The 57,671-nt window shown below is 46.4% G+C and carries 42 protein-coding genes (1 of these 42 running past the window's edge); 15 read left to right on the forward strand and 27 right to left on the reverse strand.

Annotated features, from left to right (window positions below; all coding sequences use genetic code 11):
- The first annotated feature begins 17 nt into the window (after nt 1-17).
- A complete protein-coding gene (locus tag Q0110_RS04485; RefSeq protein WP_005861388.1) occupies nt 18-749 on the forward strand; it encodes a response regulator transcription factor in 732 nt (243 codons plus the stop codon).
- 73 nt (nt 750-822) lie between these two features.
- Here Q0110_RS04485 and Q0110_RS04490 read toward each other — a convergent pair whose 3' ends face one another.
- From Q0110_RS04490 to rsmH, 14 genes are all read right to left on the reverse strand, one after another.
- Nucleotides 823-2,256, reverse strand: coding sequence for a carbon starvation protein A (locus Q0110_RS04490; protein WP_297903191.1), 1,434 nt, complete (start codon nt 2,254-2,256; stop codon nt 823-825).
- Nucleotides 2,257-2,370: 114 nt separating this feature from the next.
- Complete coding sequence (locus tag Q0110_RS04495; RefSeq protein ID WP_297903194.1) at nt 2,371-2,820, reverse strand: GatB/YqeY domain-containing protein; 450 nt, start codon at nt 2,818-2,820, stop codon at nt 2,371-2,373.
- A gap of 19 nt (nt 2,821-2,839) precedes the next feature.
- Nucleotides 2,840-4,204 (reverse strand): cell division protein FtsZ, encoded by a 1,365-nt coding sequence (ftsZ, locus tag Q0110_RS04500; RefSeq protein ID WP_297903197.1) that lies wholly within the window; start codon nt 4,202-4,204, stop codon nt 2,840-2,842.
- Between the two features lie 33 nt (nt 4,205-4,237).
- Nucleotides 4,238-5,581, reverse strand: a complete 1,344-nt coding sequence (ftsA, locus tag Q0110_RS04505; RefSeq protein ID WP_297903200.1) for a cell division protein FtsA — start codon at nt 5,579-5,581, stop codon at nt 4,238-4,240.
- A gap of 5 nt (nt 5,582-5,586) precedes the next feature.
- Nucleotides 5,587-6,315 carry a cell division protein FtsQ gene (locus Q0110_RS04510; protein ID WP_297903203.1) on the reverse strand — a complete coding sequence of 243 codons (729 nt, stop codon included), beginning with the start codon at nt 6,313-6,315 and terminating at the stop codon, nt 5,587-5,589.
- Nucleotides 6,312-7,700, reverse strand: a complete 1,389-nt coding sequence (murC, locus tag Q0110_RS04515) for a UDP-N-acetylmuramate--L-alanine ligase (protein WP_297903206.1) — start codon at nt 7,698-7,700, stop codon at nt 6,312-6,314. The genes Q0110_RS04510 and murC overlap by 4 nt, the downstream gene beginning before the upstream one ends.
- 5 nt (nt 7,701-7,705) lie before the next feature.
- Nucleotides 7,706-8,812 carry an undecaprenyldiphospho-muramoylpentapeptide beta-N-acetylglucosaminyltransferase gene (gene murG, locus Q0110_RS04520; RefSeq protein ID WP_297903210.1) on the reverse strand — a complete coding sequence of 369 codons (1,107 nt, stop codon included), beginning with the start codon at nt 8,810-8,812 and terminating at the stop codon, nt 7,706-7,708.
- Nucleotides 8,809-10,107, reverse strand: a complete 1,299-nt coding sequence (locus tag Q0110_RS04525) for an FtsW/RodA/SpoVE family cell cycle protein (RefSeq protein ID WP_297903213.1) — start codon at nt 10,105-10,107, stop codon at nt 8,809-8,811. The genes murG and Q0110_RS04525 overlap by 4 nt, the downstream gene beginning before the upstream one ends.
- A gap of 11 nt (nt 10,108-10,118) precedes the next feature.
- Nucleotides 10,119-11,456 (reverse strand): UDP-N-acetylmuramoyl-L-alanine--D-glutamate ligase, encoded by a 1,338-nt coding sequence (murD, locus tag Q0110_RS04530; RefSeq protein ID WP_297903216.1) that lies wholly within the window; start codon nt 11,454-11,456, stop codon nt 10,119-10,121.
- A 4-nt stretch (nt 11,457-11,460) separates the two neighbouring features.
- A complete protein-coding gene (gene mraY, locus Q0110_RS04535; protein ID WP_297903218.1) occupies nt 11,461-12,720 on the reverse strand; it encodes a phospho-N-acetylmuramoyl-pentapeptide-transferase in 1,260 nt (419 codons plus the stop codon).
- A 76-nt stretch (nt 12,721-12,796) separates the two neighbouring features.
- The gene (locus Q0110_RS04540) at nt 12,797-14,248 is read right to left on the reverse strand and encodes a UDP-N-acetylmuramoyl-L-alanyl-D-glutamate--2,6-diaminopimelate ligase (protein ID WP_297903221.1); all 1,452 of its coding nucleotides are present in this window, start codon (nt 14,246-14,248) and stop codon (nt 12,797-12,799) included.
- Nucleotides 14,249-14,250: 2 nt separating this feature from the next.
- Nucleotides 14,251-16,446 (reverse strand): penicillin-binding transpeptidase domain-containing protein, encoded by a 2,196-nt coding sequence (locus tag Q0110_RS04545; RefSeq protein WP_297903224.1) that lies wholly within the window; start codon nt 16,444-16,446, stop codon nt 14,251-14,253.
- Between the two features lie 18 nt (nt 16,447-16,464).
- A complete protein-coding gene (locus Q0110_RS04550; RefSeq protein WP_297903227.1) occupies nt 16,465-16,818 on the reverse strand; it encodes an FtsL-like putative cell division protein in 354 nt (117 codons plus the stop codon).
- A 17-nt stretch (nt 16,819-16,835) separates the two neighbouring features.
- Nucleotides 16,836-17,753 (reverse strand): 16S rRNA (cytosine(1402)-N(4))-methyltransferase RsmH, encoded by a 918-nt coding sequence (gene rsmH, locus Q0110_RS04555; protein ID WP_297903230.1) that lies wholly within the window; start codon nt 17,751-17,753, stop codon nt 16,836-16,838.
- A 434-nt stretch (nt 17,754-18,187) separates the two neighbouring features.
- Between rsmH and Q0110_RS04560 the strand changes: the two genes are divergently transcribed.
- From Q0110_RS04560 to cls, 3 genes are all read left to right on the forward strand, one after another.
- On the forward strand, nt 18,188-19,012 hold the full coding sequence (locus tag Q0110_RS04560) for a 1-acyl-sn-glycerol-3-phosphate acyltransferase (protein ID WP_297903233.1): 825 nt from the start codon (nt 18,188-18,190) through the stop codon (nt 19,010-19,012).
- Between the two features lie 12 nt (nt 19,013-19,024).
- On the forward strand, nt 19,025-19,999 hold the full coding sequence (locus Q0110_RS04565; RefSeq protein ID WP_297903235.1) for a GNAT family N-acetyltransferase: 975 nt from the start codon (nt 19,025-19,027) through the stop codon (nt 19,997-19,999).
- Between the two features lie 257 nt (nt 20,000-20,256).
- Complete coding sequence (gene cls, locus Q0110_RS04570) at nt 20,257-21,693, forward strand: cardiolipin synthase (RefSeq protein WP_297903238.1); 1,437 nt, start codon at nt 20,257-20,259, stop codon at nt 21,691-21,693.
- Here the strand turns inward: cls and Q0110_RS04575 are convergent.
- From Q0110_RS04575 to Q0110_RS04585, 3 genes are read right to left on the reverse strand one after another with little or no spacing between them, the layout of a single operon-like run.
- Nucleotides 21,665-22,222 (reverse strand): RsmD family RNA methyltransferase, encoded by a 558-nt coding sequence (locus tag Q0110_RS04575; RefSeq protein ID WP_297903249.1) that lies wholly within the window; start codon nt 22,220-22,222, stop codon nt 21,665-21,667. The genes cls and Q0110_RS04575 overlap by 29 nt on opposite strands.
- Nucleotides 22,213-23,037, reverse strand: a complete 825-nt coding sequence (locus Q0110_RS04580) for a DUF3822 family protein (RefSeq protein WP_297903252.1) — start codon at nt 23,035-23,037, stop codon at nt 22,213-22,215. Before Q0110_RS04580 ends, Q0110_RS04575 begins: the two co-directional genes overlap by 10 nt.
- A 12-nt stretch (nt 23,038-23,049) precedes the next feature.
- On the reverse strand, nt 23,050-23,685 hold the full coding sequence (locus tag Q0110_RS04585; protein WP_297903254.1) for a hypothetical protein: 636 nt from the start codon (nt 23,683-23,685) through the stop codon (nt 23,050-23,052).
- Between the two features lie 93 nt (nt 23,686-23,778).
- Between Q0110_RS04585 and Q0110_RS04590 the strand changes: the two genes are divergently transcribed.
- From Q0110_RS04590 to Q0110_RS04610, 5 genes are all read left to right on the forward strand, one after another.
- The gene (locus Q0110_RS04590; RefSeq protein WP_297903257.1) at nt 23,779-25,194 is read left to right on the forward strand and encodes an AAA family ATPase; all 1,416 of its coding nucleotides are present in this window, start codon (nt 23,779-23,781) and stop codon (nt 25,192-25,194) included.
- Between the two features lie 109 nt (nt 25,195-25,303).
- Complete coding sequence (locus tag Q0110_RS04595) at nt 25,304-26,050, forward strand: hypothetical protein (protein WP_297903260.1); 747 nt, start codon at nt 25,304-25,306, stop codon at nt 26,048-26,050.
- 12 nt (nt 26,051-26,062) lie between these two features.
- Nucleotides 26,063-26,767, forward strand: a complete 705-nt coding sequence (gene rsmI, locus Q0110_RS04600) for a 16S rRNA (cytidine(1402)-2'-O)-methyltransferase (protein WP_297903263.1) — start codon at nt 26,063-26,065, stop codon at nt 26,765-26,767.
- 20 nt (nt 26,768-26,787) lie between these two features.
- Complete coding sequence (locus Q0110_RS04605; RefSeq protein ID WP_297903266.1) at nt 26,788-27,660, forward strand: hypothetical protein; 873 nt, start codon at nt 26,788-26,790, stop codon at nt 27,658-27,660.
- The gene (locus tag Q0110_RS04610; RefSeq protein WP_297903269.1) at nt 27,660-28,352 is read left to right on the forward strand and encodes a YjjG family noncanonical pyrimidine nucleotidase; all 693 of its coding nucleotides are present in this window, start codon (nt 27,660-27,662) and stop codon (nt 28,350-28,352) included. The genes Q0110_RS04605 and Q0110_RS04610 overlap by 1 nt, the downstream gene beginning before the upstream one ends.
- 89 nt (nt 28,353-28,441) lie before the next feature.
- Here the strand turns inward: Q0110_RS04610 and Q0110_RS04615 are convergent, their stop codons facing one another.
- The 9 genes from Q0110_RS04615 to Q0110_RS04655 all read right to left on the reverse strand — a co-directional run bounded on the left by Q0110_RS04615 (nt 28,442) and on the right by Q0110_RS04655 (nt 41,580).
- Nucleotides 28,442-29,449 carry an FAD:protein FMN transferase gene (locus Q0110_RS04615; protein ID WP_297903272.1) on the reverse strand — a complete coding sequence of 336 codons (1,008 nt, stop codon included), beginning with the start codon at nt 29,447-29,449 and terminating at the stop codon, nt 28,442-28,444.
- Nucleotide 29,450: 1 nt separating this feature from the next.
- The gene (locus Q0110_RS04620; protein WP_297903275.1) at nt 29,451-31,031 is read right to left on the reverse strand and encodes a peptide chain release factor 3; all 1,581 of its coding nucleotides are present in this window, start codon (nt 31,029-31,031) and stop codon (nt 29,451-29,453) included.
- Nucleotide 31,032: 1 nt separating this feature from the next.
- Nucleotides 31,033-31,914, reverse strand: a complete 882-nt coding sequence (gene rfbD / locus Q0110_RS04625; RefSeq protein WP_297903278.1) for a dTDP-4-dehydrorhamnose reductase — start codon at nt 31,912-31,914, stop codon at nt 31,033-31,035.
- A gap of 13 nt (nt 31,915-31,927) precedes the next feature.
- On the reverse strand, nt 31,928-32,476 hold the full coding sequence (locus Q0110_RS04630; protein ID WP_297903281.1) for a DUF4924 family protein: 549 nt from the start codon (nt 32,474-32,476) through the stop codon (nt 31,928-31,930).
- Nucleotides 32,473-33,399 carry a Mur ligase family protein gene (locus Q0110_RS04635; RefSeq protein WP_297903284.1) on the reverse strand — a complete coding sequence of 309 codons (927 nt, stop codon included), beginning with the start codon at nt 33,397-33,399 and terminating at the stop codon, nt 32,473-32,475. Before Q0110_RS04635 ends, Q0110_RS04630 begins: the two co-directional genes overlap by 4 nt.
- A 63-nt stretch (nt 33,400-33,462) precedes the next feature.
- Complete coding sequence (locus Q0110_RS04640; protein WP_297903287.1) at nt 33,463-34,935, reverse strand: hypothetical protein; 1,473 nt, start codon at nt 34,933-34,935, stop codon at nt 33,463-33,465.
- Nucleotides 34,932-36,713, reverse strand: a complete 1,782-nt coding sequence (locus Q0110_RS04645; RefSeq protein ID WP_297903290.1) for a DUF6057 family protein — start codon at nt 36,711-36,713, stop codon at nt 34,932-34,934. Before Q0110_RS04645 ends, Q0110_RS04640 begins: the two co-directional genes overlap by 4 nt.
- A gap of 83 nt (nt 36,714-36,796) precedes the next feature.
- Nucleotides 36,797-38,503: a RagB/SusD family nutrient uptake outer membrane protein gene (locus Q0110_RS04650; RefSeq protein WP_297903293.1), complete on the reverse strand. Its 1,707-nt coding sequence runs from the start codon at nt 38,501-38,503 to the stop codon at nt 36,797-36,799.
- A 14-nt stretch (nt 38,504-38,517) separates the two neighbouring features.
- On the reverse strand, nt 38,518-41,580 hold the full coding sequence (locus Q0110_RS04655) for a SusC/RagA family TonB-linked outer membrane protein (RefSeq protein WP_297903296.1): 3,063 nt from the start codon (nt 41,578-41,580) through the stop codon (nt 38,518-38,520).
- A gap of 453 nt (nt 41,581-42,033) precedes the next feature.
- On the opposite strand from Q0110_RS04655, the gene Q0110_RS04660 reads away from it, so the two are divergent.
- From Q0110_RS04660 to purL, 6 genes are all read left to right on the forward strand, one after another.
- A complete protein-coding gene (locus tag Q0110_RS04660; protein ID WP_297903299.1) occupies nt 42,034-42,885 on the forward strand; it encodes an MBL fold metallo-hydrolase in 852 nt (283 codons plus the stop codon).
- A gap of 167 nt (nt 42,886-43,052) precedes the next feature.
- The gene (locus Q0110_RS04665) at nt 43,053-45,374 is read left to right on the forward strand and encodes a glycoside hydrolase family 20 protein (protein ID WP_297903302.1); all 2,322 of its coding nucleotides are present in this window, start codon (nt 43,053-43,055) and stop codon (nt 45,372-45,374) included.
- Nucleotides 45,375-45,383: 9 nt separating this feature from the next.
- Nucleotides 45,384-47,867, forward strand: a complete 2,484-nt coding sequence (locus Q0110_RS04670) for a prolyl oligopeptidase family serine peptidase (protein ID WP_297903305.1) — start codon at nt 45,384-45,386, stop codon at nt 47,865-47,867.
- Between the two features lie 663 nt (nt 47,868-48,530).
- Nucleotides 48,531-51,647: a TonB-dependent receptor gene (locus Q0110_RS04675; protein WP_297903308.1), complete on the forward strand. Its 3,117-nt coding sequence runs from the start codon at nt 48,531-48,533 to the stop codon at nt 51,645-51,647.
- A 35-nt stretch (nt 51,648-51,682) separates the two neighbouring features.
- The gene (locus Q0110_RS04680) at nt 51,683-53,275 is read left to right on the forward strand and encodes a RagB/SusD family nutrient uptake outer membrane protein (protein ID WP_297903310.1); all 1,593 of its coding nucleotides are present in this window, start codon (nt 51,683-51,685) and stop codon (nt 53,273-53,275) included.
- 232 nt (nt 53,276-53,507) lie between these two features.
- Nucleotides 53,508-57,197 (forward strand): phosphoribosylformylglycinamidine synthase, encoded by a 3,690-nt coding sequence (gene purL / locus Q0110_RS04685; RefSeq protein ID WP_297903313.1) that lies wholly within the window; start codon nt 53,508-53,510, stop codon nt 57,195-57,197.
- 206 nt (nt 57,198-57,403) lie between these two features.
- Here purL and Q0110_RS04690 read toward each other — a convergent pair whose 3' ends face one another.
- Nucleotides 57,404-57,671, reverse strand: partial view of an Rpn family recombination-promoting nuclease/putative transposase gene (locus Q0110_RS04690; RefSeq protein WP_297903316.1) — the 3' portion only. The gene runs 695 nt beyond the window's last position; the window shows 268 of its 963 coding nt (coding positions 696-963); its start codon lies beyond the right edge, outside the window; it ends in the stop codon at nt 57,404-57,406.

A 57,671-nucleotide genomic window follows, 5' to 3' on the forward strand; every position in this document is an offset into this window, starting at 1 on the left:
CTTATAAAAAGTTAGTTATGGAAGAAAAACTAAAGATCTTCTTTTGCGAAGACGATGAGAATTTAGGTATGCTTTTAAGAGAATACTTACAAGCGAAAGGTTATGTAACGGACTTATTCTCTGATGGAGAAGCCGGATACAAGGGTTTTACCAAAGGTAAATACGATCTTTGCGTGTTGGATGTCATGATGCCAAAGAAAGATGGTTTCACCCTGGCACAGGAAATCCGCTCTATCAATCCTGACATCCCTATTATCTTCCTTACGGCCAAGACTATGAAGGAAGATATATTGGAAGGATTCAAGATCGGCGCAGACGACTACTTGACAAAACCATTTAGCATGGAAGAATTATTGCTTCGTATCGAAGCCATCCTTCGTCGTGTGAAGGGTAAGAAGATGAAAGATATTCCTTTCTACAAGTTAGGAAACTTCTTGTTCGATACGCAAAAACAAACATTGGCTATCGGCGACAAGGTCACAAAACTTACTACGAAGGAATGCGAATTATTAAGCTTATTATGCGCCCACGCAAATGAGATCCTTGAGCGTAATTATGCGTTGAAGACGATCTGGGTAGACGACAATTACTTTAACGCTCGTAGCATGGACGTTTATATCACGAAACTACGTAAATTGCTGAAAGACGATCCGGGTATCGAAATTATCAACATTCATGGTAAAGGCTATAAGCTGATCACTCCTTCCGGAGAGGAACAAGCCCGTGAAGAAGGTATACAAGTACTTTAATATAGTACTTTAACAACGACAATAGAAAAGGCTGGTTAAATTACCAGCCTTTTCTATTACCCTCAAGCTATCATTATTTTTCTTCAGGTCGGATCAAAGACGCATTCCTTCTTTTCCACAATAGGAATACCCCGAAAACAATCAATGTGACCAGTAAGCCCAAAAGTTGAGAAATACCAGAAGAAAGGCTCAAACCTTCCGGAGCCACAAAGATATATGTAGAACATACCGCAGTCATGAACAAAGCGGGAACCAAGGTTATCACATACAACTTCTTCGTTTGTACCAGATATACGGTTAAAGCCCATAAAGTAAATACCGCCAATGTCTGGTTACTCCACGCAAAATAACGCCAGATCATATCAAACCCATCCTTATCTTTCTGGCTATACAATAAAATTCCTATAGCAACGACAAACATGGGAATACAAATCATCAACCGTTTGGTTATCGTCTTCTGCTCCATATGCAGAAAATCGGCAACAATCAGACGAGCCGAGCGGAAAGCCGTATCACCGGATGTAATCGGGGCCGCTATCACACCCAATATCGCTAATACACCGCCGACAGTTCCTAGCCACTCTTTCGTAATACTGTCTACCACGACCGCGGCATTATTCTCCTCCATCCCATTATTATGGAAAAAATATGTAGCGGCGGCGGCCCAGATCAAGGCAACGATACCTTCGGTGATCATCGCCCCATAAAACACCGGGCGAGCATACCTCTCACTTTTCATGCAACGAGCCATCAATGGGCTTTGGGTAGCATGAAAGCCGGATATAGCGCCACAAGCGATACTAACAAACATGATCGGAAAAATAGGTAAGCCTTCCGGGTGTGTATTACCGAGCCCATCCGTAATCTCCGGCAACGGCGGCTGGTTAACAAATAACATAACCAAGATACCTACAGCCATAAATAATAAAGCAATGGCAAATAACGGATAAATCTTTCCGATAATCTTATCAACGGGTAATAGAGTAGCCAATATATAATAAATGAATACGACGATAATCCAAAACGTAATATCCAAATACTCCGGAGTCAATTTAGCCAGCAACCCTGCCGGACCAGCTACGAAAACAGCTCCGACCAGGATCATCAGGATTACCGTAAAACCACGCATAAATTGCTTGAAATTATTCCCCAGATACCGCCCGATTAATTCCGGAAGGCTTTCTCCATCATGTCGTAGCGAGAGCATTCCCGACAAGAAATCATGGGTAGCCCCGGCAAATATACTTCCTAATACGATCCATAGAAAAGAGGCTACTCCAAACTTAGCGCCCATTATAGCACCGAAAATAGGTCCTAACCCCGCTATATTCAGAAACTGGATCATGAAAATCTTCCAAGTAGGCAACGGTATATAATCAACGCCATCTTGCTTCGTGAAAGCGGGAGTAACCCGGGAGGAATCTATGCCAAACACTCGTTCGACAAACTTACCATAAGTAAAATATCCAACGATAAGGGCAATCAGGCAACATGTAAAAGTAATCATGGTTTTTTAAAGAATTAAATTGTCAAAGGAAAAAGGTATATACGAAAAACCGCACCAAGGGCATTCCGACGAGCTATTGTCAGAGCACCCTTGGCACGGTTTTCCTATAGATAATTAATTAAGTAAACGCTTCACCGTCTCGGATATCACCCGTCCCTCGGCTCTTCCCGCCAAAGCTTTTGAGGCCATCCCCATTACCTTTCCCATATCTTTCGGGCCAGTGGCTCCAACTTGAGCGATAATGGCTTTCAGTTCTTTCTCTAATTCTTCGGCCGACATTTGTTGAGGTAAATATTTTTCAATCACCTTTACCTGCTCCAATTCCGTATCAGCCAAATCTTGACGGCCTTGCTGCACGTAAATAGCGGCCGAGTCTTTCCCTTGTTTCACCAATTTCTGCATGATCTTCAGGGCATCTGCGTCCGTCAGAGTATCATTAGCTCCCGGAGCGGTTTTCGCTTCCAAGAAAAATTTCTTTACATTTCTCAATGTCTCCAAGGCAACCTTATCTTTCGCCTTCATCGCGTTTTTAATGTCTTCGCTGACTTGTTCAAATAAATCCATATCCTTATTATATTATTAACTATCGGAAACTGATCACTTGCTTACCTCCCCGCGGAGAATCTTGGCGAGGTTGCTTACTCGGTTGCTTTGCCATAGTCGAAGCCGACACTTGAATATCCTCTCCCGTCACCCTAGAACGGGCACGGGCCACGATCTTCGGATCTCGGTTATACGTCGGGTTATCCTCAATCAAGGCAATCAAGGCATCATCATCCAACTCATCTTGCGTTAAAACCACCGCTTTCGCACGAGAAGTGAAACGTCCTGCTTTCTGTGCGGAAGCACCATAATATTTACCGATCAAATCCCGCTCCTTACGTTCTTTCTCTATCCGTTCTTCCTCCAAACGCAACTCTTCCTCCGTCATCTGAGCGGCCTCATTCCTGCGTTTATCAGCGATCAATGGAATATCATCCATCGTAAATCCAGTGGCGAGAATCGTCATTTTCACTTTATTACCTAACGTATTATCCACGGCAGTACCCCAGATAACTTCTATATCTCGATTAAACTCAGACATAAAGTTATGCACATCGTTCATCTCCTCCATACGCAACTCAGCCTCCTCGCTGAAATATACGTTGAACAAGATCTTCTTGGCGTTCTTCACATCGTTGTTACTCAATAGCGGGGAATTCAGAGCATCTTCCACCGCCTGGCGAACACGTCCCTCTCCTTCTCCATAGCCATTACTCATCAAAGCGACACCCCCATCTTTCATCGTGGTGTTGACATCAGCGAAGTCGAGATTAATAATACCAGGAAGTGTAATGATCTCAGCGATACTCTTGGCGGCGATTGTCAAGGTATCATCGGCCTTGCCAAAAGCATTCATCACGGAAAGATCCGAATAAATCTCACGCAAACGCTCGTTATTGATCACCAATAAGGCATCCACGTTTTTCGCGATCTCTTCCACGCCATTCAAGGCTTGTATAATCTTACGCTCACCCTCAAACAAGAATGGAATAGTTACAATACCGACTGTCAATATACCCATGTCTTTCGCGATACGAGCGATAACCGGAGCGGCACCTGTACCAGTACCACCACCCATACCGGCAGTAATAAATACCATCTTCGTACCATCGTTCAACATACCTCGCAGGTCGTCCAAACTCTCCTCGGCTGCCATCATCGCTTTCTCCGGTTTGTTTCCCGCACCTAATCCTTGCGTGATCTCGCGTCCTAGCAACAACTTGATAGGAACATCCGAACGGTTCAAGGCCTGATTATCCGTATTACATAACACGAACGTAACATCGTGTATCCCCTCCTTGTACATATGAGTAACGGCATTTCCGCCACCGCCTCCAACACCAATCACTTTAATGATCTTGGGAGTATCCGTAGGATAATTAAAATTTAATATTGTATCGTCCATTGTCTTCCGGTTTTATTACATTCGTAGATCACGTTATTTTCTCTCGTTATCATCATCGTCGAAGAGGGTTTTCCCAAAGGTATCGATCCCCTTTGTCAAACGTCCGAACAAGCCGGAACCTTTTTTTTTCGGTTTCTCTTTGACAGGTTCCGGTTCCGGAGCCGGCATAGGTTCTGGATCCACATCCAGCTCTATCTTAGGTTCCGGTTTTGGAGGTATATATAACGCACAATTCTTGGTTCCTTCTGCCAAAAGGCCGATGGCCACCGCATACTCAGGATTACTAGCAACCACTAAATCACCGCTAGCCACAACTCCCTTACGAACCGAAGAGTAACGAACCTCCATCTTCAAACGCTCACTCATTACTACTGGCAAATTCTTTAAAGCAGCTCCTCCACCTGTAATCACGACTCCCGCTCCGAGAGCATTCATCAAACCTGTAGCTTCCAAACGAGCATATACATTCTCCAGGATTTCATCCATACGGGCCTCAATCACATTATTCAACTCGGCCAGCTTAATCTCGCGCAATCCCATGCCATCCGCTAAACTTACTTGGATGGTCATATCATTCTCCCGGTCTGCTTTCGCCCTGCCATAAGTAATCTTCAAGCGTTCTGCCTCAGACTCTACGACCCTGAGATTGGTTATATCTTTTGTTATCAAGTTCCCTCCAAAAGGAACAACGGAAAGACTGGCCAATTTACCTCCCTTATAGACAGATATCGTTGTCACACCGGCACCAAAGCCAATCAAGGCACACCCCAAGTCTTTCTCATTGTCACTCAACACGACATCTCCCAGCGCAAGGGGCGAGACGAGAATCCCCGCAATCTCAATCTTCGCTTGTTCCGAAATACTATTGATAATATTTAATTTCAAGGAAGGACGTCCCACGATCAGTTTATAGCGAGCCTCGATACGGCTGCAAGGCACGCCCACCGGATTAGACTCCGGCTTATCATCTAAAAAATAGGAGGGAGAGACCACGTCAAGAACGGTCAACATATCCGGATGATAATCCTTACACTCTTGATAGAGCGAGTCTATAATCTCCTCTGTGACTACACCTTCCGCTCCCAGCACCTTACAAACCGTATGCTCGATGGAACGGAGCGACTGCCCCCCCAATCCCACATATACCTGACCGATCTTGGAACCACCCAGTTTATTCTCTAATTTCAGGACCAGGCGTTTTATCTTACTCGCCGTCTCCTTCACATTATATACACATCCTCTTCGTATGCAGGTGCCGGAATTCTCAACTTCGTAGGCGATGATAGAAAGAGCGCCTGTCGCATTCTTAGTCCCCACCATTCCTACCATATGGGAGGTACCTAGGTCAATAGCTGCTATAAAGTCTGTGTATGCCATATCATCTATTTTTTAGTACAAACAATCTGATTCTTATATTTTAAATTAATCATACCGTACTTTTCCCAACCTACTTTAGGGATCGCTTGTTCATAGAAAATCTTTAAATTCGCAAGCTTTTCTTCGAATTCATCCAAAGTACCCAGCATGATCCGGTGATTACCCACCTTGGGAATAAGTTCTATGTCCTTATCCGGATAGACATATATTTGCTCGATCTGGTCATTCCAGAACTCATTCTCTTGCAAAAATAATGCAAATTTGTATAAGTCGGTCACCGCAAGCTCTTTTTCCACATATCCACTCACGATTGGCACGTGAGCGGCATACCTACGGCTGATCGGCATGGTAGTTCCCAGATTATCCACGTAATAACTGCCTCTTACGCTCATAATCCGGAGGATAGGCATCTTTTGCATGACCTCCAGCTTGATAATCCCCGAAGGAGTCTTATAGGCCTCCACCTGGGCTATCATCTCATTCTTAAGTAATTCCGTCTCGATCCGATCCGTATTCACGTCGGCCATCGGTTGTTTGATCGGATCAAGCCCGGCCTTCTTCAGTATAGACACAAGGTCACTCTCACTTACAAAGTGCTTATCCAGACTGTCTTTCACCACGACTTGCAAATCTTGACAGACAACATCTTGGCGCATTTCCCGGAAGAAAAACGAGACAAACACGATGTAGCAGAATAACAACGTAGCCACTACTATGGAAATTATTCGGATCACGGTTTCCTTATTTGTTTACATAAAATTTCTTTTACAGGCTCCATCAAACGATCAATATTGCCGGCACCTACCATTAATACGACCTCATATTTCCCGGCGGCGACCACGTCTAAAAGCTCTTCCTTCTTACACAATGTCTTAGAAGGGATCGTCACCCTATCAAAAATAATCCGAGAGGTTACTCCCGGAATCGGATCCTCGCGAGCGGGATAAATATCCAGCAAGATCAACTCATCCAATAAAGAAAGACTCGCCGCAAAATCATCCGCAAAATCCCGGGTACGGGTATATAAGTGCGGCTGGAAAATACCTGTCACCTTACGACCTGCATATAATTCCTTCACCGACAAGATACTCTGCCGCAATTCTGCCGGATGATGAGCATAATCATCGATCAACACCACTTGGTCCGTCTTCAAATGGAAATCGAAGCGACGGCGAGGGCCAGCAAATGTAGCCATACCTTTTCGCAGATCCTCCGGTTTCACCCCGTTCAACCAAGCGATTGCCATAGCCGCTACCCCGTTCTCTATATTCACCTTTACGGGAACCCCTAATTCCACATCAGGAATACGGATTTCCGGCCCCACGAAGTCAAAGATAATATTTCCAGCGCAAATACGAATATTTTCAGCGCAAAAGTCCGCTCTTTCCGTAACAGAATAGGTATATTTCTTCACACCCTCCTGTAAACGGGGCGTTACATCAATTCCTTTCTTGATCAATAAACAACCATCGGAACGGATCAAGGAGGTAAATTTCTCGAAACTCTCCCGGTAAGCTTCTGCCGTACCATAAATATCCAGATGATCCGGATCAGCGGAAGTAATCACCGCCATATAAGGGGTAAGCCAATGGAAAGAACGGTCGAACTCATCTGCCTCAATCACGGTCAGGTCGCTTGTATCGGAAAGCATCAAATTACTCTCGTAGTTCTTTAAGATTCCTCCGAGGAAAGCGTTGCAATCCACCGGCGACTGTTTCAGCAAATGAGCCAGCATAGAAGAAGTCGTTGTCTTGCCATGCGTTCCCGCCACACATAAACCCCGGCTACTTTTCGTGATCTCTCCCAAGACACGGGCCCGCTTCATCACCTCGAAACCATGCTCACGGAAATAGGTCAATTCCGTATGCGCCTCCGGTACCGCCGGCGTATAAACCACCAACGTATCGGCGGGCGATTTGAACACATCTCCGATCAAAGCTATATTATCCTCATAGTGAATATCGGCTCCCTCCTTTTTCAACTCCTCGGTTAAATCGGAAGGGGTCTTATCGTATCCAGCTACCCTTTTTCCTTTAGAAAGGAAATAACGGATCAAGGCACTCATCCCAATGCCGCCGGCTCCTACGAAATATACCGCTGTCACTTTATTTATATCCATATCCCTTATTTCTTATCTATAATCTTAACTATCTCATCCACGATACGATCTGCGCTACGGCGTTGCGCCAAGGTCTCAATATTACGGCTCAATGTACGCAAACGTTCATCATCATGGACAATATTCAAGGCGGCAGGCACTAAATCCCTCTCCGCATCTTTATCGGCAATCATAACGGCGGCATCCTTATTGACCAGTGCCAAGGCATTCTTGGTCTGATGATCTTCCGCTACGTTCGGAGAAGGCACCAAGACTACCGGTTTTCCTAATAAGCAAAGTTCCGAGATAGAACTAGCTCCCGCACGGGATATCACCAAATCTGCCGCAGAGTAAGCATAATCCATACGGGTAATAAAGTCCGAGCACCAAACGGGCATTCCCCGGTACGCCTTCAAATGCTTGGAAGCATCGTTATAATAATATCGCCCGGTTTGCCAGATAACCTGCACATCCGAGGCAAAGAACTTGTCCAGATCCCCTTGAACACTCCGGTTGATCGTACGTGCGCCAAGGCTCCCCCCTACCACAAGGATCGTTTTTTTCTCCGGAGAGAGCCCGAAGAACGCCAATGCCTCCTCTCTTTTACTTAGCGCCTCTTCCAAATCCTGTCGTACCGGATTCCCCGTGATCACGATCTTATCTGCCGGAAAGAACTTCTCCATACCTTCGTAAGCGACACAAATCTTGCTCGCTTTCTTCGCCAACAATTTATTGGTCACACCGGCATACGAGTTTTGTTCCTGTATCAACGCAGGAACACCTTGCGAGGCCGCCATCCATAAAGTCGGTCCGCTGGCATAACCACCCACGCCGACCGCTATGTCCGGTTTGAACTCACGGATCGTCTTTCTCGCCAAGCGCAAGCTTTTCGCTAAACGGGCCAAGACCTTCACGTTGTTCATCAAATGGGCGCGATCAAACCCGCTCACCGGTAAACCTACGATTTTATAACCGGCAGCCGGAACCTTATCCATCTCCATGCGGTCTTCCGCACCTACAAATAAGATTTCCGTTTCCGGAAAACGTTTCTTGAAAGTATTAGCGATAGATATGGCCGGAAAGATATGGCCCCCCGTACCACCACCACTTATTATGATCCGGTATTTTCTCATACTTTTGACTCTACAGTTATCGTTTCGACAGCCGATAGCGGATTATTCTCTTTCTCTCCCTCGACTGCCTGATTTATTGTCTCTCCGGATGGTTCGCTGGAAGGACTCTCCGTGTCCTCCTCGTCCTCATCCTCATTTCCGATATTGGCACCAAAGCGACTTACGCTCAATATGATCCCGAAATAAATGCAAGAAATTAGCGTCGACGTACCACCTCGACTCACCAACGGCATCGGCTGCCCGGTAACAGGCACTAAATTCACGGCTACCGCCATATTCGCCAAGGCTTGGACTACCACCAGCAACCCGCATCCCAACACTAGGAATTTCGGGAATGGCTTATCACATTTCCGGGCGATCATCCCGACCCGGACCAGTAGCATGATGTAAAGCAGTAACACGAAAATTCCCCCAACGATACCCAATTCCTCTATGATAATCGCATAGATAAAATCGGAATACGCCTGTGGCAGGAAGTCACGTTGTTGCCCATGTCCGGGCATCCGTCCTAATACACCACCCCGGGCGATGGCTATCTTCGCATGGGTCACCTGATAATTATCATCGGTTATCTTATATGTCCCGTTCTCGTCCAAGTTATCCTCGTTCCCGTCGAAGAAACGTTCCAAACGGCCTTGCCAAGTAACGAACCGATCCGGCAAATACTGGGTAATAGCAGCCGGCGTAAACTTAAGTAATGCCAGGAACAACACTAACGCCAACATCAAAATACCCGCCAACCTCGCCAATTTCCCAAACGGTAATTGGCCGATAAACATCATCAGGAAACAAACTCCAAACAACATAAAAGCTGTCGAGAAGTTCTCCGGTAGGATCAAGACACAAGTCGCCCCCACCCCAATCAGTATATACTTAAAAATCTGGTTCTCCGTTAACTTTCCCCGCTTACTAAGCAAGAAGGCGACAAAGACGACACAAGCCAGTTTCCCAAACTCCGAAGGCTGGAACTGTATCCCCATGATCTCCAGCCATCGATGCGCATCATTGGCATCCACACCGATAAAGGGTGTCACGATCAGCATCAGCATCGAGACCGGCAGCAATATAATAAACGCGGAGAAGAACCGGCACGGTATATTATGCAACAACAATACCATGACGAAACCTCCCAGTAAAAACGTGGCGTGGCGTACGATAGGCGCCCAGTGATTCGCATTCTTATAAGCGATCGTACTGGTCGCGCTGAACACCTCTACCACCGATATAAGACATAGGAACATGAAAATGATCCATATCACCCGGTCGCCCTTAAACAGTTTACTCGCCAGATCCATTTTATCTCTTATTACAAATTACGCACGCAAGCCTTAAACTGGTCACCCCGATCCTCATAGCTCTTGAACAGGTCGAAGCTAGCACAGCAAGGAGAGAGCAATACCGTATCTCCCTTATGAGCCATCTTATAAGCTTTCGTCACAGCCTCTTCCATCGATCGGGCATCTTCTATATGTGCGACTTTCCCATCGAAGAAGGCATGCAATTTAGTGTTGTCCACGCCCAAGAAGATTAATGAATGCACCTTCTTCTTCACAAGTTCCTCGATCTCCGAGTAATCATTTCCCTTATCCGTACCTCCCAAGATCAATACGAGCGGAGTCGTCATGCTCTGCAAGGCATACCAACAAGAGTTTACGTTCGTAGCTTTCGAGTCATTGATATAATCAACGCCACGCACGCGAAGCACCTTTTCCAAACGGTGCTCAACACCCGTGAAATCACTGAGTGAGGCACGTATCTTCTCATCATGAATGTCCACGATCTTGGACGCTATACCTGAAGCCAAAGAGTTATACAGGTTATGCGTACCAGTCAATGCCAATAGGTCTTGTTCCATCGTAAATGTTCCGTTTGCCGTTTCAATAACTACTTGATTATTTTCCGTATATCCCTTCACGCCGTTCTCATGTGTCTCGGCGAATGGGTAAAGAGTAGCCTCCGGATGCCGTTTGGCGATCTCACGGGCTATGATCGGGTCATCGTTCCAGAAAATGAAGGCATCGCCTTTCGTCTGGTTTTGCAAGATGCGGAACTTTGCGTCTATATAGTTCTGCATCTCATAGTTATAACGGTCCAGATGATCCGGTGTTATGTTCAATAAAATAGCGATATCTGCCTTAAAGTCGTACATATTGTCCAGTTGGAAACTGCTCAACTCAATCACGTAGACCGCATGAGGGTCTTCCGCTACTTGAAGCGCCAAGCTGTTACCTACATTCCCGGCCAAACCCACGTCTACTCCTGCTTCTTTCAGGATATGATACGTAAGCATCGTCGTTGTCGTCTTGCCGTTACTTCCCGTGATGCAGATCATCTTCGCATCCGTATAACGCCCCGCAAACTCGATTTCGGAGATGATCGGTGTACCTTGCTTTTTCAGCGACTGTATGATAGGAGCCTTATCGGGAATACCCGGGCTCTTGACTATCTCGTCGGCATTCAAGATGTCGGCTTCGGTATGCTGTCCTTCTTCCCAACGAATCCCGTGGTTGTCCAGCATCTCCTTATACTTAGGTTTGATAGACGATTTATCGGACACGAACACATCGAATCCTCTCGCCTTCGCCAAGACAGCGGCTCCCGTGCCACTCTCACCGGCCCCTAATATAACCATTCTCTTACTCATCTTTTTATCTCATCTTTAACGTAACTATCGTCATAACAGCCAGAATAATACCGATCAACCAGAAGCGAACCACGATTTTCGATTCTGGCACGACATTGAACGGTTTCTGGATCAACGCTTGTATACCCGCATTTCCCGGTTTCTGGAAATGGTGGTGCAAAGGGGCCATCTTGAAAATACGGCGACCTTCCCCATACTTCTTCTTCGTATATTTAAAGTAGGCCACTTGCAACATGACCGATATATTCTCCACCAAGAAAATACCACAAAGGATCGGTATCAACAGCTCCTTACGGATGATGATCGCAAAAACGGCGATGATACCTCCCAAGGTCAGACTTCCCGTGTCTCCCATAAATACCTGGGCCGGATACGAGTTGTACCATAAGAAGCCGACTGTCGCTCCGATAAAGGCAGCGGCATAAACCACCAACTCCTCCGCACCGGGTATAAACATGATATTCAAGAACGAGGCGAACTCAAAGTGAGACGACATATAAGCCAAAATACCAAGCGCCACTCCGATGATAGCCGATGTCCCGGCAGCCAAACCGTCCAGTCCATCCGTCATATTAGCTCCGTTCGACACGGCGGTCACCACGAAGATCACCATCAGTACGAATACCAGCCATGCGGCCTCTTCCTTATAATCGCCCGCCCAGTTCACCAAGTTGGCGTAATCGAAATTATTGTTTTTCAAGAACGGGATGGTAGTTTTTGTCGATTTGGTCTCCACCGCATGGTAACGTACCTCCTCGATCACGTTATCATGGCGCACCTCCATATTCTCCTTGATCACCACGTCCGGGCTCATAAACAACACCAAGCCAACGATCAGGCCCAATCCGACCTGACCAACGATCTTGAAACGCCCGTGCATACCCTCCTTGTTCTTCTTGAACACCTTGATATAATCGTCCGCAAATCCCAAAGCCCCCAACCAGACCGTTGTCACCAACATCAATATCACATAGATATTATTTAGCTTGGCACACAGCAAAGTAGGGATCAATATAGCGATAATAATGATAATACCTCCCATCGTCGGCGTTCCCTTCTTACTCATCTGGCCCTCCAATCCCAGTTCTCTCACCGTCTCGCCGATCTGCAACATTTGCAACTTATCGATGATACGCCGACCGATCGCCGTAGAGATAAACAAAGATAAGATCAAGGCCAAACCCGATCGGAAAGATACGTACTTAAACATACCCGCTCCCGGGAAATCCAACTGATCCAAATAATTAAAAAGATAATACAGCATAAAAACTATGTTTTTTAGTTGATAGTTGACAAATGGCAATTAAATATCGCTAAGCGCAACTGCCACTTATCAATTGTCAACCATTAAAGATTTCTTTTATCGTCTCCCGATCATCAAAATGATGTTTCACCCCCTTGATCTCCTGATAATCTTCATGTCCTTTTCCGGCGACAAGGATCACGTCTCCCTTCTTTGCCAACATCGTGGCGGTCTTGATCGCTTGCGCACGATCCGTGATACATAAGGTACGTTCCATATCCATTTTCGTCAATCCGGCCACCATGTCTTTAATGATCTCATCCGGTTCCTCAAAGCGCGGGTTATCGGAGGTAAGGATTACCTGATCACTCAGCTTGACGGCCTCTTTCGCCATCAACGGGCGCTTTCCCTTATCTCGGTTTCCTCCGGCCCCCACAACGGTAATGATACGTCCTTTCCCGTCCAGTACCTCATGGATACCATTCAATACGTTCGTCAAGGCATCCGGTGTGTGAGCGTAATCCACGATCGCCGTATAACCGAGCGGAGACTGGATCGTCTCGAACCGGCCGGATACAGAGCGAAGCGTACTCAACACGACCAGCACCTCCTCGGGATCTTTCCCCAAAGAAACCGCGGCACCGTATACGGCCAGTAAATTATAAGCATTGAAACGTCCCACGAAATGTACCATAACCTCCCGACCGTTAATAATCAAGTCCGTACCTTCGAAATGAGATTCCAATATTTTCCCCTTGAAATCGGCCAAGGTACGCAAGGAATATGTCAACTTCTTCGCCTTCGTATTCTGCAACATCACCAAGCCGGACTTATCATCGGCATTCGTCAAGGCGAAAGCCCCGGCAGGCAGGTCATCGAAAAATTTCTTCTTCGCCTTCAAGTAATTCTCCACGGTTTTATGATAATCCAAATGATCGCGAGTCAGGTTCGTGAAAATCCCCCCGTCGAAAGACAAGCCGCTGATACGCCGCTGATCGATCGAATGAGAGCTAACCTCCATAAAAGCATACTCGCATCCGGCCTCTACCATCCGGGCCATCAAGGAATGAAGCGTAAGTGGGTCCGGAGTCGTATGATCCGTAGGTATCGCCTCGCCATCTATATAATTACATACCGTGGAAAGCAATCCCACTTTATGTCCCATCTTCCTGAACATCTCATATAACAAAGTAGCGATCGTAGTCTTCCCGTTCGTACCCGTCACACCTACCAATACCAGTTTCCGAGAAGGATCGCCATACCAGCGAGATACCAAAAGCCCCAAGGCCTCTGCCGAATCCCTCACCACGATAAACGAGCATTTCCCCTCCAAACCGGCGGGAACCTCCTCGCATACGATAGCGACAGCTCCCTTCTCTATAGCGCTATCTATATAAGCATGGCCATCCACGGCCGTACCCCTCACCGCAACAAACAAAGACCCTCCCGTCACCCGGCGGGAATCCGACTGAATATTCGTGATATCCACATTATCCGCTCCCATCAACTCGGGAGTTTCCAACGCACCGATTAAATCTCTTAGTTCCATACTTATTTCAATGTTAATAATACGGTCTGCCCCTTAGACACTCGCTGCCCCGGCAAGACACTCTGCGATACGACTCGCCCGGCTCCCGACAAGGATACACGCAAGCCCGCCTGCTCTAACAAGAAAACCGCATCTTTAGCCCCCATGCCGACCACCCGGGGAACCAATCCCTCGCGAATCGTCAGATCGCTCAAATTCACCTTATTTTCCTCTCGACCGGCAGAAGCTACCACCCATTTTGTTTCCAAGCTATCCGTATCTGCCTTAATATCCAATTCATCCAATACGCCTTCTACCGCTTTCAGATCACCACCTTTCACACGAGGCACCATCACGGCCATCGAATCCCGTTCCATATCCAAGACATCGAACGACATATGGCTGGCGTATATCTTCTCAGCGATCGCACGGACTACCCCCCCCGACATCGTACCACCCGAAGGATAACCGATACGGGGACGACGTATCACCACGATACAAGAATATTTCGGATGATCAGCCGGGAAATAGCCACAGAAAGAGACTTGGTGCCCGCTCGTACGGTAGACTCCACCCGTAGCGATCTGCGCCGTACCGGTCTTCCCGGCAATCCGGACAATATCCGAATGGACCGCTTTACCGGTTCCTTTCTCCACGACTCCCAGCAACATATCTTTTATCACCGCCAACGTATGATCCGAGCAGATCGAAGGGTTGATTACCTCCGTGGAGAAACTCTGCACGGTCTTGCCATTATGCAAGATCTCCTTCGTAAACATCGGGCGAACCATTTTCCCGTCGTTCGCAATCGCGTTGAAAAACGCCAATGTGTTGATCGGCGGCACCTGCGTCTCGTAACCGAACGACATCCAAGGCAAGGTTGTCTTAGACCAATAACGGGTCGTATCGTCCGGGCGGCGTATCTTGGCACGCCCCGCTCCCGGTATCTCCAAGCGAAGGTCCGCATTCATACCGATACGGTACAGACCTTCCACAAACTTCGTCGGGTTATCCGCATAGCCTTTCAAGATCGTCTTGGCCACACCGATATTGGAGGAGTACCAAATCGCCTGCTCCACCGAGATACGCCCGTATCCCCCTTTATTCATATTATGGTCCGTCATGCGGGCTCCTTTATACATATATATGCCATTGCCTACATCGACCGTATCTCCCGGATTACATAATCCATCCTCTAAAGCTACCATGATGGAGGCTACCTTGAAAGTAGAACCCGGCTCGATCTCGTCCGCCACGGCATGGTTCTTTGTCTCTCCATATACGCCCTCGCGGATACGGCCCATATTCGTAATCGCCTTGACCTCTCCGGTCTCGACCTCCATCACGACCGCCGTTCCTGACTCGGCATCGATCGCCTTCAATTTATCGACCAGCGACTTCTCCGTTATATCCTGTATATTGATATCGATCGTGGTACGGATGTCCATACCATCTACCGGCTCCACCTCGATCACGTTCGTCCAGCCTCCACCGACACGGCGTACGGAGCTTAACCCGGCCTGCCCCCGCAGGAGCGAGTCATACTGTAATTCCAGCCCGTTCTTACCTTTCGTAGTCCCCCCTTCCTCAATCTCTCCGTAGATATCACCGATCGTACGAGACGCCAAGGTCCCGAAAGGTTTCTGCCGCTGTACCATCTCTTTCGTATAAAAACCGCTCTTATAACGCCCTAAGCGAAAGAACGGGAACTTGCGGATCTCCTTCAAGTCCGAGTAAGAGACCTTCCCCGCATAGACCGGAAACTGGCGACTCTTGCCACTCAGCCCTTTCAATAGATAAGCCTTATAGCCCGCCGGCGTACGATCCTTCAATTTACGGGAAAGATAAAAAGCTAACGAGTCTACCCCGTTCCTTTTTGACATCTTGAACGTATCCCGCCAATTATACTTTGCATCCTTGGCCGGGCTATACGCCTCTGCCCTAAAATCGATATACATATAATAGCGAGGTACGCTGGTGGCCATCAGCTTACCGTCCGACGAATAGATATTGCCTCGTCCCGGCAATACCAAGCGGTTCGGTCGTTTCTGGCTCTCGGCTACCTTCAACCATTTATCTCTCTCCACGAAGGCCGTATCGAAGGCACGAAACAGTATCCCTACAGCCACAAGCCCCAACAATAGCACTACCACGAAGTAACAGAATAAAATCCGGCTACTTTTAGGCTCTACCTCCCTTGGTTCGTTTTCTTCAGACATACCCATTTATACTTTATCTCACTTATACAACTCATAAGGAGGGGTTTTCGCTCCCTCCAAGTCAATACCTTGTTCCTCAATTAACAACTCGATCTGCGACTGCCGACTATTGCCCGTCAACTCGGACGAGATCGACAGCGCCTCGAAACGTACATCCCTCAGCTGTTGTTGCAACCGGTCGATCTCACGCAACTTTTGCATGCACGTATACCGGTTACCGATAAAGAAAAACGCCAATACGACAACCAGCACGATCATGCGTGTATGCCTTAGGATGAAATCCTCCTTCAGGATACCACCGCCAAGTATATACCAAAACGAGAGGCGTTTCTCCTTCTTCCTCGTTTTCTTACGTTGCCCGTTCTCTTCCATATAAATATAATCCTCCTTTACACCTTCTCTGCGATTCTCAGCTTAGCGCTCCGGGAACGGGGGTTCCGCTCCACCTCCTCGTCTGCCGGGACGATTACCTTATTATTGACCAAGCGGAAAGGCGATTGCACGTTCCCGAAGAAATCCTGCTCGCATTTCCCCTCGAAATTACCAGTCTTCAAAAAGTTCTTCACCAAGCGGTCTTCCAAGGAATGGTAGGTGATAACCACCAAACGTCCTCCCGGCCTCAACACCCGTAAGGAACTTTGCAACATCTCTCTCAGCGCCCTCATCTCATCGTTCACCTCGATACGAAGTGCCTGAAAGACTTGCGCCAAGAATTTCTTTTCCTTATCTTTTCCCGTAAACGGCTTGACCACCTCCAGGAAATCCCCGATCGTCTCGATCTTCCTTGTCTCGCGGGCTTTCACCAGCACAGACGCCAACTTCCGCGCCACCTTCAACTCGCCATACAGATAAAACACGTCGGCCAACGCCTCTGCCGTATAGTTATTCACGACATCGGCGGCGGTCTGCCCGGCACGTGCGTTCATCCGCATATCCAAGGCCCCGTCGAAACGGAAAGAGAAACCGCGCTCCTTATCGTCGAAATGATGGGAAGAAACACCCAAGTCTGCCAACAGACCGTCTATCTTCCCACATTCTCCGTAGTAACGCATAAAATTATATAAATAACGGAAATTGCTGCGCACGAAAGTGAATCGTGGGTCTACCGGGATATTATGCTCGGCATCCTCGTCTTGGTCGAAGCCGTAAAGCTCGCCCTCGCTGCCCAGCCGTCTTAAGATCTCGCGGGAATGGCCTCCACCGCCAAACGTAACATCCACGTAAATCCCGTCGGGACGGATATCCAATCCCTCCAAGCTTTCTCGCAGCATTACCGGTACGTGATAGCAACTATCTTTTTCTTCCATTCGTCGTTCTTACGTTAAACTTCCTCTTAAACAAAGCGTCGTACTCCTTTGATACGCACATACATGCCTTATCGGTGGGTAAAAGTACACATTTCAAAAATTACCCGCCAACATTTATATAAGAAAAGTAGGAAAAAGTTATCAACAGGTCGTTAACCCTTAGCTTTTTCACCCTTATTTCCTAAGTTTTTCACCGGCCTCCGCCAGCCTGTCCACCCTTTCATATGAATCGTCTACCATCCGTTGGATGATTGTTCGACAGATGGCGCAGATCATCCAACGGATGGTATATCATCTATACTTAAGTCCCCAAAGGCTAACGTATCGGGTAGTAGGGAAAAAGCCAAGATCGCTGGCGAAAAAGCAAAAACTTCCTTTAAACCTCTCTCTTTTTAATTATAAACTTTATCTTTGCCCCCGACAAGCTTAGATAGATGGCAAAACAAGGTGTAACAAAGATAGATATCAAGAAAGTATTGGCACAAAAAGCGCCTAAGGCGTTGCGCAAGATCCCGGGATTTATCGTGGATTACTTGATTCGCACGGTTCATCAAGAGGAGCTAAATGATATATTAGCCCGCTACCACGACAAGGAAGGGGTAGATTTCATGCGTGAGCTTATCGGTTATTTTGATCTTACCCTCGATCTGGTACACGAGGAAAACATCCCGACCGAAGGCCGTTATATCTTCGCCTCCAATCATCCGCTCGGGGGGTTGGACGGTATCTGTCTCTCCGCTGTCATCGGTTCCCGGTTCCAAGGGCGTATCAAATATCCTGTCAACGACTTGTTGCTTTATCTTTCCAACCTGAAATCCATCTTTGTCCCGATCAATAAACACGGTGCCCAAGGGAAGGACAACGCTCGAATGCTGGAAGAGGCTTTCGCCTCGGACAACCAGATCATCACATTCCCCGCCGGGTTATGTTCCCGTAAGATCAGCGGGAAGATACAAGACATGGAGTGGAAGAAATCGTTCATCCAAAAGGCGGTGCAATACAAGCGGGATATCGTGCCGGTCTATTTCGACGGGAGGAATTCCAACTTCTTCTACAACCTCGCCCGGATACGCAAGGCGCTGGGCATAAAAATGAATTACGAGATGATCTATTTGCCGGACGAGATGTTCCGGAGCAAGCATAAAACCTTCCGGATTTACTTCGGGAAGCCTATCCCTTGGCAGACATTCGACAACAGCAAGAAACCCATCGAATGGGCCGAGTGGATGAAAAACATGGTATACAAACTCAAGGACTAACAGACGAAACATATGCAAGACATTATCAATCCCATAGATAGGACACTACTGAAAGCTGAATTGACCAAAGAGAAGAGGTTGAGAAGTACCAATAAATCGAGGAATGAGATTTATATCGTCACGGCGCACGACTCTCCCAACGTCATGCAAGAGATAGGGCGACTGCGGGAGGTGGCTTTCCGTTACTATGGGGGCGGCACGGGCTTCCCGGTGGATATCGACGAGTATGATACCATGGAAGACGCTTACCGCCAACTGATCGTCTGGAGCCCGGAAGATGAGCAGATACTAGGAGGATACCGTTTCCTTTGCGGCTCGGACGTGAGGTTCGACGAGAATGGCAAACCGGCCTTGGCGACCTCACACCTGTTTAATTTCTCGGAGAAGTTTATCAAGGAGATCCTTCCTTATACGGTGGAACTGGGACGTTCGTTCGTGGCCTTGGAGTATCAATCCACCCGTTCCGGCTCTAAGGGCCTGTTCGTGTTGGATAACCTATGGGACGGACTGGGCGCCTTATCCGTGGTAGACCCTAGCTTGCGGTATTATTTCGGGAAGGTGACCATGTACAATACCTACAACCAAGAGGCCCGTAATATGATCTTGTATTTCCTCGGATTGCATTTTCCGGACCCGGACCGGCTGATCACGCCCGTACATCCTTTGGAGACGAACATGGACGTGGAGAAGATGAAATCTCTCTTTCACTACGATAATTTCAAGGACAACTACAAGGTATTGAACCAAGAGGTGCGTAAATTCGGCATCAACGTGCCTCCGTTGGTAAACGCTTACATGAGCCTGTCGCCTAAGATGCGTGTATTCGGCACCGCTATCAACCATGAGTTCGGGGAGGTAGAGGAAACGGGTATCCTCATCGCTATCAACGAGATATTGGAGGATAAGAAGAAACGGCATATCGAGACGTATCTGGAAGAGGAGTATAAATCCGCCGAGTTGATACGCAAGAATTTCACGGGGGAATAAAAGACGGGAACCGTTCTCCCGGTTTATGTCGCATCCTTAGTTGAACCCATTTTCAAAACCCATATCTATCAGCATATGGCGGTGATATTCGCATAGACCTTATTATATCGAGATTCCGTGAATCGTGGCAGTAACAATAAATAAGAATAAAAGGCATGCTTTTCGAAGCAAAACGTCTCATTCATATGCATTGTCTAATATTTGCTATTCTCGGAAAGCATTCTTATCTTAGCAGATCATAGCAAAGAAAGAGTTTCATGTTAGCAGCCATTCACATACAGTTAATCGTTGGTACAATATTCATCATATTGTATAGTGTCACGATACTGGGGCTGGTATTGGTCATCATCACAGAGAACCGGAATCCACTAAAGACGATCCCCTGGGTAATCGTCTTATTGTTAGCGCCCGGTATCGGATTGCTTTTCTACTTCTTCTTCGGACAAGACAACCGGAAACAACGAGTCATATCAAGGCGTACCTACAAACGCATCATGAAGAGGCCGCAAGAGGATAAATTGCCTCAAGATGCCTGTGTAGTTCCAGACCCTTACAAACCCTTATCGACCCTGTTGACCAACACGAACCAATCTTCCCTATTATACGGGACGCAAATCACGATCTACACGAACGGGGCCGACAAATTCAAAGATTTGCTGGAAGAGATCAAGAAAGCGACCCATCATATCCATATACAATATTATATATTCTGCGATGACGAGATAGGACGGCAAGTGCAACAGCTCCTTATCAAGAAAGCGAAAGAAGGCGTGGAGGTACGCGTGCTTTACGATGACGTGGGTTGCTGGAACGTAAAGGATCGCTTCTTTAAGGAGATGAAAGAGGCGGGTATCGAGGTGTACGCGTTTTTGAGGGTAGCTTTCCCCGTGCTCACCAGCAAGGTGAACTACCGGAACCACCGCAAGATCGTCGTGATAGACGGGAAAGTAGGTTTCATGGGAGGTATGAATATAGCCGATCGATACGATAAAGGAACCACCTGGGGGATATGGAGGGATACACACTTCAAATTCGAGGGGAAAGGAGTGCACGGGCTTCAATCCGTGTTCTTAATCGATTGGTATGTGATCAGTAAAAAACTCCTGAACGACCGGATTTACTATCCGGCAGCCCGCATCTATAGCGATAATATCATGCAGATCGCTACCAGTGGCCCGGTTGGTCAATGGAGGACTTTGCTGCAAGCCACGATTTTCGTGATTGCCAACGCCAAAAAGTATGTCTTTATACAAACCCCTTATTTCCTTCCAACCGAGGGACTGAACCAAGCGTTGCAAACCGCGGCCTTAGGGGGAGTAGATGTCCGTTTGATGTTGCCTAAACGCTCCGATACTCGTTCCGCAAATATGGCCAGCCATTCCTTTATTGACGAGATGGTAAAAGCCGGCGTAAAGGTGTACCTTTACAAACCGGGATTCCTGCATTCCAAGCTGGTGGTGTGTGATGACGCATTGGCAAGCATCGGATCTGCCAACATGGACTTCCGAAGTTTCGAGCATAATTTTGAGATCAACGCCTTCGTATACCAAAAGGAATTCGCCTTACAAATGAAACGTATTTTCATACACGACATGCATCATTGCGAGCGCCTGATCCCGTCTCGCTGGCTAAAACGCCCGCTCAAGCAACGTTTGGCGGAATCGTTTATGCGTCTGTTCTCTCCCCTTCTTTAAGGAAGATGCTAAAGTTCACGGAACCATATACCCGGCGCTGATAAAAATAAGGTAAGGAGGAGAAATCATTGGCCTTGGGATGTTCCATGACAAATATCCCGCCATCTCTCAGCAAGTCACGGTCGAGAATTAGGGAAGGTATTTCCGGTAATTCCGGCAAGGCATACGGAGGGTCGGCAAAGATAAAATCAAAACCCTGCCGGGGGGCCGAACTTAAATAACGGAAAACATCCCCACGTATCAGGGTCAACGCATCCGTCTTCAACTCTTTCGCAACCTTGGCGATAAAAGAGGCATGAGCGTTGTTTTTCTCTACGGCGGTCACATTCCGGCATCCTCGCGAGATCAACTCAAAGGAGATGCTTCCGGTTCCGGCAAAAAGGTCTAGCGCATCCATGCCTTCCAGATCCACCAAGTTATTCACTACATTAAAAATATTCTCTTTCGCGAAATCCGTCGTGGGACGTGCGCTAAACGAAGAGGGCACGTCAAAACGGCGACGACCGTATATACCGCTTATTATTCGCATACTAACAAAGATATTAAATCCATAGGGGCTTTCGCCACATCCGCTCCCAGCAGATACGTTTCCGATGGAATTTCCATCGGCTCGACATGGCGCAAATAAATTCGCAACCGCTCCATAACCCGTGTCTGTGAAGAGGATTCTCCCAATAAATACAACCGGTCTTCTTCTTGGTCTAATCCAACCTGCCTCCACACATATAATATATAATACATTATATCGTTTAGCTGATCGACCTGGTAAGAGTTTACAAACAAGAGTTGCCCTTGGGCGTAACACACCACGTCCATTCGCTTCCGCTCTATCACGACATACATTTGCCGGGTTAAACCGGCCCCGCTCCATCTCTTCCATAGCGTTAGCGGGGAAGTCATATAATGGGAGAAAGCCGGGTGTAACAGAGAACGAGAACAAAACTCGTAGACCTCCTCGTCTACGCCAAACACCAACTTAGCCCGTTGCTCTCTCAAGGTATCGACCAAGCAATGCCGCCCAGAGGCAGAGAAACTAAAATCCAGCAACCGCTCTTCCTTATTATCTAAGAAATAATCATTCGGGACTAAGCTATATATCGGAGATACACAGATCACATGAATCCTCTTATACATCCATGCAAGGAAATCATTGGCGAAGAAGAACTCCTTAAGGGAAATGATGAAAGATACCGCCCGGTCAAATTCCACTTCCCTGTAAAAGAAACTTCCTCCAACCGAGGGCTCGTACCCGGAAAAAGAAAGTCCACCCGACCGAAGCCGGATGGACACTATATACTTTTCCGAATTATCAGTAGTTAACGTATCAGGAACGCTGATAGTCATACGAGCCACTGATTATTCCCAGTTACCTGCGTTGTTATTAATTTCCTCCAAGGAACCTACGCGCAATCCCGGGAACTTACCTTGTTTCTCGGCTTTGTCGATCAAGTTGAAAGTCAACTGAGCGTCCATACCACGCAAATACTCTTTGTAAGGAACCTCACAAGCGAATACTTTGATCTCGTAACCGGAACCAGACTTTAAAGTAGCCGTATCCATCTTGAAAGTAATCTTCTCGCCCGGAATAGCCGGCACATAACGCATACTTGCTACGTCATAATCCTTACCCAGCAACGTATCTTTAGCCAATACCCACATGGTATCACGTCTGATTAAACCTTTCTTAACAGCTTCCTGCTCGGTCATACCCTTCTCTAATTGTTCGTCAGTCAATACACCTTCCTTGATCAAGAACGGTAATTTCTCCGTGTTCAAGAATTTCTCCAAGTCGTCGAAGCTTCCGGCATGCGTCTTATGCATGTTCTTGTATTCGATCTGAGCCTTACGAATGTCGATCAAACGGGCAATAATCGCGTCGTCACGAATCTCTTTTTCTGCATCGTATTCCCTCGGTGCCTGAATACTTCTATAGCACATGTAAACTAGCAGTACAACTGCGGCAGCTAATAAAATCTTTAATGTAACTTTCATGGTTTGTATTGTTTTTTGAATTTATTTCGTTCGGCAAATTTAAAAAAGAATATTTAATACACTACCTTTATCGCGAAAATTATTGCGATCAAAATGATAAATAGTTACATAAGCCATCAAATCGAACGAAATTTTCCTTATAAACCGACGGAGGATCAGTTTTTAGCGCTCCATACGCTTACCGAATTCCTCTTGTCTGAACAACCAGACAGCCTTCTGCTGATGAACGGTTACGCAGGAACCGGAAAGACCTCCTTGGTCGGGGCTTTGGTGAAAACACTTAATGAATTAAAGCAAAAAGCATTCTTGCTGGCTCCTACCGGACGGGCCGCCAAGGTTTTCTCGGGTTATGCTGGCCAAAAAGCGTATACAATTCATAAAAAAATCTATCGCCAACGAGCGTTTTCCAATGAACCGACAGGATTCATGCCTGCGGATAATTTACATAAAGATACACTTTTCATCGTCGATGAGGCCTCTATGATCGCCAACGAGGGCTTGGATTCATTCGTTTTCGGCTCCGGACGTTTACTGGACGACTTGATTCAGTACGTCTATTCCGGCGACAACTGCCGCCTGGTCTTAATGGGAGATATCGCCCAGCTTCCTCCGGTGACGCAAACGGAAAGTCCCGCCTTGAATCCCGAGGTACTACGGGGCTATAACCTACAGGTTTGGGAGATAGCGTTGACCCAAGTCGTACGCCAAGGCGAGGATTCCGGTATCTTATATAACGCAACTCGGTTACGAGACGCCCTACGGAACAGTACGGTCGAGAGCTTTCCGAAATTACGATTAAAGGGTTTCTCCGATTTCACGAAAGTCAACGGGGATGAACTGATCGAGGAAATATCCTCAGCCTATAGCCGTGACGGTATAGAAGAAACAATGATTATCTCCCGCTCGAATAAACGGGCTACGATTTATAATAATGGTATACGTAACCGAATCTTATACAGGGAAGAAGAGTTATCGTCCGGCGATCGTTTAATGGTAGCCAAGAATAATTATTACTGGACGGCGAATTGTAAAGAAATGGATTTTATAGCGAACGGAGAGATTATTCAAGTAATACGGGTACGTCGTGTCACGGAGATGTATGGCTTTCGTTTCGCCGACATCACGGCTCGTTTTCAAGATTACGATCTGGAGATCGACCTGAAAATCCTCCTGGATACTTTACAAACCGATTCTCCCGCACTTCCCAAAGAACTAAACGACAAGCTGTTCTACAACATATTAGAGGATTACGAGGATATTCCTACCAAGGCGGGTAAAATGAAAAAGATGAAGGTAGATCCTCATTACAACGTCGTACAGGTAAAATACGCCTATGCGGTAACCTGCCACAAAGCGCAAGGCGGTCAATGGATGAACGTATTTCTCGATATCGGTTACATCACGGAGGAAATGCTCGGCGAGGATTTCTACCGTTGGCTCTACACGGCTTTTACCCGGGCTACTCATCACCTGTATCTGGTGAATTTACCGGATGAGTTCGTCGGATGATTTACAATATTTTAAGATCGAAACTGGCAACATTGGCAAGAAATACGTACTTTTGTTGCAGAACATACATATGTCCGGATGATTCGCAACATCTGAAAAACATATTGAAATGGCAAACAAGGAAAAAATAGATTATCTATTGGCAGATATCAGGGAGTTGGAGAGGTTGGCAACCGGAATGAGGGATGCGGAAATCTATCCCGCCTCTTTCTTTAACCAGACATTCCAGTTAACCCACAAGGTATTGAAGGAACTTCATGCGTTGGAAGAGTTTCAGCTAGAGGTTTTGCGTAAGCAAATGGAGGAACATCAACGGCTTATCGATTCCATTCCCGTAGGCAAGCCTTTACAGATGCCGGAAATAAAACCGGTTCCGGAGACATCCCCTGCCACCGAGGTCGTACAGGTAGAAGAACCTATCGTTGAGACAATCACCCCGATAATCGAGGAACCGACCGTTGAAGAGTCTATCGTCGAAAAACCGGTGGTCGAGGAATCGACTGTCGAAGAACCGCTCCCGCAGGAAAAGATCATGCGAGAGGTTATCCCTACGAAAGAGACAGAAATTCCCCATAAAACCGTATTAGCGGATAAATCAAGCATCTCACTGAATGATATTTTGGAAAAGAAAAAACTTTCTGATTTCCGCAAGGCATTCAGCTTAAACGACCGTTTTCGTTTCCGGAGGGAATTATTCGGAGGAAACGAGGAGAAAATGAACAAGGCGATCGCAGACCTGAACGATCTCAGTTCGTACGAGGAGTCGATCTCTTACCTGAGCAAAGTATTGAATTGGAATATAGAAGACGCCTCCGTAGCCGATTTCGTCAAGCTATTGGAAAAGCGTTTCTCTTAATTATAGTATGATATGGCAAAATTGACTGTAGTCCCAACTCCTGTCGGCAACTTGGAAGATATGACGTTCCGGGCGATCCGTATTCTAAAAGAAGCTGATCTTATTTTAGCGGAAGATACCCGTACGACCGGCATATTGCTGAAGCATTTCGAGATACAGAACAAGATGCAATCCCACCACAAATTCAACGAGCATAAGACGGTGGAGCAAATCGCCGCCCGTATCAAGGGAGGCGAGAACATCGCCCTTGTCTCCGATGCCGGTACGCCGGCCATCTCCGATCCGGGATTCATGCTGGTAAGGGAATGTGTTCGCCAAGGGGTAGACGTAGAGTGCCTGCCCGGAGCTACAGCTTTCGTGCCCGCTTTGGTCGCATCCGGATTACCGAACGAGAAATTCTGCTTCGAGGGGTTCCTTCCCCAAAAGAAAGGAAGACAGACCCGGTTGAAAGAACTAGCATCGGAATACCGGACTATTATTTTTTATGAATCACCTTTCCGTTTGGTCAAGACATTGACGCAATTCGCCGAGTTTTTCGGAACGGACCGCCAGGTATCAGTATCTAGGGAGATCTCCAAAATACACGAGGAGACCGTACGAGGTTCCTTAGAAGAAATAATCCGGCATTTTACCGTGAACGAACCTAGAGGTGAGATTGTTATTGTATTAGCAGGCTTAAAAGATAAAAAAGAAAAAGAGACAGAAAAAGATGTTTAACTTAACAAGCAAAAAAGAAAATGAAGAAAGTATTATTAGTATGTGTCTGCACAGCCATGCTGGCCTCTTGCGGCCAAAATTCAGCGGATTACAAGAAATTAAAGGCTGAGAATGATTCTCTGCGTATCGAGAATACGAAAAACACGGAGGAACTTAATGATATGCTCTCCACCCTAAATGATATTGAATCTAATTTTCAATCTATACGTGATGCCGAGAATTATTTGACAATCCAACAACAAACCGGGGGTGAGTTAAACTTGTCACGCAGGGATCAAATCAAGCAAAACATGCAATTGATCAGCGAGACCTTGAAGAAGAACAAAGAACAAATCAGCCAGTTGGAGGAAAAATTGAAGAAAAGCGGCATCCAATCCGCCGCGCTACGTAAGACGATCGATCGCCTTTCTTCCGAACTGGATCAAAAGGCAACGATGATTGTCGCCTTGCAAGAGGACTTGGCGAAAAAGAACGTGCGTATCCAAGAATTAGACGAGATGGTAACTTCCTTGAATGAGGACGTGGAAAATCTAGCCACTACCGCAGCCGCGCAATCCGAGAAACTGAACGCTCAGGACAAAGCCCTTCATACGGCTTATTACTGCTTCGGAACTTCCAAGGAATTGAAAGAGCAGAAGATTTTATCCGGTGGCGGATTGTTCTCCAAGTCTAAAGTATTGCAGAGTGGTTTCAACAAGGATTATTTCATCTCCATCGATATCCGTGAGGTAAAGGAAATCCCTTTGTTCGCAGGCAAGGCAAAACTGAAATCCAATCATCCGGAAGGGTCTTATGAGTTCATAGAGGATGAAGATGGCAACTTGAGCTTGAAGATCAATGACGAAAAAGCTTTCTGGAGCCTAGGTAAATATTTAGTGATCGAAGTTGGATAATGATTTATAAAAGTATATTTATCGATTTGGACGATACCCTTTGGGATACGTACCATAACAATAAAGAATGCCTTGAAGAGCTATATACCGATTACCATTTTAATCGGTATTATGCCTCCTTCGAGGCTTTCTTTAATATTTATATGCCTCATAACTTAGATCTATGGGCCAAATACCGTTCGGGGGAAATAGACCGGCAGACCTTGATCTTAGACCGGTTCCTCTACGTACTTCGCCCATTAGGAATAGAAGACAAGAAAACCGTTTTATCGATAAACGATGATTTTCTGCAACGTACTACCACCAAAACCCGTTTAGTGCCCGGAGCTATCGAACTGTTGGAACACCTTCGCCCGTCTTACCGGTTGTTTATTCTATCCAACGGATTCCGGGAAGTACAATTCAAGAAACTTAGTAACGCAGGCTTGGCCCCTTATTTCGAGCGAATGATCCTGTCTGAAGACGCTAATATACAAAAGCCCCATAAAGGTATTTTCGACTTCGCCTTAAAAAACACGAACTCACGCCGGTCTGAAAGCCTAATGATCGGGGATAGCTGGGAGGCAGATATCATCGGAGCCTATCGATCCAAGATCGACCAGATATGGCTGAATCCGGAAGGATTACCCGCCGAGGGTTTCACACCCACCTACACTGTTCGCTCCCTGGAAGAAATCAAGGCGATCCTATAATCCCGATCCATTTCCAAACGCTTATCATAAGACGTTTGCAACAGGGTATTATAAAGATGCCTGTCTTACTACATATAATAATAAAATCGTCACTTTTTATTGTCCACCAAATAGGGACGGAATCCTTCGGAGTATTCCGTATGGTATCCGCTTCCTGTCGAATCGGAGCAAATAATAAAATACTCAAGACCGGGAACTCCGGCACATAAGGATTTAGCCTCATCCGAACCTAAAACCATAAATGCGGTAGCATATGCGTCAGCGGTCATGGCATCAGGAGCTACGATCGTAGCGCTAAGGATATCCCGCTGTACAGGGCAACCTTCACGAGGATCGATCGTATGAGCGTACTTACGCCCATCTTTAATATAAAAATTACGATAATTGCCAGACGTAGCCATACCCAAGGGTTCCGGGAAACTAACGATCTGCTCAAGCTCCTGATTCAAGCCGGTCGCATCGTCCGTAGGTTTCGTGATGCCCAAACGCCAAGCCATACCCGACGGATTCACCCCTTTCACACGCATCTCGCCGCCAAACTCCACCAAGTAATTCCGGACCCCTTCCTTTTCCAACCTCTGGGCGATCATATCACAAACCGTACCATCTGCCAAAGAAGAAAAGTTCATGGTCAAACGAGGATCGTCCTTCACGATACGGTCTCCTTCTAAACGAACTTTCCGAAAGCCTATAAATTGGCCGACACTATCGATATGGGCAGGAGTCACGCTATCTTTCCGGCTGAAGCCAAACCCCCAAAGATTGATCAAGGGAGCGCAAGTCACATCGTAAGCCCCATTCGTCAAGGCAGATACTTCCAACGCCTTATTAAAGACTTTCTGGAAAAGCGTATCCACCCGTACGTCACAGTTCCGGTTTACCTGGCTGATCACCGAGGTGGAATCAAATGCATTGAACAACCGGTAGAAATATTTCAACTGTTCATCGATTTCCTTATCCAATGGTTTAGTATGCTCAAACTTAATATGATAAGGTGTATGAAGCCTTCCGGAAACCTCATAATACTGAGGAGCCTGTTTACAACTTATCAACAAGATATTAACAAGCAAACAAAGAATAGAAAACCGACTTTTCATATTAGAACTCTGATGTAAAATGAAACTTAATATCCGGGAAATCTTGTTGGGCCATCATCAATACATAGCCAGAATCCGCCAAGTAGACATCACGTCCTTCCTTATCCAATGCCATATACTGCGCCTTACGTTTCTTGAAATTCTCCAAGGCTTGTAAATTATCGCTCTCTATCCAGCAAGCCTTGTATAAACTGACCGGCTCCCATTTACATTGGGCCGCATACTCATGCAACAGGCGATATTGAATGACCTCAAACTGCAATTGACCTACCGTACCGATAATCTTCCGGCCATTGAATTGATTGATAAACAACTGGGCAACTCCCTCGTCCATCAATTGCTCGATACCTTTGTTCAACTGCTTTGCCTTCATCGGATCGGCGTTCTCTATATATTTGAACATTTCGGGCGAGAAGCTCGGAAGTCCCTTGAAATGTAGCTCCTCTCCGGAAGTCAACGTATCCCCGATCTTAAAATTCCCCGTATCCGGCAAACCGATTATATCCCCGGCAAACGCCTCATCCACCACCTCTTTTTTCTGGGCCATGAAAGCGGTCGGGCTACTGAAACGCATCATCTTACCGAAACGTACATGTTTATAGTTCGCGTTACGCTCGAAACGCCCGGAGCAAATCTTCACGAAAGCGATACAGCTACGATGGTTCGGGTCCATATTCGCATGGATCTTGAAAACAAAACCGGTGAAATTATCCTCGTTCGGGTCTACCACACGCTCTACCGCCTGGATCGGGCGCGGCGAAGGAGCGATACGGATAAAGCAATCCAACAACTCCTTTACACCGAAATTATTCAACGCCGAACCAAAGAATACAGGAGCGATATCGCCACCCAGGTAAGTATTCACATCGAATTCAGGATAAACCCCCTCTATCAACTCGATATCCTCACGAAGCTTAGCGGCTTGCTCGGGATCGATATAAGTTTCGAGATCCGGGCTATTGATATCCTTGAACTCCACATTTTCCGTCACATATTGCTTGCTCGGGGTATATAGGTTCAGTTTCTGCTCAAAAATATTGTACACGCCACGGAAACGCTGTCCTATATCGATCGGCCAGCTCAACGGGCGTACCTTTATATGTAATTCTTCCTCTATCTCATCCAGCAAATCAAAAGGATCTTTACCATCACGGTCCATCTTGTTGACAAACACGATCACCGGAGTCTTACGCATGCGGCAAACCTCCATCAATTTACGAGTCTGCGCCTCGACTCCCTTAGCGATATCGATCACGATAATAACGCTATCGACCGCCGTCAAGGTACGAAACGTATCCTCGGCAAAATCCTGGTGACCCGGCGTATCCAAGATGTTAATCTTATGGCCGGAATAATCAAAAGCCATCACGGAGGTAGCTACGGAGATACCGCGTTGCTTCTCGATCTCCATCCAGTCGGACGTGGCAGTCTTCTTGATCTTATTAGACTTCACCGCTCCCGCGACATGGATAGCGCCTCCAAATAACAATAATTTCTCGGTAAGCGTAGTCTTACCGGCATCCGGGTGGCTGATTATAGCAAACGTTCTTCTTCTCTCAATCTCTTCTGAATACTGGCTCATTCTACTTTCTATCTATATTATCTGTTACACCATTCATACAATGGGCCAAGCTGGTCTCCCAATGGGGAATCGTCAGCCCATAAGTGCTTTTTATCTTTCCTTTATTCAATACGCTATAATGAGGCCGGCTGGCCGGTGTCGGATAATCCTTGGTCTCTATAGGTATCACCCGGTTACTCATATCCGCGAGCCGCAAGATCTTTACCGTAAAATCATACCAGCTACAAACCCCCTCGTCCGAGAAATGATAGATACCCGGCACAAATTTACCTTCCCCGGCACGTTCCAGCACGGTAAGCATCGCTACTGCCAAATCACCGGCATAAGTAGGCGTGCCTACCTGGTCGAATATAAAACGTAGCTCATCCCGCTCTTTTCCTAAACGCAGCACCGTCTTCATGAAATTGTTCCCATACTCGGAATACAACCATGCCGTGCGGATGATCACGGAATCCGGACATACCTCCATCAAGGCTTGTTCTCCCGCCAGCTTCGTACGTCCGTATACGGAAACAGGGCAAGTAGCGTCGCCTTCCTGATACGGACGGCAGCTCGTTCCATCGAACACATAATCGGTAGACACATGAATCACCTTAGCGCCCACGGCACAAGCGGCCTCACCCAAGTTACGCACCGCATCCCGGTTGATACGCATACACAACTCCTCATTTTCCTCCGCTTTATCCACCGCCGTATAAGCGGCGCAATTCATGATATATCGAACATCATTTTCCAGGACATATTTCCGGACAGCCTCCTTGTCGCAAATATCCAACGTATCCACATCCGTAAAAAGGAAATTATAGCCGGGATACTGGCCGATACGAGCGCGGATAGAATTTCCTAACTGGCCGTTCGCTCCGGTTACCAAGACAGTCTTCATTTTATTTATATTATTAATCCTCCAGTTTAAGTTCCCCATTCATATCCTCCCGATATTTCTCGGCGAGCAACGCCAAGAAGGAACTGATTTGTTTAATACCCTCCAATGTCTCCGCGCTCACCTCTTTACCTTGCATACGCAAAAGCAAGTAGCCATATAGGGCGGCAAAACAAGTCTCCAACTCCGGCAAATCCTCGCCACCCGATTTAGCCCGGAGCTGTACGATATAAGGAAGCGTCTTATAATAAGCCGCGCCATAAACCATCTCTTTCGGAGATTTCAAAAGGCGAAGATGCAAATCGGTCAGGGAGATAATCACATTCTTATTTAATTGGATATGGCCTTTCTCCATCACCCCCTCGCTACGCATCATCTCGATCAGCTCCTCGTACCATCGGGCGATTTCCTTCTTCACCTCCTCGGGCTGATCGTAATGAGCGATCACCGTGCGATTGATCGAATCCATATCGAACTTGTTCGCCCGGATCAAGTCTTCAACCTGCCACATATAAAGCAGATATTCAGCGATATTCTCTTTTCTTTTTAGCCTAGCTACTATCATATCGGCAAAGATAAGCTATATTCCGATAACGCCTGATAAAAATCCGCGTCTTTAACGCCCAACTGCCGGCAAGCCAAACGTGCCGCGTTCAGATTGATCAAGAAATAGCGATTGGGTATCCGCACCGGATAATCTCCGTAACGGGTATGCAGAAAAGTCTGCCCATCCTTCTCCACGACCGGATGTTGCTCATAAGGAATAGCGGTGATATCGCACCGCACCTCTTGCGCCAGTTGGTTCACGGTAGAGTCTCCCCCGAAATAAATCAATTTCCCTTCCCGCTCGATAGAGGTAGAGAAAGATTGATAAGTAGATAAATAAGCTTCCGGGGTCTCGTGATCCGTCTCGGTAGACCAAGACAGATTCGTCAGGATAGCGATATGCGGACGATAGAATTCCAACTGGAAACGCCTGTCTAAGGCAGAAGTGATATGCTCATCCCCTTCGATCAAAGCGATACGCGCCTCATAACTCAAATGTACCCGGTTCGGAAGCAAGTCCACCTCGCTGGTCAGCGCATAGTCAAACGCCAGTTTTTGCCGACGCAACGCACAAACCATCATGGAAATGATTGTCTTCTTTCCACGGCTACCCGCCACAACAACCCGAGTCTTGGACCGGGTCCGCTGGAATATAAATTCCGGAATGGATTGGATCAACACCCCCAATTCCTTCGCACGCAATAATTCCGGGTTATCTTGCTTTACTTTAGCACCCAAAACCACCGAGTGGATATCTTTTATTAACTTCTCCGGAAACCACCCATCCCCATAACAGGTGCAGCCTGCGTTATGAAGTCTTCCTATCATCTCTTCAGTCAGACCACAACCGGAAGCGCTTACCTCATATCCTTTTTCTCGAAGTGCCAGGGCTAGATCTAAAACCAAAGGTTCGGTTACGGAGATCAAATGAACTTTTCGCATCGTTTTGATTTTAGCGCAAAAGTACGACTTTTATAGATACCTTCGGCACAAAGACGCGAAAAATTAGATGCCTTCGATATGTTTAATAGCCATAGTTTCTCCTTTCTGCGAGGCCCCGACCAACCTTTCCTTCGAGATTTCCACCGAAGTCTGTATGAATTCCGGGACATTAAAGGAAAATAGGGAGCGTTCGTAATAATCCGGAGAAGCTTGTGGCAGCAAGAAGGGTTTACCGCATTTCCCCGCCTCGTCCACGTGTACTAAATACGGACGTGTGAAAAGCCCGTCTTCCCGCCGGCTGGAAAAGACGAACCAGCGGCTATCGCTACTCCAAGAATGATAACTTTCCACATCGGGGCTATTCACCCCCGGCAAAGAATCGACCGCACCGGTAGATAAGTCCAGCATATATAAGTCCGCGTCCTTATGCCAAATAGAGAAGTTGCCATAATCGGACACCGTATAAAGCAGTCGTTTTCCATCTGGGGAAACTCTCGGGAACTTGGCACTTCGCCCCGTTTCCCTCGCGTTATACAAGGTATCCACTTGGGTCCCGAGCGAACCGTTTTCCGGATCAAAGGCGATACGTAGCAGGTTATACCGTACCTCCCGGTAATCTTCCGGCATGCGGACCGAATCCGCCGAGCAAAACAACAGATAGTCGCCATCCGGGGTAAAAGCGGGAAATGTCTCGTAACACGCCTTGGAAGCCAATAAGGGCGAACTAAAAACCCTTTCCTTTTCCGTGTCATAGATCAACACGTCCGACTCCACGTCATACACCTCAATCCGGTTCTTATCGGATAGGTGGAAGTCTTGATGGGTCTCGTTAGTAGAGAACGCGACATACCGGCCGGAAGGATGCCAATAGGGATAAACGAACGAAGACGGCTTGCCATCTCGTTCCAACGTTATCTTCTTTACCTGCCGGTGATCGATCAGGTAGGTTCCATCGTGCGCTCCCCGTTGGTGAAAAAGCATTTGTTCTCCTTGTCGCTCACAAAAGGCATGGCAGTTCATACAACTGTTATTTGTCGATTGATTATCCAGAACAGACTTTTCAACATAGTTTTCAACACATCGTTGATAAATCCCCATCTCATTCCACATCCGATATCCGGGGAATATACGGCGGTACGCCAAATAAGCATCCACGGAATCTGCCGATACATAGATCGGGAAATCCATTCGTTTCCAATGACTTTCATTTTCCCGGAAATAAACTGTCACATCAATCTGCTTTCCTTGCGCATCATGCGACAATTCCTTCCAATCCGATTCCGGCAGATCGAAAATTCCATTATCGGCCGCAATTATCAACTCCTTATTGATAGTTTTCAACCGAGTTATCCCCTGTAGTTGTTGATCGACTAATTTGAAATTGGGCGGGGCGATATTTACCGGCACGGTAACTTCCCTGTAATCCGGAAACAGATCTGTCTCCCCCGGTTCAGCCAGTGAGGGTATCTCCGGCCTACAGGCCGAGAGTTCCAAAAGACAACCTATAATCATCCAATAGACAAACAACCGTTTCATCGCTCTTCTCCTTTAAATATCTTGAAATAATAATAAAACCAATAGGTATCCCCAAACCGCCGATAAATCGAAGGCATATCCAGTTGACCGGCAGATCGCTTCAAGACTTGCTTGAACTCCCGGTATCGGGCCGCGACTTCCGGCTGTACAGGATAAGCGGGAAGCGACACGCTATCCTTGTCTGCCAACAACAACCCGGCCTCTTGAAAATGCCGTGGTATCGATTCTCCTTCCCCGGAAGGTGTCTCTTCCAAGAATCGCCCGAACGCATCCAGTCTCTTATCCAACAAATAATAACATCCCCGGTATTCCCAACCGATCCGGTTTTCCGGAAGATTGTATCCGTTCCATAAAGAATCGGCCGGTACGGACAAGGAAAGCAGATCTTTCTCCTCCCCCGGTATATTTTTACCGCTCAACTCCGGATCTTCATCCATTCGCTCCGGATGGATCAGGTAAACGGCGTATCGTTTCGCCCAGTCTCTATAGAAGGGCATAGCGGCTAGCAGACCCAAGTATTTACGGGCCAGTTCCACCTCTCCCTTGATCAGGCTTATTTGCACGAGGCGTTGCATCATACGAGCGCTTCCTTTACGTTTAGCTTGCGTGAACCCGTCCATCGCGAAACTTTCCGATAAAGCCAGATCGCCAACGAGAAAATGGATATCACTCAATAAGCGATCCATATAAAAGGTTTGATTCCAATCCGCACGCAGGCTCTTAACTCCTTTTTGGTCAAATGCGAACATTCGATCCGCCAGTTCCCCCTTTTGTGCCAAAGCCATGTTTAAGTAGTTCAGACTGGCATAATTATGGATCGATTTACCCCGATACTTATTGATTATGGCATCCCACTGCCTCTCGCGTGCCAAAAAGGAAAGCTCGTCGAGCATCATACGTTGCGCATGCCAAGGTTCCGGCAAACAGAATCGTAAGGATACAAGCATCGTTATCAGGCAAAAAACGAATATCCCCCGATCCAACCACCGGTGTTCCTTACTGATTACCAGCAAGCCAAAAGCGAGCAAACCAACGCCGGCAACCAATAGCGTAAAGAGAATCCATACATGATATATATAATAATCCGGCAGTCGCTGAATCTCCAAGTATTCTTCCGGCATCCATCCTTCGTACAATGGAACAGGAATGTTTAACCTCCCACTGAACAAACAGATAAAGAGCACCGGCAACAAGCAAGTAGCAGCGGCCCATTTCTCCCGCGATGTTTTATACGCGAACAAGGCGAACAGCGTATACAAAACGGCATAACAAACCGAAAGAAGCCCGGCCAACCAGGTTAAAACAAATGTCGAGATAATTCCATACCCGGCTATACTCATGGGATGCTTATGTTGGGTACTGAACGCAAAAAGCAAGGTTAAAAGCATCAAAAATATTCCAACCGTTCCGTCTACCAAGTATTCACCGTGGATACTCATTTTAACCAAATACAAAACAGGCGGCAAAGACAGGAATAACAGGTATCCTTTGTCTGAGAAACAACGCAGCAGCCGATAAATCATAAATCCACAACCTACCAACATCGCCGTTAGAATAGTAATCGCCAACATAGGTTGCCGATAATATTGGATGATCCATTGCCCCGCAACCGCGCAAAATCCACCCGGCCGGGGAAAAAATTCCCGGATATACCACCACTCCGGGACAAACAATTGCATCTCCTCCTGACGGACAAACAAAAACACGCCGAAAAGAAGGAAGTAATAAAAGATAGCGGCAGCCCCAAAAGACCAGAAAAGAGCTTGCTTCCAATTCATAAATCAATCCATCTAACAGAACAAGACAGAGAACGTACGTATCACATTCCCTGTCTTGCCTTCCAGTTTATAACTTGTCAAAATTAATATCCCGGGTTTTGCTCCAGCAACGGATTCGCGCTCAAGTTCGAATAGTGGATCGGATAACGATTATACTTCGTATCATTCGTTGCTTTATGATCCCACCAGTCTTCCGTAACATAAGCGTTCCAACGGATCAGATCGGTACGGCGGCGGCCTTCGCGCAAGAACTCTTGCAGCCATTCTTTCAACATACGGTATTTATCCAGATTGGCAACCGTCACAGGGTCCGGATCATTGCCCCCTTCAAAGTTCCGTTTACGGATCGAATTGATAATATCGGCAGCACCTTGCTTATCTCCTAAGCGCATCTTACACTCGGCCAATGTATAATAGATCTCGGTAAGACGGACAAACGGACAATCAGGGTTAAATCTTTCTTTATATTCATCTTGATTCGGTAGCGGACTGAACTTAATCACACGGACACCGGAGTTTTCCTCAGCGTCAGCGATCGTAGAGGGAACATCTTTAGCGCTGGCATAAGTAAGACCGATCTGACTCAAGTGACCGATCTGATCTACTACATTTAGTACCTTCCCGGCATATTCACGAGCACCCAAGCATTTATAATCCGGGAAATCCGGATTTTGAAGCTCACCTACAATAAACATTCCACGATACTTCCTTGCACCTTCATATACATATTCCTGCTTACGGATATCCTTATCATTGAAACTCTCATAAGGGTTACCAACGTTGAATTTATAAAGATTTCCTTCCGGATCACGGCTCGGATTCAAACATAAACCGTTGTTACCACCGGCATCCTGCAAACCTCCCAAGAAATCCTTGAAATTGTAAGGCAAAGTGAAAGCAGTCAGACCACCATCCGTCTCACCTTTCGCATTCTCGCTAGGAACAGTCCAAATAATCTCCGGGCAAGTCTCATTTCCCCAACCGAAGATCTCCGTGAAATGATCCGCTAACGCATATTGCCCATATTTACCATCAATAATATCTTGACAGAGCTTAGCAGTCTCTTCATACATAGGTTCGCCGATATAAGATTCCGCATTGAAGTACAAGCGTACTTTCAAAGCCGCGGCAACCGCTTGATGGATAATATTCGTCTCAGCTTCACCCAAAGTAGTCTTTACAGGCAGGTTCGGCATTGCCACGTTCAACAACGAATCAATGAAATTAAAAGTCTCCAAATCGGTAGAACGTCCTTTTACATCTTCTTTTGTCGAGGTATATAATGGCATGCCACCAAACATATCCAAGCCATCCAAATAGAAAGAAGCAGCCAACACGTTCAACTGATTAATCATTGATGTCCGATCTTCCTCTGTCAGTCCCACAGCCTCAAAATCCACATCTGTCAAATCCTCTAAAGCGCTCCAAGCCTGAGCCACGCCCATGGTAGTTAAATCCCAGCCATCTTTTGTCGGGTTCATATCATCCGTATAATGATGATGGTGTAAATTTTGGTAAACCGCACCATCAAACCAGTCATTACCACGGGTCGGTACACACATTGCGTCCGTTCCTAATTCTTGAAGCCTGATACGGCTATCATTGTGAGCCACCCACCAACGCCAATGAGTAAACGGACGGTTGAAACGAGACCAGACAGCGTCAGAGTTTGTATAATAAGTTTCAGGAACGACTTGCGAGTAGAATGTCGGATCAACATCACAAGACGTACCGAGTAATAAACAGGAAACACCTGCCAATAACCAATTTGTTATCTTGTTATTTTTCATTTTGCATAGATTTTTTAGAATGATACCTGAATACCTAAAGTATATGTACGAACAATCGGGTCGCAATTCCATACTTTATCCACACCACCTTGCCAGCCGGTAACATCTACTTCCGGATTATATCCGCTATAACCCGTAATAGTCGCCACATTACCTACCGTTCCGTATACACGCAATCGATCTGCCCACTTCGTATATTTACTCAGCGATAATGTATAACCCAATGTTATCGCATCGATCTTCAAGAAAGAGCCACCTTCCAAAAAGTAATCGCACAGTTGTTTCACACCGCGTATCTTGTTATATTTCTCATCGTTGACAGCCGGTTTCCACAGATTCCACTGACCAGCGCCACTCTGCCCTTGAATACCCAAATACATCGGATAGGTATTATACACATCGAAACCAATCCAGCTACGCATATTAATTCCTAAGTCGAAATTCTTATATGTGAATGTATTGTTCCATCCAAGCATCACTTTCGGAAGATAATTACCGATATATTGCTTATCATTATCGGTTTTCTCTGCCGCAGGAATTACCTCTCCGTCTTTATTATAAAGTAAGAAATCACCTTCCTCATCAAAACCCGCGAATTTCCAGATATAGAAAGCTCCGATCTCGGCATTGTCCTGTATACGGGAGGCATCGCCCGGCCAACCTGGTTCGTCAAAGGCATTACCATTCATGTAGGTACCATCGCCCCACATAGACAATATCTTTCCGGAGTTATGACTCATGTTCAAGTTTGAAGTCCATGTGAAATCCTTCGAACGGATAACATCACCTCCAACCTCAAACTCCCAACCTTTACTTTCCATCTCGCCAATATTCTGCCATTGTTTTCCATTGGGATAAGGTGGTTGAGGAACGTTTACCTCATAGATCATACCATCGATCTTACGACGATAATAATCGAACTTACCATACAACCGATTTCCAAAGAAGGTGTAATCCAAACCGATATTCCATTCTTTCTTCTCTTCCCATCCCAAATAAGGGTTCACGTTGGAAGTAGGCCCATAGGTATAAGCCCAGTTTCCATTCGGCAACATCCAGTAAGCGTCGGAACTCAAGGTATTCGCCATATAAGAGGCGTCGAAATCATTGTTACCGGTTACACCATAACCGAAACGTACCTTCAAGTCATCAATCCATGATACATCTTTCAAGAAATTCTCGTTCGAGATGCGCCATCCTCCAGACAACGCCCAGAAATTACCCCAACGATTATCGGCGGCGAACTTGGAAGATCCTTCATGACGCAAGGTAGCCGTCACCATATACTTATCATTATAAGAATAATTAGCACGTGCATATAACGCAAACAAGCGTTCCGTTATATTTTTAGAGGAAGACATCGCAGCTTTACCATCCGTCAGGTAAGATCCCTTACCTATATCCCAATACTTCACGCCTTCCACTTGGAAATTATAGTTATCCGCATTGAATTTCTCACCGTTCTTCTCAAAGAATGAGTAACCTGCAACCGCATTCAAGCTATGGCCTCCCTTAAATTCCTTAACATAAGAGAAATAACCCTCAGATGTCAGGTGCTCGGTCTTTTCAAAGTGTAGTTGAGCCCAACCCGTACGGTTGTTTGTCACCTCATCTCTATGGTAACGAGAACGGAATTGATGTAATTCCCATTGACGGTTCTCATATCCTAAAGTCTGCGTATAACTCAACCCCTCAATCGGCTTGATATTCAATTTCATGGTTACTTCCGGCTTAAACCATTTATCCAGACCCTCGTAGTCGGTCAGCATACGATCAGCAACAATATTATAATCCAGTGTCTCACCGGTCCATACATTATAGCCGCTATCACTATCCGGGTCAAAAGGTGAGCGAGTCGGATTATTATACAAGGCTTGTTTAAAGTTAGCCTTCTTATCCTCATCCTTAGCGTCGGATGTACGGGAAGTCTGGCGATAATCCACGATAGGACGAATCTCCAACCAGCCATCGAACAATTTGAAATTGGCGTTCAAGCGACCACCATAATCCCGGCGGTTATCCTTGATCGTGATACCCTCGTTAGTCTCATAGAAAAATGAAGTATATACTTGCGCATTCTCCGTACCTAACTCCAAAGAAAGGTGATGTTTCTGCGAGAAGTTGTCTTTTTGCAACAAAGCATCCCACCAATCGGCATCCTGTCCATAATCTGTAATATTTACGTCCGTACGTTGACGATACTCATCAGCAGACATCATGTCCGGCTTACCATAATTCTGTTTCTTGGATAACTCGGTACTATAATTCAATTTCACTTTTCCATTCGTATTAGACCCACTCTTCGTCGTAATCAAGATCACGCCCGAAGCTGCCCGTGTACCGTAAATAGCACCAGCGGAAGCATCTTTCAATACATCGATAGACTTAATATCATCTTGATTCAAGGCACGTATATCACCACCAGGGAAACCGTCAACAACGATCAACGGCTGTTTACCGGAGTTGATTGAGGTCAATCCACGTAACTGAATCGTAGTCTCTGCGTTAGCGCTTCCGTTATTCTGCAAAATCAAGCCACTGATCTTTCCTTGCAGAGAGGCGGTGATATCGGAACCACCTACACCCTTCATCATGTCGCCGGCGGACAATGAAGTGACGGAGCTGGTTACCTGTTTCTTTTCCATGGTACCGTATCCTACCACTACAACCTCATCCAACTTCTGTGAATCCTCCGCCAAAGAGACACTGATAACACTTTGATTGTTCACCGGGATCTCCTTGGTCACATAACCGATATAAGAGATCTCCAAGATAGCGTTTGCGGGCACATCTTGCAGTGTGACCGAACCGTTCATGTCCGTCACGTTACCAATGGTCGTACCTTTCACGACAACATTAGCACCAATCAGCTCACCCATCGCATCTGAAACCTTAACCGTGATTGTCTTACCTTTCTGGGTAACGGATTCTACTTTCGGCCCATAGCTGGAAGTCAGTTCTACCGAGGCCTGCATATGCGCTGAGGCCATAAATAGCAATCCCGTGGTAAGTAACGCCGCACTTGGCTTAAACAAGCCAAATTGCATTTGCTTGTTCTTCTTACAACATTTCTCCATCGTCTTTTTAAATGGTAATTAATTATTTAGAGATTAACAATTAAAACGTATATCAAACTTCATGATCACTCCCTAATGATCATTGTCTATAAAAACGACTAGTCTAAACGATCAATTATTTTAGTCGTTTGCAAAGGTACATATTTCTTTAATTTATGCAATCTTTAGGATATATTTTTTTATTTCTTATTCGCTTTTCTGTCAATTGTATAGCATATCCCCCACGATAAAAACGAATCTTCCGTGGAACACTTTTTAAACTCCACTGAAAACGCAAGATTTAGACGATCGTTTAAACCAGCCGTTTTATATAGCAATAATTTTTTCCTTACATCTGCCATTATATATAGATAACACATATTATTTATATCTTTTTTGTTAAAATAACAGATAGCCGAATTATTTCTAACCCATTTTCATTTACTTTATAGGCAGAATCAATAACCACTCGATATGGACATACAAATTATAGATACCGGTTATTTTTACGCCGACGGAGGAGCCATGTTTGGCGCGATACCTAAAACAGCCTGGAGCCGCCGCTATCCAAGCGACGAGGCCAATGGATGCGTACTGGCTATGCGCAGCCTGCTTATAAGAACGGACGATGAACGTATCATATTGATAGACAATGGATGCGGGAACAAACATCTGAAATCGTTGAGTTACTACCGTTTCTTTAAATTGATCGACCTTGGCGAGAAATTACGAGAGTTGAATATCCAGCCGGAAATGATCACGGACGTAATCCTTACCCATCTCCATTTCGATCATTGCGGTTATACGACACAGAAAGACGAATCCGACGGGAGCTTATTCCTTTCTTTCCCCAACGCTACACATTGGGTAAGCCGCAAGCAATGGGAGAATTTCCTTCATCCGAACGCCCTAGAGAAAGACTCCTATTTCATGGAAAACATGCAAGCCGTAGTGAATGCGGGGTTATTAGAGTTGGTAGACACAGACACGTTACTCTGCCCGCAAATAGAGCTTCGTCTTTACGATGGACACACGCCGGGACAGATCGCCCCTTATATCCATACTCCAGAGCGAACGTTCGTTTTCGCCGGCGATGTCATCCCCCTGGTAGCCAGTGTATCCCCGGAATGGATATCCGCTTACGACACCTGTCCGCTCATTTCCTATGACGAGAAAATCCGTATGCTGGAAGAAGCTGTCCGGGAGGAACAAGCCATCATCTATTGCCACGATGCCTACACCCTTTGCACGACCGTGAAAAAGGTAAATACGTATTATAAAAAACATGTACGTGTTTCTTTGAAAACATGTACGACTTTCCGATAAAACACGTACATGTTTTTTTCCATGGAAAATTCACGGAAAAATACGGTATTCCGGAACGTGTGGCACGGGATATTTTGGGTATTATATATTAATGTATAGACAAATCTCATTATCTTTGGACGATGATACCGAATCTATTATTGTTTCACATACTAAATTCTAAACAGATGAACAAACTAAACAAACTGGCGCTAGTCCTGACGCTTTGCGCGGGAATGTCCGCTTGCTCCGGTGGTAAGGCCGTAAAAGGAGATTACGGAATCGTTCCTTTGCCACGAGAGATTACATTGGCAAATGGAAATCCTTTCGTCTTAACCCCGTCCACAAAGATCATTTATCCGGAAGGAAACGAGAAAATGGAGAAAAACGCCCGGTTCCTCTCCTCTTACATCCAGGAAATCACAGGATATGAGCTGGGGATCTCGACCGGCCAAGCCGGAAAAGGGATCAACCTCGTTATCGACCAAAGTATCCAGAACCCGGAAGGATACCAATTGACAGTCACGGACAAGGGAATACGGATCGCAGGAAGCACGGATGCCGGCGTATTTTATGGAATCCAGACCTTGCGTAAATCGATCCCGGCTACCGCCCAAGGGCTGAACGTGGAGCTGCCGGCCGCGACGATCAAAGACTACCCCCGTTTCGCCTATAGAGGTATGATGCTGGATGTCAGCCGCCATTTCTTTCCGGTAGATTCGGTAAAGACCTATATCGACATCCTGGCTTTGCACAACCAGAATACGTTTCATTGGCATCTCTCCGACGATCAAGGTTGGCGTATAGAGATAAAGAAATACCCGGAACTGACCCAGATAGGTTCCAAACGCAAGGAGACCGTGATCGGTCGTAACTCCGGAAAATACGATGGGATCGAATACGGCGGTTTCTACACGCAAGACCAGATACGCGATGTCATCGAATACGCGGCACAACGCCATATCACGATCATTCCCGAAATCGATATGCCGGGCCATCAACTGGCGGCATTGGCAACCTACCCGGAACTGGGTTGTACGGGAGGCCCTTATGAGGTATGGGGCCAATGGGGCGTAGCCGACGACGTAATTTGCGCCGGCAACGAGAAGGCGATGCAGTTCCTGGAAGATGTATTGAGCGAGGTAATCGATCTTTTCCCCTCGAAATACATCCACGTGGGTGGAGACGAATGCCCGAAAATACGTTGGGAGAAATGCCCGAAATGCCAAGCCCGCATCAAAGCGGAAGGAATCAAGGGAGATAGCAGGCACTCGGCCGAGGAATATCTGCAAAGCTACGTGATCTCGCGCATGGAGAAGTTCGTGGAAAGCAAAGGCCGCCACATCATCGGCTGGGACGAGATACTGGAAGGCGGGCTAGCCCCGAACGCCACGGTGATGAGTTGGCGAGGTATGGCCGGAGGACAGGAGGCCGCCCGGCAGAAGCATAACGTGGTGATGTCTCCGAACACCTACGTATATCTGGATTATTATCAATCCTCCGATACTGAGCTGGAGCCATTTGGCATCGGCGGTTATTTGCCGCTGGAAAAGGTATATTCCTTCGAGCCGACAGATGGCATCGCTCCCGAAGACCAGAAATACGTGGTCGGCGCCCAGGCGAATTTATGGACGGAATACATCCCGACATTCTCGCACGTGGAATATATGATTCTTCCCCGCATCGACGCGGTCGCCGATATCCAATGGAGCGATCCTTCCCAAAAGGATTACCAGACCTTCTTGCCCCGGGTAGCCCGCATGACCGAGTTATACGACCGCCTAGGTTATAATTACGCAAGACATATCTTCGATATCAACGCTACCTTGACAACCAATACGGAAAACGGCACACTCGACATCACCTTGGAAAAACTAGGAGAAGGTGATATCCATTATACGACAGACGGCAGCGAGCCTACGGCCGCCAGCCCGAGATACGAAGGCCCCGTGCAAATCAAGGAAAACTGCGATTTCAAAGCTGTGGTTATCCGCCCGACCGGAAAGAGCCGCGTATTCTCCGAGGAAATCTTTTTCAACCTGGCGACAATGAAACCCATCACTCTAAAAGAAGAGCCGAGTAACGGATACGCATTCAAAGGCGCCCAAGTCTTGGTAAACGGATTACGCGGCGGCGATAACTATAAAACGGGCCACTGGCTAGGTTTCCAAGGGAAAGACCTGGATGCCACGATCGACCTAAAGGAACCGGCCGAGATCCAGAAAGTCTCTTTCAACACCAACGTGGTGAAAGGAGACTGGATCATGGGAGCTTCTGCCGTAACCGTAAAGGTGTCCGACGATGGAAAGGATTTCAAGGAGATCGCTTCCAAGGCAATCCCGGAATTAACCCAGAACGATAAAGACGGCATTTACCCGCAAGAAATAACGTTCGCCCCGGTAAAAGCCCGTTATGTGGAAGTGATCATCAAAAGCAGTAAACTTCCTAAATGGCATGGCGGGGCAGGAAGCCCGGCTTTCTTGTTCGTGGATGAGATAGAAATCAAATAACAAGATATCATGATGAACAAAAACATCTTAATCCTCTCGGCCTTATGCTCGTGTTGCTCGCTCTGGGCCGACGAAGTAACCGTGCAACACTATAAGTATGCCGGGCCTTACGAGGTAAAAAAACCGTTCTTGGCAGATAGCCTAGACGTAAATAGTAAAAAGTTTACCGAGAAGGAGTTGTTGAATACGACCGTTCCTTTCTGTAATCTCGCCCAAAGCGGAAAAACGATCGACGCTTCTGCCTCCGGAGAACTGACCTTACCGACAGCGGCATCCCCATATGCGCTACATCTGGTCTCCTTCTATCTAAATAGCGATCGTTACGTAAAAGGCACGTTGACGATCAACGGTCCCGAGATATCGGAGGTCTATGTAGACGGACAACCGCAAAAACTCGCTAAAGGAGAGACTTCACTGACGCTAGAGCCTCGCCGTTATGAGGTCGTGATCAAATACCTCTCGGAAAACAATCAGGCGAGCACCCTAAAAGCCTCCTTCCACACGGACAACGAGGCCGTGGTAACCGCTACGACCAATCCGGAAAAACGCTATACGCTAAGCGATGTGTTTGACGGGAGGAGGATTCAATCCGCAAGCCTGTCTCCGAACGGTAAATATGTCATCGTATCGTATCAAGAGACATTACCCGGAGGAGAACAGACCTCGTTCACCCAAATAATAGACAAAGCAAGCGGAGCGGTCTTAGTCGAGAATGGACAAGACCTGCGCTGGATGCCCAAGAGCAACCTGGCGTATTACACCAGAAAGGGCATGAAAGGAACCGAGCTAGTTACCCTAAACCCGATCGACAAGCAAGAAAAAATTCTCGCGAATCAGTTGCCCGAAGGTTCATTCAATTTCGGCCCCACGGAAGAGTACCTGTTATTCACGATCCGGGAAAAAGGGCCGCAAGAACGAAAAGAGATCCAAGAGATATTGGTTCCGGACGATCGCCAACCGGGATGGCGAAACCGTATGTTTATCCATAAGTACGATTTACAAACCGGTTTGTTCCAGCGGCTCACTTACGGACATACCTCCACTTATATCAACGATGTATCCCCAGACGGGCGTTACTTGCTTTTCAGCCGCAGGGAACCGAACCTGACGGAACGGCCTTTCTCACGTACCTATATATATAAGATGGATCTTCAAACCATGCAAGTAGACACCCTGATCAAAGGAGAGAAATTCGTAGGCCGAGCTGTTTTCTCCCCGGATGCCACACAGCTATTGATCAGCGCTTCCGGTGAGGCGTTCAACGGCATCGGCTTGAAGATCAAGAAAGGCCAGACCTCCAATACGAGCGACGGGCAATTATTCCTATACAACCTAGCGGATCAAAGCATCAAGCCACTTACTAAAGATTTCGACCCGTCTGTCGATTCCTACGAGTGGAACGTGTTCGACAAGCAAGTTTATATAGCGGCCAAGGATAAAGACCGGGTATGTCTATACAGCCTGAATCCTTCCGACGGGAAAATCAGGCAACTCCAAGGAAAAGAAGATGTCATCTCCGATTACTCCATCGCAAGCCAAGCGCCGGAAATGGTGTATTACGGGTTAAGCGCTTCCAACTCCCAACGTCTTTACAGCTATAACCTGAATAACGAAGCCTCCTCCTGCCTTATCGACTTGTCTAAGGAGTTGCTAAAGGACGTAACCCTGGGAGAAGTCCAAGACTGGAATTTTGTTTCTGCCCAAGGCGATACGATCTACGGACGTTTCTACCTACCCCCTCATTTCGATCCAAACAAGAAATATCCGATGATCGTCAATTACTATGGAGGCACGACACCTACGGCCCGGGTATTGGAAAGCCGTTACCCTTCGCATGTATACGCCGCCTTAGGATACGTTGTCTATATCATACAGCCTAGCGGCGCTACCGGATTTGGCCAAGAGTTCTCCGCACGACATGTAAACGCATGGGGAAAACTCACTGCCGACGAGATTATCGAAGGCACGAAGAAGTTCTGTAAAGCCCATCCGTTTGTCAATACGAAGAAAATCGGTTGCATGGGAGCTTCCTACGGAGGTTTCATGACTCAATATCTACAAACCAAGACGGATATATTCGCCGCAGCCATGTCTCACGCCGGCATCAGCGATATTACCAGCTATTGGGGAGAAGGGTATTGGGGATATTCTTACAGCTCATTAGCCAGCGCAAACAGCTATCCTTGGAACGCCCGCGACATGTATACGTTGCAAAGCCCGCTGTTTAACGCGGATAAAATCAACACACCGATCTTATTCCTGCACGGTACGGCAGACACGAATGTTCCAATCGGGGAAAGTATTCAAATGTTTACGGCCCTGAAGCTATTGGGTAAACCTACAGCTTTCGTACAGGTAGAAGGAGAGAACCATCATATATTGGATTATGATAAACGTATTTTGTGGAATCATACGATTTATGCGTGGTTTGCCAAATGGTTGAAAGATCAACCGGAATGGTGGGACGCTTTATATCCTCCAAAAAGCTTATAAATATTAAATGACGATATAAAAAACTACATTTTTTAAGAGTATCTTGCGAAAGATACTCTTTTTTTCATCTTATGATTACCTATGGGTGGGAAAAATGACGTAGTCTTCGAAGAACTAAATCTAAATGCCGTATATTATTCATTAATTATTGAAAATATCACAATAATTTATTAAATCAATATTTAAAATCTGCGTCTATAATCTTTCATTGTTATATTTACAACGAGCTATTTTATTAACAGATCAGCGGCAAATGTAAATAAACTATTCATGACAACAAAACATTTTGACAATAAAAATAAAATTAATCATCACTTTGTTAAGATTCTTATCTACAACTAATATATTAAATTAAGATATAATTAGCCTATTATATAAAATATAAACAATATTATTATTAACGTTAGCCCTTAGTAATTTCAAGAAGGGGAAACCTAGTACTCCACACCCATGCGAATCCATTGCTTTTCACCATCGAAAAATGAATAACACGTAAATTATCGCAACCTGATAGTATCCATCAAAACCTTTGCTTAAGAAACCCTCCGGCTTTTATCAAGGCCTCTTCCACAAAGTTCTTCGAAAACTATGTCAAATCGCCAAACAACTGGGATTAACTGTAACGATCTATTTATTAACAAATTAAACAAAAAGTATGCGTCTATGAAAAGGTTGACTTATCTCTTACTATACTTATTTGCAAGTATAGCTTTTGCAACGGCTCAGATCACAAAGGTAGCCGGCACGGTTATCTCCGCGGATGATGATGGACCTATCATCGGGGCCTCTATCGTAGTAGCAGGTACTACTACCGGTACGGTAACCGACTACAATGGAGCATTCACATTGGATGTCCCTACCAGCGCGAAAAAGCTAATCATCTCTTACATCGGCATGAAATCTGTCGAAGTGGCGATAAAGCCGATCATTAAAGTAGCCATGGAGTCTGACTCGCAGAACTTGAAAGAAATCGTGGTTGTCGGCTACGGTACACAGAAAAAGAAAGATGTGACAAGTTCTATCGCCAAGGTCGGAGGAGAAGACTTGAGTAATCTTGTTTCTCCTTCCTTTGATACACAATTAGCGGGACGCGCCGCAGGTGTACAAGTAACGACCCCGAATGGCGTACTTGGTAGTGGGCCTCAGTTCAAGGTTCGCGGTATGAGTACTATCAGTTCCAGCTCACAGCCTCTTTTTATTGTTGACGGTATGCCTATCTCTACCGGCGATAACTCGGATGGTAAAACCGGCTTAGGACAGCTATATGCTAATTATAACTCCATGTCCGATATCAACCCCAACGATATTGAGTCTGTAGAGATATTAAAAGATGGAGCGGCTACCGCTATCTATGGTTCCCGCGCGGCGAATGGTGTTGTATTAATCACCACTAAAAAAGGTTCCAAAGGACGCACAAGGGTAACGTACGATGGCTATGTCAGCGCTGCCAGCCCCGCAAAATTACACGACCTGCTCGGAGCGAAGGACTTTGTAACTATCGCCAACGAAAAGAAAGAGAATTTCGGAGAAAAAGGATTAGCCGTATACGATCCTAACGGCCCGGATACAAACTGGAATGACTACATTTTCCGCACAGGATTCCAACATAACCATAATGTGGCCGCCAGCGGAGGTACGGACAAAAGCCAATATTATGTATCACTCGGCTTCACGGAGCAAGAAGGTATCGTTCGTGCCAACGATCTAAATCGTCTATCCTTGAAAGCGGATTTGACCCAACAGGCAACCAAATGGCTGCGTATCGGCTTAAACGGGCAAATGACCCGTACCAAGATAAACGGAGTAATGAACAGTGAGAACTCTTTAGGCGGTGTCGGCTTCGCTGGAACCCGGATGCTTCCCAACGTAGCCGTATACAACCCGGATGATCCAACCGGATATAATATCGACGCGGAAAGCAGAAAGACATTAGGACGCGGAAGTAACCTCTCCTATATCGACAATGGTATCCAGAATATCGTATGGGCGCTAGACAACAACGTTAACCGCACACAAAACACACGTGCCCTGGGCGGTGGTTGGGCTGAGATTACATTTATGGATGGCCTTACCTTCAAGACTCAGGCGAGTTTAGACATCTCCAACGTAAAAGATTATATGTACTGGGATTCCGAGTCCGGAGACGGATATGGCCGAAAAGGATTGATCGAAGACGTTGCCACGACATACGAGACATGGAACTGGCAGAATATATTGAACTTCAACCGTACTTTTAATGCTTTGCATAACGTAAGCGCTACCGCTGTCCAAGAGTATACGCATACAGAATACGAATATACAGACGCATCTGTCCAGCAATTATCCGACCGTTTCTTCAACGACCATATCATTTCCAACACGTTTGGAATAAAAGATGTCAATGGTTACAAATCGTTTAACGGCTTGGCATCCTATATGTTCCGTGCGAACTATAACTACGATAGTAAATATTACATCGGAGCTTCTATTCGTTACGATGGTTTATCCAGCTTACCGGAAGAAACTCGCTGGGGTGCGTTCTGGGGAACTTCTGTCGCTTGGCGTTTGTCTCGTGAGAACTTCTGGAAAAACGCTTCTATCAACGAATGGTTTAATGATTTGCGCATCCGTGCCAGCTACGCTACATTAGGCAACTCCAGTTTAGGCAGTGATTTCCCATACTTAGGAACGTATGGAGCCAAATTATATGGCAGTCAATCCGCGATCGCGTGGAAACGAATGGGAAACAACGAATTAAAATGGGAGTCTACCGAGACCTTCGACATTGGCCTGGATGGTGCTCTTTTCAACAATCGTTTAACGTTCGAGCTCGCTTACTGGCAGAAGAACTCCAAAGACTTAGTCCTGGAAGTTCCGACACCACCGACAATGGGTATCCCTTACAACTCTTATTATGACAATATCGGCAAAGTAAAGAATTCCGGATTTGAGCTAACCGTAGGTGGAACCATCATCACCACGAAAGATTGGAACTGGCACTCAGACCTTAATTTCTCTACAGTGAAAAACACCGTAAAATCGCTGTATGGAGGAACAGATATCATTGATGAATATACGATTATCCGCGAGGGAGAATCTTACAAATCACTCTATGGATATGATTATTATGGTGTAAACGCAGTGAATGGTAATCCCATCTGGCGTAAAGCCGACGGAGCGCTGGTACAATTCGATACATTCGACACAAAAGATTATGTGGAGTATGACCCGGCAAATCCATCCGACGTATCAAAATCATCCTCGTTAGACGCGGAGGATCGCAAGGTATTAGGATCATCCATGCCTACTTGGTATGGAGGATGGAACAATACCGTTACATTCAGGAACTTCGACTTAAACATATTCTTCCGCTTCTCCGGAGGTAATAAGATCATGAACGCCAGCCGCCAAAGCTCCTTGATGAATATGGACTTCAGCAATAATGGCACTGAAATCTTGGGCCGTTGGATCTCACAAGAGCAACCCGGTGACGGAATCACGCCTAGAATCGCTTATAACATGTCTGATGTATTATTTAATAGCGGATATACGGATTCTCATTTCGTAGAGAATGGTAATTACTTAAAGCTATCGAATCTCTCTTTAGGTTACACATTGCCAAAATCTGCCTTAGACGCTATCAAGATGACGAAGATCCGTGTCTATGTACAAGCTCAGAACTTGTTCACGATCACAGGATACTCCGGCTTAGACCCTGAGACAAACAGCCGCTTGGGTGTAGACTGGAATGGTATGCCTCAACAACGTTCGTTTACTTTCGGCGCAAATATTACATTCTAAGATCAAGAACATAAATCATTTGAAAATTTACAATTATGCTATACAAGAAACTATATAGAAACTTATTCGCGGTTATGCTGGGTACGGCCTTTATCTCGGTATCCTTATTTACCGCCTGCGAAAGCGATGTAGTAGATTTATCGCCAGTCGACAAACTCTCCGACCTAACCGCTTACGAGACGGCTGAACGATGCGAGCTATCTATGGTAGGAGCCTACGATGCCGCGCAATGCGGTATGTATATCAACTCGGACAACGGATGGCAACGCGGTTATCCCTTCGGAGCGGCTGGTATAGAACAAGGAGAGATGAGAGGTGAAGACATGAACCTGACCGCTCAGTTTTATGATATCACTTATTCCTCTAACTATTCTGTATCAAGCACCAACAATGTAGCGATGTGGGAAACTTCTTTCGAAGCTATCAACCGATATAATACGGTTATGGAAGGAGAGAAAATCGCCAAGGAAAACGGAGTAATCGACGAGGCCACGGCTAATCAATACCAAGGGGAATGCCTATTCCTTAGAGCGATGACATACCATAATCTTTTGGTTCATTTCGCATTGCCAATCAATGCCGAGGGAAACAACAATTATGGCATGCCTCTTTATCTGACTGCCATTAATACGCCGGAAGCAATCGAGAAAGGCTTACAGATAGGCCGCTCGACCGTAGCGGAGACCTATGACCAAATTATCAAAGACTTGGACGAAGCTGAAAAGCTACTGCCGGACGCAGTCGCCGCAAGCAAAATATCGCGTGCGTCAAAAGGTGCGGCTATCGCCCTTAAAACCCGTGTATATCTACACATGCGCAACTGGGCCAAAGTTGTCGAGGAAGCTAAAAAAATGGAAGGTAGCCGCTTCAAGCTGGAAAGTAATCCGGGAACTCCTTTTACTGCCCAATCCGACAATAGCGAATCGATCTTCTCCATCGAGAACAGTACAGACGATAACCCGGATGTAAACGGTTCTATAGGCCAAATGATGTCGGCCCGTGACGGAGGCCGTGCCATCATCACCTCTTCTCCGACAGTATATAACTCTAAATATTGGACCAAGGACGACAAACGTCGCGACCTATTGTTATACCGGGCCTCCGATGATTATTATTACTGTGACAAATATCAAGATCCCACAAGCCAGGATGCCTGGGCCCCTATCATCCGTTATGCCGAGGTCTTGTTAAACGAGGCAGAAGCCGCAGCTCGCGATAACAACAAGGCATTAGCCCTAGAGAAGCTGAATGAGGTACGTAATCGCTCATTGGCCAATCCTGCGACAGAAGCTTATAAGGCAAGTGATTTCGCTGATATGAAATCTCTGGTCGAAGCCATTCTCTGGGAGCGCCGTATCGAATTCCACGGGGAAGGACGCCGTTGGGAGGATATCCACCGTCTAGCGGTCGATGATCTATTCCCATCCAAAGGTATTCCCGTTAAAATAGAGTACGCGAATGCCAGAGGAGAAGGAGCCTTCGTCGTAGGAGGAGAAGTAAAAGCCGAATGGTTCGGAGCAAGCAAGAAATTTATTCCTTATACGGATAAACGCTTTATTTGGCCAATCCCATTAAATGATTTATTAAGGAACCCCACGCTGGCAGCGCAACAGAACGCGGGCTGGTAAAACATAGACACACTCTTATTTCTAAACTATGAGGGGGTATATGGGAGGGTGAAACCGGGATGGTCTCACCCTCTTTCCTTGTAACAAGGGATCCGTCACAAAGTTAGTTTAACATCTCAGTCAAAAGCATACCCATTTATTAGATATAATAATTCACGGGAAATCATTATCTTTGCACTCTCTAAAAGAGACTTATTCGTTATTTCGTGATAAATACTAATAAATCAACGATATGATTCTATTCTTTCAATCTTCAACAAAGACGGTGCTGGCAGTAGAGGCTGAGCACGCTTTCTCACCTGAAGACACGCAAAAACTGGTTTGGTTGTTTAGCGAGGCAACTCCAGTACAATCAGAGACATTGGAAGGCTGGTACATAGGGCCACGCCGGGAAATGATTACCCCGTGGAGTACGAATGCCGTTGAAATTACCCAGAACATGGGCCTGACCGGTATTTCCCGCATTGAGGAATACTTCCCTGTTTCTTCCGGAGACACAGATCACGACCCGATGTTGCAACGCATCTACAACGGCTTGAATCAGGAGATTTTCACGATCAGTAAAAAACCGGATCCCATTGTCTACATTGAGGATTTGGAAGCGTACAACCAACAAGAGGGTTTGGCCCTAAGCCAAGAGGAGATCGCTTACCTGAACGAGGTAAGCCAGAAGTTGGGACGTAAGTTGACAGATAGTGAGGTGTTCGGTTTCTCTCAAGTAAACTCGGAACACTGCCGCCATAAAATATTCGGAGGCGTATTCATCATCGATGGCGAGGAAAAAGAGAGCTCCTTGTTCAACCTGATCAAGAAGACGTCTGCCGAGAACCCTAATAAATTGGTTTCCGCTTATAAAGATAACGTAGCGTTCAATGAAGGACCGACGGTAGAGCAATTCGCTCCCCTATCCGGCGACAAACCTGATTTCTTCGCCGTAAAAGATATCAAGACGGTTATCTCCTTGAAAGCCGAGACACATAACTTCCCCACAACCGTTGAGCCGTTTAATGGCGCCGCTACCGGAACAGGTGGCGAGATCCGCGACCGTCTGGGCGGTGGTAAGGCATCCTTGCCGATAGCGGGAACAGCGGTCTATATGACATCTTATCCTCGCACGGAAGGTGCTCGCGAATGGGAGAAGATACTTGATCCCCGTCCTTGGCTGTACCAGACTCCGGAGCAGATCTTGATCAAAGCTTCCAACGGAGCTTCCGATTTTGGTAATAAATTCGGTCAGCCGCTTATCTGTGGTTCTTTATTGACTTTCGAGCACACGGAGAATGATAAGAAATACGCTTACGACAAAGTGATCATGCTTGCCGGCGGTGTAGGTTTCGCAAATATGCGCGATGCCTTGAAGGGTAATCCGGAGCCGGGCGAGAAAGTGGTTGTGATCGGTGGCGATAACTATCGTATCGGTATGGGTGGTGGAGCCGTCTCTTCCGTAAACACGGGACAATATACAAGCGGTATCGAGCTGAACGCCGTGCAGCGTGCCAACCCGGAGATGCAGAAACGTGCGGCCAACGTGATCCGTGCGATCGCAGAGTCTGACGAGAACCCGATCGTCTCTATCCACGACCACGGTGCGGGTGGACACCTCAACTGCTTGTCTGAGTTGGTAGAGGCTACCGGCGGGCATATCGATATGAGCAAATTGCCGATCGGCGACCCGACTCTTTCTGCGAAAGAGATCGTAGGAAACGAGAGCCAAGAGCGCATGGGCTTATTGATGAAAGAAGAAGATGTGGCCCGTGTAAAACGGATCGCGGACCGCGAACGTGCCCCGATGTATGTGGTAGGTGAGACTACAGACGACATGAAGTTTGTCTTCGAACAAGCAGATGGCGTGAAACCGATTGATATTAAGCTGGAATATATGTTCGGTAAACCGCCTAGAACGGTTATGACAGACCATACGGTCACCGAATCCTATCAACCGGTTGTTTACAAAGAATCCGAACTTCACCATTATTTGGAGAACGTACTTCAATTAGAGGCCGTAGCCTGCAAGGATTGGTTAACAAACAAGGTAGACCGTTCCGTAACCGGTAAGATCGCCCGTCAGCAATGTCAAGGTGAATTGCAATTGCCGTTGAGCGACTTAGGAGCCGTAGCGTTGGATTACCGGGGAAAAGCAGGTATCGCTACATCTATCGGTCACGCTCCTCAGGTAGCGATGGTTGATCCGGCTGCCGGTTCCGTGATGGCAATCGCCGAGTCGTTGACTAATATCGTATTCGCTCCGTTAGCAGATAAATTGGAGAGTGTATCCTTAAGCGCCAACTGGATGTGGCCGTGCCGCAACGAAGGAGAGGATGCCCGTCTGTACACAGCCGTACAAGCCGCTTCCGATTTCGCTTGCAGCTTAGGTATCAATATCCCGACTGGTAAGGACTCTTTATCCATGACACAGAAATACGGTGATGATAAGGTGATCGCCCCGGGTACGGTGATTATCTCTGCCGGCGCAGAGGTGAGCGATATCAAAAAAATCGTCTCTCCGGTAGTAGCTCAAGATAAAAATACATACATTTATTATATAGACTTCTCCTTCGACGCTTTGAAGTTGGGTGGTTCCGCTTTTGCCCAGGCTTTAAACAAGCTGGGTGACGAGGTTCCGACCGTGAAAGATCCGGAATACTTCCGCGACGCTTTCAACGCCGTACAAGAGGCAATCGAGAAGAGACTTATCCTTGCCGGACACGATATATCCGCAGGTGGTATGATCACTGCCTTGTTGGAGATGTGCTTCGCCAACGTAGAAGGTGGTCTGGATGTCAACTTGGATAAGATCTCTGAAAGCGATATCGTGAAGATCTTGTTTGCCGAGAACCCGGGTATCTTGGTTCAGGTAAAAGACAAGAAAGCATTCGAGAAGTTGATGGAAGAGGCCGGCGTAGGTTTCGCTATCATCGCCAAACCGACCGACGAACGTCATATACTGGTATCGAAAGATGGTATCCAATACCACTTCGGCATCGATTATATGCGCGACGTATGGTATGAGTCTTCTTATAAGCTGGATGTAAAACAGAGTGGTAGCGTTTGCGCCGGAAACCGTTTCGAGAATTATAAGATGCAACCTGTACAGTACAAGTTCCATAAGGACTTTACCGGAAAGCTTTCTTCTTACGGGCTCTCCGTGGAACGCCGTACGCCGAGCGGTATCAAGGCTGCGGTAATCCGAGAGAAGGGAACGCAATGTGAGCGTGAGACGGCTTATGCCTTGTATCTGGCAGGTTTCGACGTGAAGGATGTTCATATGACAGACTTGGCTAGCGGACGCGAGACATTGGAGGACGTAAACTTTATCGTATTCTGTGGTGGTTTCTCCAATTCCGATGTACTAGGTTCCGCCAAGGGTTGGGCCGGTGGTTTCTTGTATAACGAGAAAGCCAAGAAAGCGATCGACAACTATTACGCACGTAAGGATACGTTGAGCATGGGTATCTGTAACGGTTGCCAGTTGATGGCAGAGTTAGGTTTGGTTTATCCGGAGTACGAGAAAAAGCATAAGATGGTTCACAATGATTCCCATAAGTTCGAGTCTAATTTCGTTAGCTTGGAGATACCGAAAAACAACTCCGTCATGTTCGGTTCCTTGAGCGGTACGAAGTTGGGTGTATGGGTAGCTCACGGTGAAGGTAAGTTCGAATTTCCGTACGAGGAGAAGGAATACAATATCATCGCTAAATACAATTACGACGGTTATCCCGCCAACCCAAACGGCTCTCCTTGGTCTGTTGCCGGTGTTTGCTCAAAGGACGGCCGCCATTTAGCCATGATGCCTCACCCCGAACGTGCGATCTTCCCTTGGCAGTGCGGTTATTATCCTGCCGACCGCAAGGAGAACGACGAGGTTACTCCATGGATCGAGGCATTCGTGAACGCTCGCAAGTGGATCGAGAATAATAAGTAAAAATAACAGGAGGGTATGTCAAAACTAACATGACCGTTCCCTAAAGTTACAAATTATAACTATAACATTTAAAAGGGTCGTATCAAGCTCTGTATTGAGTAGTGATACGACCCTTTCTTTAGTCTTTTAGGGTGTTCAAATTTCAAATTGCAAGTTCATATTTTCAAAAATTGAGTTTTGACATACCCTCCTGTTTCTATATCATCTTAAAGACTCTTGATTTCCTCCGTAGAAAGTCCGGTGGATCGAGAAATGATTTCAATAGGGACATTTAACGCTTTTAATTTTTGGGCAGTTTGAAGAACTCCCTCTTTTCGCCCTTCTTTTCGCCCTTCTTTTATCCCTTCTTTCATTCCCTCTTTTATTCCTTCTTTTAACCCCTCTTCCATTCCTACCTTTAACCCCTCTTCCATCCCCTTCTCTCTACCCTCGTCCAGACCTTCATCCCGGGCTGTAGTCAGTACATCCCATTGA

The organism is uncultured Parabacteroides sp. (assembly GCF_947855115.1).
In the GTDB taxonomy this organism is placed as follows: domain Bacteria; phylum Bacteroidota; class Bacteroidia; order Bacteroidales; family Tannerellaceae; genus Parabacteroides.

Coding starts and splice junctions, on each gene's coding strand:
- Q0110_RS04585 (WP_297903254.1), bottom strand. CDS start 23,685: ATGAAAGTTACATTAAAGATTTTATTAGCTGCCGCAGTTGTACTGCTA.
- Q0110_RS04640 (WP_297903287.1), bottom strand. CDS start 34,935: ATGAAACGGTTGTTTGTCTATTGGATGATTATAGGTTGTCTTTTGGAA.
- Q0110_RS04495 (WP_297903194.1), bottom strand. CDS start 2,820: ATGGATTTATTTGAACAAGTCAGCGAAGACATTAAAAACGCGATGAAG.
- Q0110_RS04655 (WP_297903296.1), bottom strand. CDS start 41,580: ATGGAGAAATGTTGTAAGAAGAACAAGCAAATGCAATTTGGCTTGTTT.
- rsmH (WP_297903230.1), bottom strand. CDS start 17,753: ATGGAAGAAAAAGATAGTTGCTATCACGTACCGGTAATGCTGCGAGAA.
- murC (WP_297903206.1), bottom strand. CDS start 7,700: ATGGATATAAATAAAGTGACAGCGGTATATTTCGTAGGAGCCGGCGGC.
- mraY (WP_297903218.1), bottom strand. CDS start 12,720: ATGCTGTATTATCTTTTTAATTATTTGGATCAGTTGGATTTCCCGGGA.
- ftsZ (WP_297903197.1), bottom strand. CDS start 4,204: ATGGACGATACAATATTAAATTTTAATTATCCTACGGATACTCCCAAG.
- Q0110_RS04615 (WP_297903272.1), bottom strand. CDS start 29,449: ATGAAAAGTCGGTTTTCTATTCTTTGTTTGCTTGTTAATATCTTGTTG.
- Q0110_RS04575 (WP_297903249.1), bottom strand. CDS start 22,222: ATGCGAATAATAAGCGGTATATACGGTCGTCGCCGTTTTGACGTGCCC.
- rfbD (WP_297903278.1), bottom strand. CDS start 31,914: ATGAAGACTGTCTTGGTAACCGGAGCGAACGGCCAGTTAGGAAATTCT.
- Q0110_RS04650 (WP_297903293.1), bottom strand. CDS start 38,503: ATGAAAAATAACAAGATAACAAATTGGTTATTGGCAGGTGTTTCCTGT.
- Q0110_RS04540 (WP_297903221.1), bottom strand. CDS start 14,248: ATGGAACTAAGAGATTTAATCGGTGCGTTGGAAACTCCCGAGTTGATG.
- murG (WP_297903210.1), bottom strand. CDS start 8,812: ATGAGAAAATACCGGATCATAATAAGTGGTGGTGGTACGGGGGGCCAT.
- Q0110_RS04525 (WP_297903213.1), bottom strand. CDS start 10,107: ATGGATCTGGCGAGTAAACTGTTTAAGGGCGACCGGGTGATATGGATC.
- Q0110_RS04610 (WP_297903269.1), top strand. CDS start 27,660: ATGATTTATAAAAGTATATTTATCGATTTGGACGATACCCTTTGGGAT.
- Q0110_RS04485 (WP_005861388.1), top strand. CDS start 18: ATGGAAGAAAAACTAAAGATCTTCTTTTGCGAAGACGATGAGAATTTA.
- Q0110_RS04560 (WP_297903233.1), top strand. CDS start 18,188: ATGGCAAAACAAGGTGTAACAAAGATAGATATCAAGAAAGTATTGGCA.
- Q0110_RS04670 (WP_297903305.1), top strand. CDS start 45,384: ATGATGAACAAAAACATCTTAATCCTCTCGGCCTTATGCTCGTGTTGC.
- Q0110_RS04665 (WP_297903302.1), top strand. CDS start 43,053: ATGAACAAACTAAACAAACTGGCGCTAGTCCTGACGCTTTGCGCGGGA.
- Q0110_RS04565 (WP_297903235.1), top strand. CDS start 19,025: ATGCAAGACATTATCAATCCCATAGATAGGACACTACTGAAAGCTGAA.
- cls (WP_297903238.1), top strand. CDS start 20,257: ATGTTAGCAGCCATTCACATACAGTTAATCGTTGGTACAATATTCATC.
- Q0110_RS04645 (WP_297903290.1), bottom strand. CDS start 36,713: ATGAATTGGAAGCAAGCTCTTTTCTGGTCTTTTGGGGCTGCCGCTATC.
- purL (WP_297903313.1), top strand. CDS start 53,508: ATGATTCTATTCTTTCAATCTTCAACAAAGACGGTGCTGGCAGTAGAG.
- Q0110_RS04550 (WP_297903227.1), bottom strand. CDS start 16,818: ATGGAAGAGAACGGGCAACGTAAGAAAACGAGGAAGAAGGAGAAACGC.
- Q0110_RS04545 (WP_297903224.1), bottom strand. CDS start 16,446: ATGTCTGAAGAAAACGAACCAAGGGAGGTAGAGCCTAAAAGTAGCCGG.
- murD (WP_297903216.1), bottom strand. CDS start 11,456: ATGAGTAAGAGAATGGTTATATTAGGGGCCGGTGAGAGTGGCACGGGA.
- Q0110_RS04675 (WP_297903308.1), top strand. CDS start 48,531: ATGAAAAGGTTGACTTATCTCTTACTATACTTATTTGCAAGTATAGCT.
- Q0110_RS04620 (WP_297903275.1), bottom strand. CDS start 31,031: ATGAGCCAGTATTCAGAAGAGATTGAGAGAAGAAGAACGTTTGCTATA.
- ftsA (WP_297903200.1), bottom strand. CDS start 5,581: ATGGCATACACAGACTTTATAGCAGCTATTGACCTAGGTACCTCCCAT.
- Q0110_RS04635 (WP_297903284.1), bottom strand. CDS start 33,399: ATGCGAAAAGTTCATTTGATCTCCGTAACCGAACCTTTGGTTTTAGAT.
- Q0110_RS04605 (WP_297903266.1), top strand. CDS start 26,788: ATGAAGAAAGTATTATTAGTATGTGTCTGCACAGCCATGCTGGCCTCT.
- rsmI (WP_297903263.1), top strand. CDS start 26,063: ATGGCAAAATTGACTGTAGTCCCAACTCCTGTCGGCAACTTGGAAGAT.
- Q0110_RS04590 (WP_297903257.1), top strand. CDS start 23,779: ATGATAAATAGTTACATAAGCCATCAAATCGAACGAAATTTTCCTTAT.
- Q0110_RS04680 (WP_297903310.1), top strand. CDS start 51,683: ATGCTATACAAGAAACTATATAGAAACTTATTCGCGGTTATGCTGGGT.
- Q0110_RS04595 (WP_297903260.1), top strand. CDS start 25,304: ATGGCAAACAAGGAAAAAATAGATTATCTATTGGCAGATATCAGGGAG.
- Q0110_RS04580 (WP_297903252.1), bottom strand. CDS start 23,037: ATGACTATCAGCGTTCCTGATACGTTAACTACTGATAATTCGGAAAAG.
- Q0110_RS04630 (WP_297903281.1), bottom strand. CDS start 32,476: ATGATAGTAGCTAGGCTAAAAAGAAAAGAGAATATCGCTGAATATCTG.
- Q0110_RS04490 (WP_297903191.1), bottom strand. CDS start 2,256: ATGATTACTTTTACATGTTGCCTGATTGCCCTTATCGTTGGATATTTT.
- Q0110_RS04660 (WP_297903299.1), top strand. CDS start 42,034: ATGGACATACAAATTATAGATACCGGTTATTTTTACGCCGACGGAGGA.